General features: G+C 69.8%; 56 protein-coding genes (2 of these 56 only partly in view). 31 read left to right on the plus strand and 25 right to left on the minus strand.

Annotation, left to right across the window (positions count from 1 at the left end; all coding sequences use genetic code 11):
- The 3 genes from PVT71_RS25375 to PVT71_RS25385 all read left to right on the plus strand — a co-directional run.
- Positions 1-860 carry the 3' portion of a VWA domain-containing protein gene (locus tag PVT71_RS25375; RefSeq protein ID WP_353475981.1) on the plus strand. The gene continues 322 nt to the left of window position 1, outside the view, so 860 of the gene's 1,182 nt are visible here — the last part of the coding sequence; the start codon falls outside the window, past its left edge; it ends in the stop codon at positions 858-860.
- Positions 861-875: 15 nt separating this feature from the next.
- A complete protein-coding gene (locus tag PVT71_RS25380) occupies positions 876-1,688 on the plus strand; it encodes an XdhC family protein (protein WP_353475982.1) in 813 nt (270 codons plus the stop codon).
- A 109-nt stretch (positions 1,689-1,797) separates the two neighbouring features.
- The gene (locus tag PVT71_RS25385; RefSeq protein WP_353475983.1) at positions 1,798-2,250 is read left to right on the plus strand and encodes a carbon monoxide dehydrogenase subunit G; all 453 of its coding nucleotides are present in this window, start codon (positions 1,798-1,800) and stop codon (positions 2,248-2,250) included.
- A 38-nt stretch (positions 2,251-2,288) separates the two neighbouring features.
- On the opposite strand, the gene pdxA is transcribed toward PVT71_RS25385, so the two are convergent.
- The 6 genes from pdxA to PVT71_RS25415 all read right to left on the minus strand — a co-directional run bounded on the left by pdxA (position 2,289) and on the right by PVT71_RS25415 (position 8,259).
- On the minus strand, positions 2,289-3,278 hold the full coding sequence (pdxA, locus tag PVT71_RS25390; RefSeq protein WP_353475984.1) for a 4-hydroxythreonine-4-phosphate dehydrogenase PdxA: 990 nt from the start codon (positions 3,276-3,278) through the stop codon (positions 2,289-2,291).
- A gap of 32 nt (positions 3,279-3,310) precedes the next feature.
- Positions 3,311-4,291, minus strand: a complete 981-nt coding sequence (locus PVT71_RS25395; protein ID WP_353475985.1) for a phosphoglycerate dehydrogenase — start codon at positions 4,289-4,291, stop codon at positions 3,311-3,313.
- A complete protein-coding gene (locus PVT71_RS25400; protein ID WP_353475986.1) occupies positions 4,291-5,178 on the minus strand; it encodes a dihydrodipicolinate synthase family protein in 888 nt (295 codons plus the stop codon). Before PVT71_RS25400 ends, PVT71_RS25395 begins: the two co-directional genes overlap by 1 nt.
- Before the next feature lie 12 nt (positions 5,179-5,190).
- Entirely contained in the window at positions 5,191-6,675 is a 1,485-nt protein-coding gene (locus PVT71_RS25405) for a tripartite tricarboxylate transporter permease (RefSeq protein WP_353475987.1), read from the minus strand.
- 114 nt (positions 6,676-6,789) lie between these two features.
- Complete coding sequence (locus PVT71_RS25410; protein ID WP_353475988.1) at positions 6,790-7,746, minus strand: tripartite tricarboxylate transporter substrate binding protein; 957 nt, start codon at positions 7,744-7,746, stop codon at positions 6,790-6,792.
- 57 nt (positions 7,747-7,803) lie between these two features.
- Positions 7,804-8,259 (minus strand): tripartite tricarboxylate transporter TctB family protein, encoded by a 456-nt coding sequence (locus PVT71_RS25415; RefSeq protein WP_353475989.1) that lies wholly within the window; start codon positions 8,257-8,259, stop codon positions 7,804-7,806.
- Between the two features lie 381 nt (positions 8,260-8,640).
- Here PVT71_RS25415 and PVT71_RS25420 point away from each other — a divergent pair, with 381 nt between their 5' ends.
- The 3 genes from PVT71_RS25420 to PVT71_RS25430 are packed head-to-tail and all read left to right on the plus strand — an operon-like array spanning position 8,641 to position 11,562.
- On the plus strand, positions 8,641-9,759 hold the full coding sequence (locus PVT71_RS25420; protein WP_353475990.1) for an iron-containing alcohol dehydrogenase: 1,119 nt from the start codon (positions 8,641-8,643) through the stop codon (positions 9,757-9,759).
- Between the two features lie 23 nt (positions 9,760-9,782).
- Positions 9,783-10,808, plus strand: coding sequence for a four-carbon acid sugar kinase family protein (locus PVT71_RS25425; protein WP_353475991.1), 1,026 nt, complete (start codon positions 9,783-9,785; stop codon positions 10,806-10,808).
- A 58-nt stretch (positions 10,809-10,866) separates the two neighbouring features.
- Positions 10,867-11,562 (plus strand): FadR/GntR family transcriptional regulator, encoded by a 696-nt coding sequence (locus tag PVT71_RS25430; RefSeq protein WP_353475992.1) that lies wholly within the window; start codon positions 10,867-10,869, stop codon positions 11,560-11,562.
- A 48-nt stretch (positions 11,563-11,610) separates the two neighbouring features.
- Here the strand turns inward: PVT71_RS25430 and PVT71_RS25435 are convergent, their stop codons facing one another.
- On the minus strand, positions 11,611-13,977 hold the full coding sequence (locus PVT71_RS25435) for a transketolase (protein WP_353475993.1): 2,367 nt from the start codon (positions 13,975-13,977) through the stop codon (positions 11,611-11,613).
- 127 nt (positions 13,978-14,104) lie between these two features.
- On the opposite strand from PVT71_RS25435, the gene PVT71_RS25440 reads away from it, so the two are divergent.
- From PVT71_RS25440 to nadC, 4 genes are all read left to right on the plus strand, one after another.
- Positions 14,105-14,569 (plus strand): Lrp/AsnC family transcriptional regulator, encoded by a 465-nt coding sequence (locus PVT71_RS25440; protein ID WP_353475994.1) that lies wholly within the window; start codon positions 14,105-14,107, stop codon positions 14,567-14,569.
- 128 nt (positions 14,570-14,697) lie between these two features.
- Positions 14,698-15,750: a quinolinate synthase NadA gene (gene nadA / locus PVT71_RS25445; RefSeq protein WP_353475995.1), complete on the plus strand. Its 1,053-nt coding sequence runs from the start codon at positions 14,698-14,700 to the stop codon at positions 15,748-15,750.
- A gap of 4 nt (positions 15,751-15,754) precedes the next feature.
- Entirely contained in the window at positions 15,755-17,317 is a 1,563-nt protein-coding gene (locus PVT71_RS25450) for an L-aspartate oxidase (protein ID WP_353475996.1), read from the plus strand.
- Positions 17,317-18,165: a carboxylating nicotinate-nucleotide diphosphorylase gene (gene nadC / locus PVT71_RS25455; RefSeq protein WP_353475997.1), complete on the plus strand. Its 849-nt coding sequence runs from the start codon at positions 17,317-17,319 to the stop codon at positions 18,163-18,165. The genes PVT71_RS25450 and nadC overlap by 1 nt, the downstream gene beginning before the upstream one ends.
- Positions 18,166-18,181: 16 nt before the next feature.
- Here the strand turns inward: nadC and PVT71_RS25460 are convergent, their stop codons facing one another.
- The 3 genes from PVT71_RS25460 to PVT71_RS25470 all read right to left on the minus strand — a co-directional run bounded on the left by PVT71_RS25460 (position 18,182) and on the right by PVT71_RS25470 (position 21,097).
- The gene (locus PVT71_RS25460; protein ID WP_353475998.1) at positions 18,182-18,460 is read right to left on the minus strand and encodes a hypothetical protein; all 279 of its coding nucleotides are present in this window, start codon (positions 18,458-18,460) and stop codon (positions 18,182-18,184) included.
- A 130-nt stretch (positions 18,461-18,590) separates the two neighbouring features.
- Positions 18,591-19,892: an O-acetylhomoserine aminocarboxypropyltransferase/cysteine synthase family protein gene (locus PVT71_RS25465; RefSeq protein ID WP_353475999.1), complete on the minus strand. Its 1,302-nt coding sequence runs from the start codon at positions 19,890-19,892 to the stop codon at positions 18,591-18,593.
- Between the two features lie 71 nt (positions 19,893-19,963).
- Positions 19,964-21,097, minus strand: a complete 1,134-nt coding sequence (locus tag PVT71_RS25470; RefSeq protein WP_353476000.1) for an ROK family transcriptional regulator — start codon at positions 21,095-21,097, stop codon at positions 19,964-19,966.
- Between the two features lie 155 nt (positions 21,098-21,252).
- Between PVT71_RS25470 and PVT71_RS25475 the strand changes: the two genes are divergently transcribed.
- From PVT71_RS25475 to PVT71_RS25500, 6 genes are all read left to right on the plus strand, one after another.
- Entirely contained in the window at positions 21,253-22,290 is a 1,038-nt protein-coding gene (locus tag PVT71_RS25475; protein WP_353476001.1) for a substrate-binding domain-containing protein, read from the plus strand.
- 72 nt (positions 22,291-22,362) lie between these two features.
- The gene (locus PVT71_RS25480; protein ID WP_353476002.1) at positions 22,363-23,388 is read left to right on the plus strand and encodes an ABC transporter permease; all 1,026 of its coding nucleotides are present in this window, start codon (positions 22,363-22,365) and stop codon (positions 23,386-23,388) included.
- Positions 23,385-24,206: an ATP-binding cassette domain-containing protein gene (locus tag PVT71_RS25485; protein ID WP_353476003.1), complete on the plus strand. Its 822-nt coding sequence runs from the start codon at positions 23,385-23,387 to the stop codon at positions 24,204-24,206. Before PVT71_RS25480 ends, PVT71_RS25485 begins: the two co-directional genes overlap by 4 nt.
- A gap of 2 nt (positions 24,207-24,208) precedes the next feature.
- A complete protein-coding gene (locus tag PVT71_RS25490) occupies positions 24,209-25,216 on the plus strand; it encodes a hypothetical protein (RefSeq protein WP_353476004.1) in 1,008 nt (335 codons plus the stop codon).
- 76 nt (positions 25,217-25,292) lie between these two features.
- A complete protein-coding gene (locus PVT71_RS25495; protein ID WP_353476005.1) occupies positions 25,293-26,330 on the plus strand; it encodes a carbohydrate kinase family protein in 1,038 nt (345 codons plus the stop codon).
- Positions 26,331-26,449: 119 nt separating this feature from the next.
- Entirely contained in the window at positions 26,450-27,022 is a 573-nt protein-coding gene (locus tag PVT71_RS25500) for an MT-A70 family methyltransferase (protein ID WP_353476006.1), read from the plus strand.
- Between the two features lie 15 nt (positions 27,023-27,037).
- Here the strand turns inward: PVT71_RS25500 and PVT71_RS25505 are convergent, their stop codons facing one another.
- Positions 27,038-27,940, minus strand: coding sequence for a LysR family transcriptional regulator (locus tag PVT71_RS25505; protein WP_353476007.1), 903 nt, complete (start codon positions 27,938-27,940; stop codon positions 27,038-27,040).
- A gap of 124 nt (positions 27,941-28,064) precedes the next feature.
- On the opposite strand from PVT71_RS25505, the gene PVT71_RS25510 reads away from it, so the two are divergent.
- From PVT71_RS25510 to PVT71_RS25535, 6 genes are all read left to right on the plus strand, one after another.
- Complete coding sequence (locus PVT71_RS25510) at positions 28,065-29,240, plus strand: cytochrome P450 (RefSeq protein ID WP_353476008.1); 1,176 nt, start codon at positions 28,065-28,067, stop codon at positions 29,238-29,240.
- Positions 29,241-29,277: 37 nt separating this feature from the next.
- Positions 29,278-29,601, plus strand: coding sequence for a 2Fe-2S iron-sulfur cluster-binding protein (locus PVT71_RS25515; protein ID WP_353476009.1), 324 nt, complete (start codon positions 29,278-29,280; stop codon positions 29,599-29,601).
- Complete coding sequence (locus tag PVT71_RS25520) at positions 29,598-30,764, plus strand: FAD/NAD(P)-binding oxidoreductase (protein ID WP_353476010.1); 1,167 nt, start codon at positions 29,598-29,600, stop codon at positions 30,762-30,764. Before PVT71_RS25515 ends, PVT71_RS25520 begins: the two co-directional genes overlap by 4 nt.
- Before the next feature lie 71 nt (positions 30,765-30,835).
- A complete protein-coding gene (locus tag PVT71_RS25525; RefSeq protein WP_353476011.1) occupies positions 30,836-31,819 on the plus strand; it encodes a TRAP transporter substrate-binding protein in 984 nt (327 codons plus the stop codon).
- 8 nt (positions 31,820-31,827) lie between these two features.
- Positions 31,828-32,331 carry a TRAP transporter small permease gene (locus PVT71_RS25530; protein WP_353476012.1) on the plus strand — a complete coding sequence of 168 codons (504 nt, stop codon included), beginning with the start codon at positions 31,828-31,830 and terminating at the stop codon, positions 32,329-32,331.
- The gene (locus PVT71_RS25535; RefSeq protein ID WP_353476013.1) at positions 32,328-33,626 is read left to right on the plus strand and encodes a TRAP transporter large permease; all 1,299 of its coding nucleotides are present in this window, start codon (positions 32,328-32,330) and stop codon (positions 33,624-33,626) included. Before PVT71_RS25530 ends, PVT71_RS25535 begins: the two co-directional genes overlap by 4 nt.
- A 71-nt stretch (positions 33,627-33,697) precedes the next feature.
- On the opposite strand, the gene PVT71_RS25540 is transcribed toward PVT71_RS25535, so the two are convergent.
- The 9 genes from PVT71_RS25540 to PVT71_RS25580 form a co-directional block, all read right to left on the minus strand.
- Positions 33,698-33,859: a hypothetical protein gene (locus PVT71_RS25540; RefSeq protein ID WP_353476014.1), complete on the minus strand. Its 162-nt coding sequence runs from the start codon at positions 33,857-33,859 to the stop codon at positions 33,698-33,700.
- 22 nt (positions 33,860-33,881) lie between these two features.
- Entirely contained in the window at positions 33,882-35,246 is a 1,365-nt protein-coding gene (locus tag PVT71_RS25545) for an amidase (RefSeq protein ID WP_353476015.1), read from the minus strand.
- A complete protein-coding gene (locus tag PVT71_RS25550) occupies positions 35,236-36,654 on the minus strand; it encodes a TRAP transporter large permease subunit (RefSeq protein ID WP_353476016.1) in 1,419 nt (472 codons plus the stop codon). Before PVT71_RS25550 ends, PVT71_RS25545 begins: the two co-directional genes overlap by 11 nt.
- Positions 36,651-37,235 (minus strand): TRAP transporter small permease subunit, encoded by a 585-nt coding sequence (locus PVT71_RS25555; RefSeq protein ID WP_353476017.1) that lies wholly within the window; start codon positions 37,233-37,235, stop codon positions 36,651-36,653. The genes PVT71_RS25550 and PVT71_RS25555 overlap by 4 nt, the downstream gene beginning before the upstream one ends.
- 73 nt (positions 37,236-37,308) lie before the next feature.
- Positions 37,309-38,439 carry a twin-arginine translocation signal domain-containing protein gene (locus tag PVT71_RS25560; protein ID WP_353476018.1) on the minus strand — a complete coding sequence of 377 codons (1,131 nt, stop codon included), beginning with the start codon at positions 38,437-38,439 and terminating at the stop codon, positions 37,309-37,311.
- Positions 38,440-38,668: 229 nt separating this feature from the next.
- Positions 38,669-39,532 (minus strand): intradiol ring-cleavage dioxygenase, encoded by an 864-nt coding sequence (locus PVT71_RS25565; RefSeq protein WP_353476019.1) that lies wholly within the window; start codon positions 39,530-39,532, stop codon positions 38,669-38,671.
- The gene (locus PVT71_RS25570; RefSeq protein ID WP_353476020.1) at positions 39,529-40,605 is read right to left on the minus strand and encodes a maleylacetate reductase; all 1,077 of its coding nucleotides are present in this window, start codon (positions 40,603-40,605) and stop codon (positions 39,529-39,531) included. Before PVT71_RS25570 ends, PVT71_RS25565 begins: the two co-directional genes overlap by 4 nt.
- Entirely contained in the window at positions 40,602-42,122 is a 1,521-nt protein-coding gene (locus PVT71_RS25575) for a tripartite tricarboxylate transporter permease (RefSeq protein ID WP_353476021.1), read from the minus strand. The genes PVT71_RS25570 and PVT71_RS25575 overlap by 4 nt, the downstream gene beginning before the upstream one ends.
- A 4-nt stretch (positions 42,123-42,126) precedes the next feature.
- On the minus strand, positions 42,127-42,597 hold the full coding sequence (locus PVT71_RS25580) for a tripartite tricarboxylate transporter TctB family protein (RefSeq protein ID WP_353476022.1): 471 nt from the start codon (positions 42,595-42,597) through the stop codon (positions 42,127-42,129).
- A gap of 158 nt (positions 42,598-42,755) precedes the next feature.
- Between PVT71_RS25580 and PVT71_RS25585 the strand changes: the two genes are divergently transcribed.
- The 6 genes from PVT71_RS25585 (at position 42,756) to PVT71_RS25610 (ending at position 47,797) form a co-directional block, all read left to right on the plus strand.
- Entirely contained in the window at positions 42,756-43,718 is a 963-nt protein-coding gene (locus PVT71_RS25585; protein ID WP_353476023.1) for a tripartite tricarboxylate transporter substrate binding protein, read from the plus strand.
- Positions 43,719-43,778: 60 nt separating this feature from the next.
- Positions 43,779-44,324 carry an NADPH-dependent FMN reductase gene (locus tag PVT71_RS25590; protein WP_353476024.1) on the plus strand — a complete coding sequence of 182 codons (546 nt, stop codon included), beginning with the start codon at positions 43,779-43,781 and terminating at the stop codon, positions 44,322-44,324.
- A gap of 47 nt (positions 44,325-44,371) precedes the next feature.
- Positions 44,372-45,184, plus strand: a complete 813-nt coding sequence (locus PVT71_RS25595; protein ID WP_353476025.1) for an IclR family transcriptional regulator — start codon at positions 44,372-44,374, stop codon at positions 45,182-45,184.
- Positions 45,185-45,244: 60 nt separating this feature from the next.
- A complete protein-coding gene (locus PVT71_RS25600; RefSeq protein WP_353476026.1) occupies positions 45,245-45,892 on the plus strand; it encodes a nuclear transport factor 2 family protein in 648 nt (215 codons plus the stop codon).
- 116 nt (positions 45,893-46,008) lie between these two features.
- The gene (locus PVT71_RS25605) at positions 46,009-47,232 is read left to right on the plus strand and encodes a PQQ-dependent sugar dehydrogenase (RefSeq protein ID WP_353476027.1); all 1,224 of its coding nucleotides are present in this window, start codon (positions 46,009-46,011) and stop codon (positions 47,230-47,232) included.
- Between the two features lie 22 nt (positions 47,233-47,254).
- Positions 47,255-47,797, plus strand: a complete 543-nt coding sequence (locus tag PVT71_RS25610) for a c-type cytochrome (RefSeq protein WP_353476028.1) — start codon at positions 47,255-47,257, stop codon at positions 47,795-47,797.
- A gap of 17 nt (positions 47,798-47,814) precedes the next feature.
- On the opposite strand, the gene PVT71_RS25615 is transcribed toward PVT71_RS25610, so the two are convergent.
- The 5 genes from PVT71_RS25615 to PVT71_RS25635 form a co-directional block, all read right to left on the minus strand.
- Positions 47,815-49,098, minus strand: a complete 1,284-nt coding sequence (locus PVT71_RS25615; RefSeq protein WP_353476029.1) for a TRAP transporter large permease subunit — start codon at positions 49,096-49,098, stop codon at positions 47,815-47,817.
- The gene (locus tag PVT71_RS25620; protein ID WP_353476030.1) at positions 49,095-49,625 is read right to left on the minus strand and encodes a TRAP transporter small permease; all 531 of its coding nucleotides are present in this window, start codon (positions 49,623-49,625) and stop codon (positions 49,095-49,097) included. Before PVT71_RS25620 ends, PVT71_RS25615 begins: the two co-directional genes overlap by 4 nt.
- 3 nt (positions 49,626-49,628) lie before the next feature.
- Positions 49,629-50,627, minus strand: a complete 999-nt coding sequence (dctP, locus tag PVT71_RS25625) for a TRAP transporter substrate-binding protein DctP (protein ID WP_353476031.1) — start codon at positions 50,625-50,627, stop codon at positions 49,629-49,631.
- 72 nt (positions 50,628-50,699) lie between these two features.
- A complete protein-coding gene (locus PVT71_RS25630) occupies positions 50,700-51,656 on the minus strand; it encodes a hydroxymethylglutaryl-CoA lyase (RefSeq protein ID WP_353476032.1) in 957 nt (318 codons plus the stop codon).
- Positions 51,653-52,792, minus strand: a complete 1,140-nt coding sequence (locus tag PVT71_RS25635) for a CoA transferase (RefSeq protein WP_353476033.1) — start codon at positions 52,790-52,792, stop codon at positions 51,653-51,655. The genes PVT71_RS25630 and PVT71_RS25635 overlap by 4 nt, the downstream gene beginning before the upstream one ends.
- A 116-nt stretch (positions 52,793-52,908) precedes the next feature.
- Here PVT71_RS25635 and PVT71_RS25640 point away from each other — a divergent pair, with 116 nt between their 5' ends.
- The 3 genes from PVT71_RS25640 to PVT71_RS25650 form a co-directional block, all read left to right on the plus strand.
- Positions 52,909-53,841, plus strand: coding sequence for a LysR family transcriptional regulator (locus PVT71_RS25640; protein WP_353476034.1), 933 nt, complete (start codon positions 52,909-52,911; stop codon positions 53,839-53,841).
- Between the two features lie 111 nt (positions 53,842-53,952).
- A complete protein-coding gene (locus PVT71_RS25645; protein ID WP_353476035.1) occupies positions 53,953-54,258 on the plus strand; it encodes a hypothetical protein in 306 nt (101 codons plus the stop codon).
- A gap of 83 nt (positions 54,259-54,341) precedes the next feature.
- Positions 54,342-54,626, plus strand: partial view of a DoxX family protein gene (locus PVT71_RS25650; RefSeq protein ID WP_353476036.1) — the 5' portion only. 180 nt of this gene lie beyond the right edge of the window; the window shows 285 of its 465 coding nt (coding positions 1-285); the start codon lies at positions 54,342-54,344; its stop codon lies off the right edge, out of view.

Consider the following 54,626-nt stretch of genomic DNA (forward strand, 5'->3'; position numbering starts at 1 on the left):
ATCTTGGCGGCGATGCCGGCGGGGCGGAGGGCGAGGGCGAGACGGCGCCCGGCAGCGGCGAGGGCGCGGCCGAGGGCATCGACGGCCGGCTGATCGCCACCCGCACGCAGAACCTGCGCAAGCGCGACCTGCGCGAACTGATGGACGAGGAGAGCCGCCGCGCCGCCGAGCGTGCGGCCCGTGATCTCGCCCGCGCCATCCGCGACCGCCGCTCGCGCCGCCGCCGGCAGGCGCTGCGCGGCTCCCAGCTCGACCTGCGCCGGATCCTGCGCGCCTCGCTCGCGCGGGGCGGCGAGCCGCTGGACCTGCACCGCCGGACCCGGCCCGAGCGGCCGATGCGCATCGTCGCGCTCTGCGACGTGTCGGGCTCGATGACGGTCTACGCGCGGGTCTTCCTCGCCTTCATCAAGGGGCTGGTCGACGCCGACACCACCGCCGACGCCTACCTCTTCCACACCCGGCTGTTGCGCGTCACCCCGGCGCTGCGCGACCGCGACAGCCTGCGCGCCGCCGGGCGGCTGAGCCTGATGGCCGAGGGCTTCGGCGGTGGCACCGACATCGGCGCCTCGCTTGCGGCCTTCGCCGATGCCTACGCGGCGCGGGCGCTGTCGCGCCGGACGGTCGTGATCGTTCTTTCGGACGGCTACTGCACCGGCACGCCCGAGGCGCTGGCCGCCGCGCTCGCGCGCATCCGGCGCAGGGCGCGGCGCATCGTCTGGCTGAACCCGCTGCTCGGCTGGACGGGCTACGCGCCTGTCGCCGCCGCCATGGCCGCCGCGCTGCCGCATCTCGACGCGCATCTGCCTGCCAACACCATCGACGCGCTTGCCGCGCTCGAGACCGAATTCGCACGGCTCTGAGAGGAGAGGAGCACAATGTCAGGGTTCGACTTCTTCGACGAGATCGACCGCCAGCGCCGCAGCGGCCGGCCGTTCTGCGTCGCCACCGTGGTGCGCACCGCGGATGTCACCTCGGCCAAGGCCGGGGCCAAGGCGGTGGTGACCGAGGGCGGCGAGATCCTCGGCCATCTCGGCGGCGCCTGCGTCAAGCGCGCGGTGCTCAGCGCCGGGCGCGAGGCGCTGGCCAGCGGCCAGACCCGGCTGATCCGGGTGAAGCCCTCGGACAAGGTCGTGACGCTCACCGATGCCGACGGCGCGCAGGTGTTCCGCAGCGGCTGCCCGTCGGGCGGCACGGTGGACCTGCTGCTGGAACCCTACGAGCTGCCGCCGCTGCTGGTGATCTTCGGCGACACGCCGATCAGCCGGGCGCTGGCGCGGCACGCGGCGCTGGCGGGCTACCGGCTGGCGCTGCCCGAGGGCAGCGAGGGGCCCGACAGCGCGGCGCGCTTCGTGGGGGCTGATCTCTCGGGGCTGCAGATCGGGCCGCGCGATTTCGTCGTGGTGGCGAGCCAGGGCGTGCAGGACCTTGCCTGCCTGCGGGCGGCGCTGGAAAGCCCGGCCGAGCGGGTCTCGATGGTGGCCTCGCGGCGCAAGGCGGGCACGCTCTGCGACAAGCTGGCCGGCGCGGGGCTCGAGGGCGGCCACATCGCCCGGCTGAAGTCGCCCGCCGGGCTGAACATCCACGCCATCGACCCGCAGGAGATCGCGCTCTCGGTGCTCGCCGAGATCGTCCTGTGGCGCAACACCGACCGCGCGCGAGAGGGAGACCACCATGAAAGCCTTGCGTAGCTGGCTGCGCCGCTTCCGGGCCGCGCCTGCGCCGCTCACCCCCGAGGAGCAGGAGCGCATCCTGCTCGAGAGCCACCCCAGATGCTGCTGAAGAAAGGCTGACCGCACCATGGAACTAAACGACGACCTGATCATCCCGGCCCCGAAGGAGACCGTCTTCGCGGCGATCCGCGATCCCGAGGTGCTGCGCCGCTGCATCCCCGGCTGCGAGGAGCTGGTGCAGCTCGCCCCCGAGGAATTCGAGGCGGCGGTGGTGCTGAAGATCGGCCCGGTCAAGGCGCGGTTCGGCGGCAGGGTGGTGCTGGACACGGCGGGCGGTCCCGACCGGTTCAGCCTCACCGGCGAGGGCAAGGGCGGCGCCGCCGGGTTCGCCAAGGGCGGCGCGGATGTCACCCTGACCGAGGTCGAGGGCGGCACGCGCCTCAGCTACGCGGCCAAGGCCGAGGTCGGCGGCAAGATCGCCCAGCTTGGCAGCCGGCTCATCCAGGGCACGGCCAAGAAGCTTTCCGACAAGTTCTTCACCGCCTTCGCGGCGGAGGTGACCGAGAGCCGCGTCGAGTGAGGCGGGGAGGGCGGGGCTGACGGCCCCGCCCGGCCGGCTCAGGCCGCGAGCTTGCGCTTCGCCGCCGCCAGCTTGCCCGCGTAGTCGAGCGCGGCGAGCATGTTGACGTGGTTGGCCTTGCCGGTCCCGGCGATGTCGAAGGCGGTGCCATGGTCGACCGAGCAACGGTCGATCGGCAGGCCGAGCGAGACGTTCACCGCCGTGTCGAAGGCGATGAGCTTGATCGGGATGTGGCCCTGGTCGTGGTACTGCGCGATCACGAGGTCGAAGGCCCCGGTGTTGGCGCGGTGGTAGACCGTGTCGGCCGAGATCGGCCCCTGCACGTTGATCCCCTCGGCCTTTGCCATCTCGACGCCGGGCGCGATCTGCCTGTCGTCCTCGCTGCCGAAGAGCCCGCCCTCGCCGCAATGCGGGTTGATGCCGGCGACCGCGATGCGCGGGTTCTCCAGCCCCATGCGGCGCAGGTGGTTGTGGCCGATGCGGATGGTCTCGAGCACGCGCTCGGGCGTCGCGCGGGTGATCGCGTCCTTGAGCGAGACGTGGGTCGAGACGTGCAGCACGTTCAGCGTCGGCGAGGCGAGCAGCATCCAGCTCGACTTGCAGCCGGTGAGATGCGCCAGCATGCCGGTGTGGCCGTCGTAATGGTGCCCCGCCGCGTTCAGCGCCGCCTTGTTGATCGGCGCGGTGACGATGCACGAGGCCGCGCCCGAGCTGGTCAGTTCGACGGCCTTGTTGATGTACTGGAACGAGGCCTCGCCGCAGGCGTCGGAAAGCACGCCGAACTTGCCCGGAAGGCCATCCACCGGCACGTGGATGACCTGCAGCGCGTCTCCGGCGCCGGTGCCCTGCGGGCGCAGCTTCAGGTCGAGATCGCAGGCCCGGACGGCGCGGGCCAGCGTGTCCTCGTCGCCGATCACGGCGTAGCGGGCGCGCTCGGCGGGCGAGAGCCCGGCCATGGCCTTGACGGTGACCTCGGCGCCGACCCCGGAGGGGTCGCCCATGGTGATGACAATCGGGTGTTCGGACATGGTGGTCCCTCCGGTAAGATCGTGGCGCGCCCTCAGCGGGGCGGCAGGTCGCTGGCGTTGAGGCAGCGCGGCGGCATGTCGCCGGCAAAGAGCGCGTCGAGGCTGTCGATCACCATGAGGCCGACATTCTCGAGCGCCTCCTTGGTATCGGCCCCGGAGTGCGGCGTGAAGACCGCTCGGGGATGGGCGAAGACCGGGTGCGACACGTCGGGCGGCTCGGAGACATAGGCGTCGATGGCGACAGCGCCGAGCCGGTCCGCGGCCAGCGCCGCGGCCACGGCGTCGAGATCCACCACCTCGCCGCGGGCGAGGTTGATGAGCTTGGCGTCGGGCTTCATCAGCGCGAGGGTCTCGGCGTTGATCAGCGCGGCATTGCCGTCGCCGCCGAAGACGTGCAGCGAGACGTAATCGGCCCGCGCCAGCAGCTCTTCGAGCGGCAGGAAGGTGATGCCGTGCTGGGCGGCGAAGGTCTCGTCTGGGTACTTGTCGGTGGCGATGACCGTCATGCCGAGACCCAGCGCCAGCTTCGCCAGCCGCTTGCCGATGTTGCCGAGCCCGACGATGCCGAGCGTCTTGCCGCCGAGCTGCGTGCCGATGCGCCGCTCCCAGCCGCCGCTCGTCACCGAGACATGGCCCTGCGGGATCCAGCGCGCCATCGAGAACATCAGCCCCACCGCCAGCTCGGCCACCGCGTCGGCGTTGGCGGCGGGCGTGTTGCAGACCGGCAGGCCCGCGGCGGTGCAGGCGGGGATGTCGATGTTGTCGACACCCACGCCGTGCTTGATCACCGCGCGCAGGTTCGGCCCCTGCGCCAGCGTCTCGGCGGTGACCGGCACGAGGCCGACCACCAGCGCGTCGGCGCGGGCGATGTGCTCGGACAGGCCGCCGTCGGGCAGGCTGGTGTCGGTGCAGCGGATGAACTCCCAGCCGCGCGCCGCGATCAGCTCGGGCACCCGCCCATGCTTGCCGAAGCCGGGCGAGGTGGTGACGACGACGGGTCTTGGCGCGACCATCAGAAGAGCTCGTATTTCTTCAGGATGGCCTCGATCTGCTTGTCCTGCTCGGGGTCGGGCAGCAGCGCGGGCTGGCGCGAGGCGCCGACCGAGTGGTCCATGACCCAGAGCGCGCGTTTCACCAGCGCCGGCGGGAAGCCCAGCTTGTAGAGGTCGGTGCGGAAGGCGCCGTAGATCGCCTGCGCCTCGGCCGCGCCGGCCTCGTCCCCGGCGTTGAAGCAGCGGACGATCTTCGCGAGCACTTCGGGCATCACGTTGCCGAGCCCCGAGATCGCGCCCTTGGCGCCGTTCTGGAACGACCAGTGCACGAGGTGGTCGGGGCCGGAATAGACGTCGAAGCCCGCTTCCTCGCGGCCGACGGCCATGTACTGCTCGAGCGTCTCCTGCGCGCCGCCGGAATCCTTGATCCCGGCGATGTTCGGGTGCTTCGACAGGATGCGCGCGGTCTCGGGCTCGATGTGGTTCTGGGTGCGGGCGGGGATGTCGTAGAGGTAGACGGGCGTCTCCACCGCGTCGGCGACGGTGGTGAAGTGGCGCACCAGCCCGTCCTGCGTGCAGGCGATGAAGAACGGGGTGATCACCGCGATGCCGTCGACGCCGATGCGGTCGAATTCGCGGGCCAGCGCGACCGTCTCGAAAGTCGCGGGCATGCCGGCGTTGACGATCACCTTGGCGCGGCCGGCCACCTCGTCCACCACCTCGCCGGTCAGCTTCACCTTCTCGTCGAAGGTCAGCGCCGAGAAGTCGCCGTTGGTGCCGGCGCACATGATGTTGTTGCCGGCGGCCACCTGGCGGCGCACCTGGGCGCGGGTGGCGTCGAAGTTGATCGTCTCGTCGTCGTTGAAGCAGGTGACCAGCGCGACGAAGGCTTCTTTTTGCGAAGTCATGGGATTTCCTGGTTATTGGTGCTGCGTGGCGCGGTCACGGACGATCGCGCGCGAGATGTAGGGCCAGGCCGCCGAGAGCACGGTGAGCCCGAGGAACAGCAGGGTGATCGGCGTCGAGATGAACGAGAGCACGTTGTCCTGGTTCTGCAGCAGGCCCCGGCGCAGGTTGGATTCGAGCAGCGGGCCGAGGATCAGCGCGATGCAGAGCGCGGCCTGGCTGAAGCCGAATTTCTGCATGCCCCAGCCCAGCACGCCGAAGCCCACCATGGTGTAGAGATCGACCGGGTTGAGGTTGATCGAGAAGGCGCCGATGAAGCAGAACACCACGATCGACATGGCCAGCAGGCGGCGCGGGATCATCAGAATGCGGCTGAAGACCGGGATCAGCGCCATGCCGAAGATGAACATGAAGATGGTCGCGATGAAGGTGCCGCCGAACATGCCGACCACCACGTCGGGGTTGGTCTGGAACAGCATCGGTCCCGGTGCGAGGCCCTGGATCAGCAGCCCGCCCATCAGCACCGCGGTCACCACGTCGCCGGGGATGCCGAGCGCCAGCAGCGGGATCAGCGCGGCGGCGCAGACGGCGTTGTTGGCGGATTCCGTGGCGGCGATGCCGGGGGCGTAGCCGGTGCCGAACTTCTCGGGGGTCTTCGAGGCGCGGCGCGCCTCGTTGTAGGCGATCCACGAGGCGGTGCCCGAGCCGGTGCCCGGCACGATGCCGATCAGCGTGCCGATGATCGAGCCGCGGATCAGCGCGCCCTTGCTCTCGGACATCTCGGCGCGGGTCGGCCAGCGGCCCGAGACGCTCTTGATCGGCTCCTCGCCGCCGGCGATGCGCTCCATCTGGGTGAAGACCTCGGAGAGCGCGAAGAGGCCGATCAGCGCGGGGGTGAAGGCAAAGCCCGAGGCAAAGCCGTGGATGCCGAAGGTGTAGCGCATGACGCCCGAGATGGGATCGGCGCCGACGGTCGAGATGAGGATGCCGAGCAGGCCCGAGATCGCGCCCTTCAGCAGGTCGCCCGAGAGCGAGGCGATGATGGTCAGGCCGAAGAGGGCGAGGGCGAAATATTCCGGCGCGCCGAACTCGAGCGCGATGCCGGCCAGCTGCGGCGCGAGCGTCGCGAGCACGACCGCGGCGATGAGCCCGCCGATGGTCGAGGCGATGGTCGCCATGCCGAGCGCGCGTCCCGCCGCGCCCTTCTGCGCCATCGGGTAGCCGTCAAGCACGGTGGCCGCCGAGGCCGGGGTGCCGGGGGTGCGCAGCAGGATCGACGAGACGCAGCCGCCGTAGATGCCGCCGATGTAGATGCCGATCAGCATGTTGAGCCCCATCACCGGGCTCATGCCGAAGGTCATCGGGATCAGCAGCGCGACGCCCATCGTCGCGGTCAGCCCGGGAAGCGCGCCGATGACCAGCCCCCCGAAGGTTCCGAGCGCGATGGTCAGCAGGACCTGCGGCGCGAAGAGAGGTGCGAGAAAGGCGATTGTGTCCATGACGACCCTGCATCCGTGTCGATGCGCCGCGGCGGGCGGCGCGAGAGGGGAAGGACCGGGGCGGTGGGCGCCCCGGTCCGGTGTCGATGGCCGGGCACGGGGCCCGGCGACCGATCAGTTGTTCATGCCGAGCATCTCGAGCTTCTCGAGCACGCTGCGCGAGGTCTCGAGCTCGCCGCGGGCACGGGCCTCGAAGGCGGCTGCGTCCTCGTAGGTGACGAATTCGCCCATGTCGGTGAGGGTCTTCTTGAACTCCTCGTCCTCGGCGACCTGCTTCACCGCGTCGCGCAGCCAGGCGAGGGTTTCCTCGTCCATGCCCTTCGGCCCGATCAGGCCCTTCCACGAGGACCAGGTGAAGTCGACGCCCTTCTCGACCGCGGTCGGGGTGTCGGGGAAGAGGTCGATGCGTTCGTCCTCCATCACGAAGAGCGGGGTCATCTGGCCCGACTCCGACGCCGCCTTGGCCTCGGCGGGCGAGGCGACCATCGCGTCGATGTGGCCACCGATGCAGGCGGTGCGCGCCTCGGACGAGCCGTTGAAGGGCACGGATTCGATCGCGATGCCCGCGGCGTCGGCAAAGGCCTCGGCCGAGATCTGGTTGGCACCGCCGGCGCCCGAGTTGCCGATCTGCGGCGCCTTGGTCTTGGCGTATTCGATGAACCCGTCATAGTCCGAGAAGGGCGCGTCGGCGCAGGCGACCATCAGTTGCAGCGAGCGGGCGAAGAGGCCGATGAACTCGACATCGTCGAACTGGTAGTCGGTGCCGCCGATCAGCGGCAGGATGACCAGCGGGCCCTGCGCGCCCGCGGCCAGCGTGTAGCCGTCGGGGCGGGCGTGGATCGCCGCCGAGGAGCCGATGCCGCCGCCGCCGCCGGGCTGGTTGCGCACCACCATCTGGCCGTCGAACAGGCGCTCGAACGTGTCGGCCACCACCCGCATCGACAGGTCGGTGGAGCCGCCCGCGGAATAGGGGACGACCAGCTGCACCGGGCGCTGCGGGAAGTCCGCGGCACCGGCGGCACCGGCGGTCAGGGCCGCGACGGCGGCCGCGGTGAAAGTCGCTTTGATCATGAAGTGTTCCTCCCTTCAGACAGGTTTGTCTTCTCGTTTCTCTTGCTTTTCAGGATCTCAGGGCAGCCAGACTGCCAGGAGCTTGGTGAAGCCGAAGTAGATCGACAGCGTCATTCCCACCGGGAAGAGCACGACCAGCAGCCAGTTCCGCTCGCCCAGCAGGATCAGCCCCAGGATGAAGGCGACCAGCGTCGAGGCGAGGTATCCGACCGGCATGAAGGCGATGGCATAGCCGATCATCAGCAGCGTGAAGGCCGCCATGGCCAGCAGCACGCGCTTGCCCGGCATGGTGATGTCGGTCGCCGGGTCATGCTCGGCGCGCAGGGCGCGGATGATCATCATCACCGAAAGCACCGCGATCAGCGAGACCACCAGCCAGGGCAGGAAGCTCGGTCCCGCGGCGGTCTGGCTGAAGCCCTGCTTGATGTAGGTTGCGCGCCAGCCTGCAAAGCCGCAAAGGGCCAGCAGCCCGCAGCCGACCCAGAGGTCCGCCTTCGCTTCGCGTATGATCATGCGTCTGTCCTCCCGGCGCATGGCACGCCGGTGGGGCGTGCCGAGTCTCGCCTCGCAACATGCAGTCGAGATGACAACATGTCAATTCGGTAACTGGATTTTTGCGGTTGCTTGCCGATTTTTCTGCGTGGTTGCGCTATCAACCGCGCTTGGGTGCCTGCTTAACCGTGCTTAAAACTCTCTATTTACAGAGGTTTTTATGATTACCTCGCGCGGGCCACTCTGCGCGCGGGGTCGCCTTCGATGGCAGGTCGCGGTTCTTCATCAATTGACAAGTTGTAAAATATCAATCAGGTGTTCATCCTCGAGACGGTCTGCCCCCTGCAGCACCGACATGAGAATCGCACCGGACGCGCCCGGCGTCCCAGAGGAGGATCCCGCATGCACACCCTCACGACCCCGATCGAACTGCGCCGCCCCGCGCTTGTCCATTTTGGCAGCGGCACGCTGGCGCGGCTCGCCGACTGGGTTGCCGAGGGCGGCTACGCGGCGCCCTTCGTGATCGCCGATCCGGTGAACGCGGCGCGGCTCCCGGCGCTGGGGCTGGGCGAGGTCGCCTGCTTCGGCGAGGTGGTGCCCGAGCCCGGCATCGACAACCTGAACGCCGCCGTCGCGGCGGCCGCGGGGGCGGACCTGGTGATCGGCTTCGGCGGCGGCTCGGCGATGGATCTCGCCAAGCTCGTCGCGGTGATGGTCGGGCAGGGCGTCGCGCTCTCCGAGATCAGCGGCCCGAACCGCGCCCCCGCGCGCAAGGTCGGCCTCGTGCAGATCCCGACCACCGCCGGCACCGGGTCCGAGGTCGGCACCCGCGCGCTGGTCACCGATCCTGCCACCAACAGCAAGGTCGCGACCGAAAGCCCGCACATGCTGGCCGATCTCGCCATCGTCGATCCCGACCTCACCATGACCGTGCCGCCCCATGTCACCGCGGCCACCGGCGTCGATGCCATGGCGCATTGCGTCGAGGCCTTCACCTCGAAACGCGCGCATCCGCTGGTCGACGGCTATGCGCTGCAAGGGATCGAGCTGGTCGGCCGCTACCTGCGCCGCGCCGTCGAGAACGGCGATGACGCCGAGGCGCGGGCCGGGCTGTCGCTTGCCGCGCTCTACGGCGGCGTCTGCCTCGGGCCGGTCAACACCACGGCCGGCCACGCCCTCAGCTATCCGCTCGGCACCCGCTACAAGCTGCCGCACGGCATTGCCAACGCGCTGATCTTCCCGCACGTTCTGGCGGCGAACGCCGGGGCGCGGCCGGAGAAGACGGCGCTGGTCGCGGCGGCGCTCGGCTTCGAGGCGGGCAGCGAGGCGCAGATCCGCGAGGGGGCCACCGCCTTCTGCGCGGCGCTCGGGCTCGACATGCGGCTGCGCGCGCACGGGGTCGAGGAGGGATGCCTGCGGGCGATGGCCGAGGAGGCGCACGCCATCCGCCGCCTGCTCGACTGGAACCCGCGCGACCTGTCGGTGGACGAGATCGAGGAGATCTACCGCCGCGCGTATTGAGCGCGGCGCGGGGAGGGACAGCCATGGCTCGCGAGCGGGTCTTCATCGTTGCGGACGACCTGACCGGGGCGCTCGACAGCGCCGCGGGCTTTGCCGAGCGCGGCGCGCGGGTGCGCGTCGCCTGCCGGCCGCGCGACCTGCCGGCGGCGCTCGGCTCGGCGGCCGAGGTCATCGCCGTGGCCACCGGCACCCGCGACGGGACCGAGGCCGAGGCTGCGCGCGTCGCCGCGGCGGTTGCGCGTGACCTTGCCGGGCATTCCGGAATTCTTTTCAAGAAGATAGATAGCCGCCTCAAGGGCCATGTCGCGGCCGAGCTGGCACCGCTCGCGGCTTCCGGCGCGCGGCTCGTGGTCAATCCCGCGATCCCCGCCCTTGGCCGGCTCTGCCTGCAGGGCGCGGTCTGCGGCGCGGGGGTCGAGGTGCCGATCCCGGTCGCCCCGCGGATCGGCCGCGCGCTGCAGATCCCCGACACCCGGACACAGGCCGACCTTGCCGCGCAGCTGCCCGAAGACCTCTCGGAGGCGGTCTACGTCGGCGCGGCGGGGCTCGCCGAGGCGCTGGCGGACCGGCTCTGGCCCGGCGGCGCGGCGCGGCCCCTGCCGCGGCTCGAGCTGCCGGCGCTGCTGGCCATCGGCTCGCGCGATCCCGTGACGCTGGCGCAGGTCGACGCGCTGCGGGACGTGCCGGTGCTCGAGGCGCCCAACGGCGCCTGCCCCGAACTGCCGGACGCGCCGCTGCTGCTGATCCGCATGACCCCGGGCGCCGAGGAGATCCCCGGCGACGCCGCGGCCGCGGCCTTTGCCGGAACGCTCGCCGAGGCGCAGCGCCACGTGCGGCCCGCCACGCTCTTCGCCTGCGGTGGCGAAAGCGCCGCGGCGCTGCTGGCGCGGCTCGGAATTGGACAACTCGACGTGCTGGGACAAATCCTTCCCGGGGTGCCCGTTGCCCGGACCGCCGAAGGCGCGCCCCTTGTGATAATTACCAAATCCGGCGGTTTCGGGCCGCCTGACAGTCTCGTGAAACTTGTAAAATTCCTGCCGACGGTTTAAGCGGTATTTTCAGCCCCTAGCGGAAACAGACAACGTGCCAGGCAAGACCAGAACGCGAATGCCCCTTGCGGACAAGGTATATCACTCGCTGCGCGCCCGTATCACCAACGGCGACTACGTGGCGAATGACAAGCTGCCGTCCGAGCTTCAGCTCGCCGAGGAATTCGGCGTGTCGCGGCCGGTGCTGCGCACGGCGCTCGAGCGGCTGCGCGAGGAGGGGGCGGTGGTCTCGCGCCAGGGGGCGGGCAACTTCGTGCGCGAGACGCTGAAGAGCGTGCCCATCGGCTTTGCCCGGGTCGAGACGCTGGCCGACGTGCAGCGCTGCTACGAGTTCCGCATCAACCTCGAGACCGAGGCGGCGGCGCTGGCCGCCGAGCGCCGCAACGCCGCGCTGCTGGGCGAGATCGAGCAGGCGCTGGAGCTGCTGCGCGCGGCGACCGGCTCGCTGCAGCACCGCGAGGACGCGGATTTCATGTTCCACGGCAGCATCGCCCGCGCCTCGAACAACCAGTATTTCGAGGCCACCTTCCGCGCGCTGCGCGACCACGTGAACGTCGGGATGAAGCTGCATGGCGAGTCGCTGATGAACGACGGGCGCAAGGGGCTCGAGGAGGTGCTCGAGGAGCACACCAAGATCTTCGAGGCGATCCGCACGCAGGATCCCGAGCGCGCCCGGAGCGAGATGGGCCAGCACCTCCGGCATTCGCGCGACCGGCTGTTCGGCGGCGGGCTGCTGGATCTCAAGATGCGCTGAGGATGCGCCGGCCCGACCCGCCGTGGCGGGGCCGGACCGTGCCTCGGCTCAGGCGACGACCGAGCCGACGGTCAGCTGGGTGACCGCCCGCGCGAGGCTGTCGCGGTCCAGCCCGAAATGCCGGTAGAGATCGCCGATGGTGCCGGTCTGGCCGAAATGCTCGACCCCGTGCGGGATCACCCGGTGCCCCGCGACCGCGCCCAGCCACGAGAGCGTCGCCGGGTGGCCGTCGATCACCGTGACCAGCGTGCAATGCCGCGGCAGCCCGCCGAGCAGGCTTTCCACATGCGAGCGCGCCTGCGCGTTGCCGCGCGCCCGGTCGCGCTGCGCCGCGGTCCAGCCGGCGTTGAGCCGGTCGGCCGAGGTCACCGCCAGCACGCCCACGTCGCGCCGGTGCTCGCCGATCATGCCCGCCGCGGCGATGGCCTCGTCGGCGACCGCGCCCTGGTAGGCGATCACCACCGAGCAGTTGGGCCCCGGCCTGCGCAGCCAGTAGCCGCCGTCGATCGCGCCCTGCACGAAGGCGTCGTCGTTGCGCTTGCCGGGCTGCTCGAGCGGCTTGGTGGTCAGGCGCAGGTAGACCGATCCGCCGGTCTCGTCGCGCAGCCATGTCCGCTCGTCGGGATCGCCGGCGCCGTCGCGCTGCAGGTAGTCGAAGGCCCATTCCATGATCACCGCCAGCTCGTCGGCGAAGGCGGGCTCGAAGGCGGCGAGCCCGTCCTGGCTCATGCCGATCAGCGGCGTGCCGATCGACTGGTGCGCGCCGCCCTCGGGGGCGAGCGTGACACCCGAGGGCGTGCCGACGATCATGAAACGCGCGTCCTGGTAGCAGGCGTAGTTCAGCGCATCGAGGCCGCGGGCGACGAAGGGGTCGTAGACCGTGCCGATGGGGATCACCCGCTTGCCGAAGAGGCTGTGCGACAGCCCCGCCGCGCCGAGCAGCAGGAAGAGGTTCATCTCGGCGATGCCAAGCTCGAGGTGCTGGCCCTCGGGGGCGAAGTTCCACTTGGCGGTCGACGGGATGCGGTGCTCGATGAAGGCGTCGTCCTGCGCCTTGCGGGCAAAGAGCTTGCGCCGGTTCACCCACGGGCCGAGCCCGGTTGTGCCGGTCACGTCGGGCGAGGTGGTCATGATCCGCGCCGCAAGCTCGCTGTCGCCGCGCGCGAGCTCATCGAGGATCTTGCCGAAGGCCATCTGGGTCGAGATCTCGCGGCTGGTGTCCACCGCGACCGCGGGCACCCTGAGCCGGGCGTCGCTGTAACGCCGCGCGCCCTTGGCGAAGAACGGCACGCGCGCGAGGAACTGCTGCAGCGCGGCGGGGTCCGTCACCGTGGCGAAGGGCTCCCATTCCTCGCCCTCGGCGACGCCCATGCGCGCCTGCCACTCGGCCATCTGCGCCTTGGTCATCAGCCCGCCATGGTTGTCCTTGTGCCCGGCGATGGGCGTGCCCCAGCCCTTGATCGTATAGGCGAGGAAGCAGACCGGCCGGTCGTGGTCCACGGCGGCAAAGGCCTCGGCCATGGTCGCGACGCAGTTGCCGCCGAGGTTCTCCATCAGCGCCGCCAGCTCGGCATCGCTGCGCCGCTCGATGAGCGCGCTCACCTCGCCCTGATCGCCCAGATCCTCCATCAGCCGCTCGCGCCAGACCGCGCCGCCGCGATAGGTGAGGGCCGAGTATTCGGCGTTGGGGCAGGCGTCGATCCAGTCCCGCAGCCGCGTGCCGCCGGGCTCGGCAAAGGCCGCCTGCTGCAGCGCGCCGTATTTCACCCGCACCACGTCCCAGCCGAAGGCCTCGAAGATCTTCTCGACCCGCTCGAAGAGCCCCTCGCGCACGATGCCGTCGAGCGACTGGCGGTTGTAGTCGATCACCCACCAGCAGTTGCGCAGGTCATTCTTCCAGCCCTCCTGCAGCACCTCGTAGATATTGCCCTCGTCGAGCTCGGCATCGCCCACAAGCGCGACCATGCGGCCCGCCTCGACCCCGGCACCCCAGTCCTTGCCGCGGATGAAGTCCTGCACCATCGAGGCCAGCGCGGTGATCCCGACGCCGAGCCCGACCGAGCCGGTCGAGAAATCGACGTCGTCGATGTCCTTGGTGCGGCTGGGATAGCTCTGCACGCCGCCGTAGCCGCGGAAGTTCTCCATCTTCTCGCGCGTCTGGTTGCCCATCAGGTACTGCATTGCATGGAAGATCGGCGAGGCGTGGGGCTTCACCGCCACCCGGTCCTCGGGGCGCAGCACCGAGAAGTAGAGCGCGGTCATGATCGACACCATCGAGGCCGACGAGGCCTGGTGCCCGCCGATCTTGATCCCGTCCTCCTTGGGGCGGATGTGATTGGCGTTGTGGATCATCCAGTGCGACAGCCAAAGCAGTCGCTGCTCGATCACCTTGAGGTGCTGCGCGTCGTTGGTCATGGTGCCTCCCTTTCGCGCGAGGATACACCCGCGTCTGCGGCGAAACCTGTCTTTGCGCTTGCCAGCATGGCAGATTCGTAGTGGAAACGAGCGTCACACAGGCATTCGGCGGCGGAAACCAGCGCAAATGGACCAGACCCTCGACGAGATCGACCGCAAGATCCTCCGCGAGCTGCAGAAGTCCGCGCGGCTTGGGCATCAGGAACTGGGCGAGCGGATCGGGCTTTCCGCCTCGCCCTGCGCGCGGCGGATCCGCAGGCTCGAGGCCGAGGGCTACATCACCGGCTACGGCGCGCGCATCGACGAGCGCAAGCTCGGCTTCGACTTCAGCGTGTTCATCTCGGTGCGGCTCGACCGGCAGATCGACGACCGGCTCGAGGCCTTCGAGGCCGAGGTCCGGCGCTGTCCCGAGATCGTCGACTGCTGGCTGATGACCGGCAGTTTCGACTACCTGCTGCGCATCTCGGTGCGCGATCTCGCCGAGTACGAGCGCTTCCTCACCGGGCGGTTGACCAAGCTGCCGGGGGTGGCCTCGCTGGAATCCTCGATCCCCATCCGCCGGGTGAAGGACCAGCCCGCGCGGCTGGACTGAACCGGACCCTTTCCCGCACGGCATGTCTTGTCCTTGCGTCAACATGCGGCTATCCCCTCGGCCCGACCGCCGGTGTCGTCAAACCGACACAGAAGGCCGGACCGCGGACCCTGAGGAGGAGCAGGTTCATGCTCGACCAGACGACCATCGCCGAGACGCTCGGCCAGCACTACGACCTTGCCCCCTCGCTCGAGGCGGCGGAGCGGCTGAGCGGGCTCTACGCCACCATGAGCCGCGTGGTCAGCCCCGCCGACTGGGCGATCCACGCCCCCTATGTCGAGGCGATCAACCGGCTCAAGAAAGAGCGCAACGCGGTCATCCTCGCGCATAACTACATGACCCCGCAGATCTACCACGGCATCGCCGACGTGGTGGGCGACAGCCTGCAGCTCGCCATCGAGGCGACGCGGGTCGAGGCGGACGTGATCGTGCAGTGCGGCGTGCATTTCATGGCCGAGACCTCGAAGGTCCTCAGCCCCGAGAAGACCGTGCTGATCCCCGACATGAATGCCGGCTGCTCGCTGGCGGAAAGCATCACCCCCGAGGGCATCGCCGAGATGCGCCGCCGCTACCCGGGCGCGCCGGTGGTCACCTACGTGAACACCTCGGCCGCGGTGAAGGCCGCCTCTGACATCTGCTGCACCTCGTCGAACGCGGCGCAGATCGTCGCCGCGCTGGACGCCGAGACGGTGATCATGACGCCGGACAAGTACCTCGCGCAGAACGTCGCGAAGCAGGTGCCGCAGAAGAACATCGTCTGGTACGACGGGTCCTGCATCGTGCACGAGCGCTTCACCGCCGCCGAGCTGCGCGACTTCCGCAGCTGGCAGCCCGACACCCGCATCATCGCCCATCCCGAGTGCCCGCCCGACGTGGTGGCCGAGGCGGATTTCTCGGGCTCCACCGCCGGGATCATCGACTACGTCACCCGCGAGCAGCCGCAGAAGGCGATGCTGGTCACCGAATGCTCGATGGCCTCGAACATCTCGGACGCGCTGCCCGGGATCGAGTTCGTCGGCCCCTGCAACATGTGCCCCTACATGAAGATGATCACGCTCGAGAAGGTGCTCTGGTCGCTGCACAGCATGGAGGGCGTGGTCGAGGTCGATGCCTCGGTCGCGACAGGCGCGCGCCTCGCCGTGCAGCGGATGATCGACCTGTCGCAGCGCAAGGCGGCCTGAGCCCGTGCAGCAGGTCACGACCGGCCGCGTGGTCATCCTCGGCGCGGGTCTGGCCGCGCTCTACGCCGCGCTGGCTCTGGCGCCGCGCCCGGTGCTGCTGGTCTCGCCCGACCCGCTCGGCACCGGCGCAAGCTCGGCCTGGGCGCAGGGCGGGGTCGCCGCCGCCATGACGCATCCCGACAGCCCCGAGTCCCATGCGCTCGACACGCTGCGGGCGGGTGCGGGGATCGTCGATCCCGAGGTCGCCCGCTCGGTCACCCGCGAGGCGCGCGAGCACATCCTGTCGCTGACCCGGCTCGGCGCGCCCTTCGACCGCGACGCGGCGGGGGGCTACCTGCTCTCGCGCGAGGCGGCGCATGCCTTCGCCCGCGTCGTGCGGGTGCGCGGCGATCAGGCCGGGGCCGAGATCATGCGCGCGCTGGTCGCGCAGGTGCGGCGCGCGCCCTCGGTGCAGGTGCTCGAGGGCTGGCTGGCGACCGGGCTGCGCAGCGCCGCGGGCCGCGTCACCGGCGTCGAGCTGGCGGCTTCCGGGGGCGGCGCGCCTGTCGCGGTGACCGCCCCGGCGGTGCTGCTGGCGGGCGGCGGCTCGGGCGGGCTCTACGCGCTCACGACCAACCCCGCGCGCATCCGCGGGCAGGTCGCGGGGCTGGCGGCACGGGCCGGTGCGGTGATGGCCGACATGGAATTCGTGCAGTTCCACCCCACCGCCATGGACATCGGGCTCGACCCCGCGCCGCTCGCCACCGAGGCGCTGCGGGGCGAGGGGGCGGTGCTGGTCAACCGGCTGGGGCAGCGCTTCATGGAAGGGCAGCACCCGGACCTCGAGCTTGCCCCGCGCGACGTCGTCGCCCGCGCCGTCTACGCGCAGAGCCAGTCCGGCCTGCGCCCCATGCTCGACACCCGCGCCGCGCTCGGCTCCCGGATCCGCGAGGAGTTCCCGGGGGTTGCCGCCGCCTGCGATCGCGCCGGGATCGACCCCGTCACCCAGCCCATCCCCGTCGCCGCCGCCGCGCATTACCACATGGGCGGGATCGCCACGGATGCCGCCGGGCGCGCCTCGCTCGCCGGGCTCTGGGCCTGCGGCGAGGTCGCCTCGACCGGGCTCCACGGCGCGAACCGGCTGGCGTCGAACGGGCTCCTCGAGGCGCTGGTCTACGCCCGCCGCTGCGCGTCGGGCATCGCGCAGGCGCTTGGCGAGGTCGCCGCGACCCCCGAGATATCGCTGCCGCGCACCGGCGCTGCCGACCTGCCCGATCCGGCGCTCGTCAACCGCCTGCGCCATGCCATGACCGCGGGGGCGGGGGTGATCCGCAGCGCCGAGGGACTGACCGCCTGCCTGCGCGAGATCGCCGCCGTCGAAGCGGCGCAGCCGCATTGCGCGGCGCTCGCCAACATGACCGCCACGGCGACGCTCATCGCCGCCGCCGCGCTGACCCGGCGCGAGAGCCGCGGCGCGCATTTCCGCTCCGACGCCAGCGAGGCAACCGCCGAGACCGGCTCCCGCAGCCGCATGACCCTGACGGAGGCGCTGGCCCTCCGCGACACGCTCCAGAAGGAACCCGCCTGATGTCCCTGCCTCCGCTGCCCGACATGATCCTCGACCCGCTGGTGCGGGGCGCGCTGATGGAGGACCTCGGCACCTATGGCGACCTGACCACCCGCACGGTGATCCCGGCGGGCACGCGCTACCGTGCGCAGCTGCGGGCGCGGGAGGCTGGCGTGGTCTCGGGGATGCAGATCGCGCGCATGGCCTTCCACATGGTCGATCCCGCGCTGGCGCTCACCGTCCACCGCGCCGACGGCAGCGCCATCGCCCCCGGCGACGTGCTGATGGAAATCGAGGGCGAGGCCGCCTCGATCCTCACCGCCGAGCGCGTGGCGCTGAACTTCGCCGGTCGCCTCTCGGGCATCGCGACGATCACCGCCGGTTTCGTGGCCGAGACCAGAGGCACCAAGGCGCGCATCACCTGCACCCGCAAGACCACGCCCGGCCTGCGCCTCGTCGAGAAACAGGCTGTGCTGCACGGCGGCGGCTTCAACCACCGCTTCTCGCTGTCGGATGCGATCCTCGTGAAGGACAACCACATCGCCGCCGCCGGAGGCATCCGCCCGGTGCTGCAGGCGATCAAGGGGCAGGCCTCGCACATGGTGCGGGTCGAGATCGAGGTCGATACGCTCGATCAGCTCGCCGAGGTGCTGGACGAGGGCGGCGCGGACGTGGTGCTGCTCGACAACATGGACAGCGGGACGCTGCGCGAGGCGGTGGTGATGACCGCCGGGCGGCTGGTGCTCGAGGCCTCGGGCAACATGAAGCTCGAACGCATCGCCGAGGTCGCCGCCACCGGGGTCGACTACATCTCGGCCGGGGCGCTGACCCATTCGGCGCGGACGCTGGACCTGGGGCTCGATTTCTGAGGGGAGGGGGCCGTGGCTAGACCCAGGTCGCCTCGACACGGTGCAAGAAGCGCTTCAGCGGCCGCGTGACGAGCGCCATGACGAGCGCGAAGCAGACCCCGCAGGCCGGTGCCCAGATCGCCGGGTCGCCGGTTTCGAGCCAGAGGGACAGGGCCTTGCCGCCACTGTTGCCGACGTCCCAGCCCCATTTCCCGAGCCCGATGATCGCGAGCCAGTTCGGCAGGACGCTGGTGAAGATCCAGACGAGACAAAAGATCAGCGGCACGAAGATGATGTAGAGCAGGATGTCGATCATTGCGGTCCCACGGAAATTCGGCGGGATCGTGCCATGAAGCCCCTTGATTTCAAAGAAAATTCCTTGGGGTCCGACGCTCCGCCGCATCGGGGGCCGAAGCGCGCTGCCCGGCCCCCTCTCGGCGTGCTCCTCAGGCGGTCGCTGCTGCCAGCCCCTGGTCGAGGTCGGCGATGATGTCGGCCACGTCCTCGATGCCGATCGAGATGCGCACCACGTTGGGCGCGGCCCCCGCCTTCACCTGCTGCTCGGGCTCGAGCTGGCGGTGGGTGGTCGAGGCGGGATGGATGATCAGGCTGCGCGTGTCGCCGAGGTTGGCGACGTGGCTCAGCAGCTTGAGGCTGTCCACCAGCTTCACGCAGGCGTCGTAGCCGCCCTTCAGCGACACGGTGAAGAGCGCCCCGGCCCCCTTCGGCACGACCCGCTGCGCCCGCTCGTGCCAGGGCGAGGAGGGCAGGCCGGCGTAGGTCACCGCCTCGACGCGCGGGTCCTTTTCCAGCCACTCGGCCACCGCCTGCGCGTTCTTCACGTGACGCTCCATGCGCAGGCCCAGCGTCTCGATCCCCATCAGCGTGTAATGCGCGCCCTGTGGGTTCATCGTCATGCCGAGGTCGCGCAGCCCCACCGCGATCGAATGGAAGGTGAAGGCCATCGGCCCCAGCGCCGCGTGGAAGGTCAGCCCGTGATAGGCCGGCTCGGGCTGCGACAGCGACGGGAACTTGTCCGAGGCGGACCAGTCGAACTTGCCCGAATCCACCACGATGCCGCCGGTCACCGTGCCGTTGCCGGTCAGGTACTTGGTGGCCGAATGCACCACCAGCGTCGCGCCGTGCTCGATCGGCTTGCAGAGCCACGGCGTCGCGGTGGTGTTGTCGACGATGAGCGGGATCCCGGCCTCGTCGGCGATCTTCGCCAGCGCGCCAAGGTCGGTGACGTAGCCGCCGGGGTTGGCGATGGTCTCGCAGAAGAGCGCGCGGGTGTTCCCGTCGATCGCCGCCTTCACCGCGTCGAGGTCGTCGGTGTCGACGAAGGTGGCGGACCAGCCGAAGCGGCGGATGGTCTGGCTGAACTGGGTGATCGTGCCGCCGTAGAGCCGCGAGGACGAGACGATGTTGCAGCCCGGCCCCATCAGCGGGAAAAGCGCCATGATCTGCGCCGCGTGGCCCGACGAGCAGGCGATGCCGCCCGCGCCGCCCTCGAGCGCGGTGACCCGGGCCGCCAGCGCCGAGACCGTGGGATTGGTCAGGCGCGAGTAGATGTAGCCCACCTCCTCGAGGTTGAAGAGCCGCGCCGCGTGGTCGGCGTCGCGGAAGACGTAGGACGTGGTCTGGTAGATCGGCACCTGCCGCGCGCCGGTGGCGGGGTCGGGTGCGGTGCCGGCATGCACGGCAAGCGTGTCGAAGCCGGGGGCCTTGCCGGGGGTCGTCTCTGTCATGGATAGGTTCCTCCTTACCTTGCGGCAGGTTAGGCAAGCGGCGCGGCGGCGGCAATGGCAAGCGTGGGGGCTCAGCCCGGCCCGGTCACCCGCTGCCAGGCCAGCATCGCCGCGCCTTTCGCGCCGAGCCGCCCGTCGCCCTGCGCCGTGCAGATCTGCAGCCGCTCGGTGGCGAGCGGCAGGCAGCGCTGGTAGATGCGCTCGCGGATGCCGGCGAGCATGGCCTCGCCCGCGCCGGAAAGCGTGCCGCCGATCACCAGCATCTGCGGATTGAGCACCGCCACGAGATCGGCCCCCACTGTGCCGATGATCCGGCTGCCCGCGTTGACCAGCGCCCGGCATTCCGGCGCGCCGGCGGCGTAGAGCCGCATGACGTCCCGCGCATCCTCGCAGGCGTGCCCCAGCGCGCGCAGGTCGCGGGCGATGGCCCAGCCCGCCGCATGGGCCTCGATGCAGCCCTCCTTGCCGCAGCGGCAGAGGTGATGCGGCTGCGGCGTGTGCTGGATGTGCCCGATATCGCCCGAGGTGCCGAAGGCGCCGCGCAGCATGTGCCCGTCCGCGATGATGCCGCAGCCGATGCCCGTGCCGGCCTTGATGAAGACGAGGTTCCGCGCCTCGGGCCAGTGCAGGCGCTGCTCGGCGAGGCACATGAGGTTGACGTCGTTGTCGAGCGCCACCGGCAGCCCCAGCCGCTCGGAAAGCAGCGCGCGGATGTCGAGATCCTCCCAGCCGTACATGACCGAGGGCCGCGCGACCCTTCCCTGCCGGTAGTCGATCGGCGCGGGCAGCCCGATGCCGAGCGCGGCGACCGGCGCGCTGGCGGCGGGGCTGCGGACCAGCCGTTCGGCGGCGGCGGCCAGCGCCGCCAGCGTGCCGCGCGGCTCGGCGCGCAGGTCGATGGGCAGCAGCTCCTCGTCGAGCGCCTCGAAGCCGAGCGAGAATAGCGTGACCCGCGCCATGGTCTCGCCCACGTCGATGCCGACGAGGTTGCGGTGGTGCGGCTCGATCCGCCAGGTCCGCGCCGGCCGCCCGCCACCCGAGGCGACGCTCTCGCCCTCGGCGATCAGCCCCGCCTGCGCGAGGTCCCTGATTCTCTGCGAGGCGGTCACCCGGGACATGCCGAGCAGGGTTTCGATCTCGCGCACGCTGCGCGGCGGCCCGTCGAGCAGCAGGCGGTAGATCGGGTCGTGGCGGAGATTTTCCATGCAAGCACCTGACGCTACGGCAACTTCCGCGCCTCGCCACTTATGTTAATGAGTTTACATAAGTACGGCAATATTTGAATCATTGTTGACAGAAGTTTTCACAACCTGCCCACTGATCCGGCGCAAGGAGGAGTTGCGCAATTTGGGAGGACATTATGAAAACGCTTTTTAGGCTGGGGACCGCAGGGTCCGCCATGGCCCTGATGCTGGCTGCCCCGGCGGCATTTGCCCAGGACGGTGACATTCTCGTCGGGCTGATCACCAAGACCGACACCAACCCCTTCTTTGCCAAGATGCGCGAGGGCGCGGCCGCCAAGGCCGAGGAGCTGGGCGTGAAGTTCCAGGCCTTCGCCGGCAAGTACGACGGCGACAACGACACGCAGATCACCGCCATCGAGAACCTCATCGCCGCCGGGGCCGACGGCATCCTGCTGCTGGCGAGCGACACCAAGGCGATCGTGCCCACGGTGCAGAAGGCGCGCGACGCGGGGATCCTCGTCATCGCTCTCGACACGCCGCTCGAGCCGATCGACGCGGCGGACGCCACCTTTGCCACCGACAATTTCCTCGCCGGCGAGATGATCGGCGGGTGGGCGCGCGAGACGCTGGGCGAAGAGGCGGCGCAGGCGGCGAAGATCGCCTTTCTCGACGCGCATGAAAGCCAGCCGACGGTCGACGTGAAGCGCGACCAGGGCTTCATGCAGGGCTTCGGCATCGACATCAAGAACCCCGACCGGCGCGACGACGAGGACGATCCGCGCATCGTCGGACACGAGATGGCGGGCGGCTCCGAGGTCGGCGGCCGCGACGGCATGGAGACGCTGCTGCAGAAGGATTTCGACGTCAACGTCGTCTACACGATCAACGAGCCCACCGCCGCCGGCGCCTGGGAGGCGCTGAAGGGCGCGGGCAAGGACGACGGCTCGGTGCTGATCACCTCGGTCGACGGCGGCTGCCCGGGCGTGCGCAACGTGCAGGACGGGGTGATCGGCGCGACCTCGATGCAGTTCCCGCTGCTGATGGCCTCGCTCGGGGTCGAGGCGGTTGTGGCCTTTGCCAAGGACGGCACGCTGCCCGCACCCTCCGAGGGGCTCGATTTCTACAACACCGGGGTGAAGCTGGTGACCGACAAGCCGGTGGAGGGGCTCGAGTCCATCACCAGCGAGGAGGCGCTCGAGCTCTGCTGGGGCTGAGCCGGACCGCGCCCTGCACCGGGGCCCGCCGCGGCGGGCCCGCACCTGCCTTCACAACCCGGGACGCTCGCCATGGCCAGCAACGACCTGCCGCAGTTCGCCACCCAAGACGCCCGCCTGTCGCGCCGGGTGATCAACCTGCTGCACGGCAACCCGACGATCATCCCGCTGCTCGTTCTGGTGCTGGGGCTGGCGGTGTTCTCGTCGGTGGTCGGGCAGCGCTTCTTCCACCCGTTCAACCTGTCGCTGGTGCTGCAGCAGGTGACCATCATCGGCACCGTGGCGCTGGCCCAGACGCTGATCATCCTGACCGCCGGGATCGACCTCTCGGTGGGGGCCATCGTGGTGCTGAGCTCGGTCGCCATGGGGCGGCTGGCGATGGACCATGACCTGCCGCCGGGCCTCGCGCTGGCGCTCGGCATCGCGGTCGGCTCGGGCTGCGGCGCGCTCAACGGCTTCTTCGTGACGATGATCCGCCTGCCGCCCTTCATCGTCACCCTGGGCACCTGGAGCGTGTTCAACGCGCTCATACAGTTCTGGTCGGGCGGCGAGACCATCCGCCAGCAGGAGATCGAGGCCAGCGCCCCGGTGCTGCAATGGACCGGCGAGGCGCTGCGCATGGGCGCGGCGCGGCTGACCATCGGCTCGCTGCTGATGCTGCTGCTGGCGGGGCTCTTGTGGTACGTGCTCAACCGCACCGCCTATGGCCGCCACGTCTACGCGGTGGGCAACGATCCCAACGCGGCGCGGCTCTCGGGCATCGGCACGCGGCGGGTGCTCTTCACCGTCTACCTTGCCGCCGGGACGATCTGCGGTTTCGCCGGATGGCTGCTGATCGGGCGCATCGGCGCGATCAGCCCGCTGGGCGGGGCGATGACCAACCTCGACAGCATCACCGCCGTGGTGATCGGCGGCACCAGCCTCTTCGGCGGGCGCGGCTCGATTATCGGCACGCTGATCGGCGCGCTGATCGTCGGCTTCTTCCGCAACGGGCTGGCGCTGGCCGGGCTCGACGTGCTCTGGCAGGAGTTCACCATCGGCTTCCTGATCATCATCGCGGTCTCCTTCGACCAGTGGCTGCGGAGGATCTCGACATGATGGCGGCACCCGTCACCCCTGCAGAGCCGGTGCTTCGGGCGCGCGGGCTGATGAAGTCCTTCGGCCGGGTCGTGGCCATGGACGGCGCCGATTTCGACCTGCTGCCGGGCGAGATCCTCGCGGTGATCGGCGACAACGGCGCGGGCAAGTCGACGATGATCTCGGCGCTGGCGGGCGCGGTGCGCCCCGATGCCGGAGAGATCTTCCTCGGCGGCGAGCAGGTGCAGTTCCACAGCCCGATGGACGCGCGCGAGAAGGGCATCGAGACGGTGTTCCAGGGCCTCGCGCTGGCCCCGGCGCTGACCATCGTCGACAACCTCTTCCTCGGGCGCGAGATCCGCGTGGCCGGGATGCGCGGCAAGGTCTTCCGCCTGCTCGACCGCCCGCGCATGCGCGAGGAGGCGCGGCGGCACCTGTCCGAGCTCGGGCTGATGACCATCCAGAACATCGACCAGGTGGTCGAGACGCTCTCGGGCGGGCAGCGGCAGGGCGTCGCGGTGGCGCGCGCCTGCGCCTTCGGCTCGAAGGTGGTGATCCTCGACGAGCCCACCGCCGCGCTCGGCGTGAAGGAAAGCCGCAAGGTGCTCGACCTCATCCGCGACGTGCGGGCGCGCGGCATCTCGATCGTGCTGATATCGCACAACATGCCGCATGTCTTCGAGATCGCCGACCGCGTCCACATCCACCGGCTCGGCCGCCGCGTCGCGGTGGTGCGGCCTTCCGAGATTTCCATGTCCGACGCCGTGGCGATCATGACCGGCGCCATGGAGCCGCCCGCCCCCGACTCCGACCCCCACCCCGAACCCGCAAGGACCTAGACATGCTGAGACTGGACGAGAAACTCGCGCGCATCCGTGGCGGCGACTACCGCAAGGGCGATTTCATCATCGCCGATGCCAAGGACGGCGACATGGGCCCGTCGATCAAATCCTGCGGCCCCCACCGCAACGCCGACGGCAGCGCCGGGGCCTTCCGCACCCGGCCCGAGTTCCTCGACAGCATCGAGGCGATCGTCGCGCAGGACGTGGTGGACGTGATGCTGACCTCGGTGTCGAACCTCGAGGCGCTGCAGGCGCGCGGCACCTATGCCGCGAGCCGCGTGACCCCGGCGATCCGCGCCAATGACACGACCGACATCTGGGTGTTCCGTGGCGCGGGCTACGCGCAGCAGCCCTCGCGCCCGTTCCGCAGCGCCAGCCTTGCCGAGGCGAAGCGGCTCGGCTGCGATCTCGGGCTCTACTCGATCACCTTCAACAACGATCTCGACGCCGACTACATGTCGCTCGAGCATTTCGCCGCCTTCCGCGAGGACGCGCGGGCGAACGGTTTCCGCTACTTCCTCGAGGTGTTCAACCCCAACGTCGCCTGCGGCCTCTCGGCCGAGGAGATCCCCGGCTACGTCAACGACGCGATGATGCGCTGCATGGCGGGCCTGTCGTCGCGCGAGCGGCCGGAGTTCCTGAAGATCGCCTACAACGGGCCGAAGGCGCTCGACGAGCTGGTCAGCTATGACCCCTCGGTCACCGTCGGCGTGCTGGGCGGCGGCGCGGGCACGACGCGCGACTGCCTCGAGCTGATCGCGCAGATCGAGCGCTACGGCGCGCGCATGGCGCTCTTCGGGCGCAAGATCAACCTTGCCGACGACCCGCAGGAAATGGTGCGCATGATGCGCGCCGTGGCGGATGGCGAGATGGGCTCCGAGGAGGCGACGCGCGCCTACCATGGCGCGCTGCAGTCCCGCGGCATCACCCCGAGCCGCCCGCTCGAGGAGGACGTGCAGATCACCGAGGCCGTGCTGACCAAGGCGGTGATGAAGAACGCCGCCTGAGAGCGCCCGCGGGGGCGGGCAGGCCCCCGCGCGGCACGGAAGGCTCACGCGAACGGACAGGGGAGGGCCAGAGGCAATGGGCAGCATTCGCAGCGGCTTCGTCACCGGCGGCACTTGGTGCGTCGATCACAACATGGTCCTGCCGCGCTGGCCCGAGGAGGAGACGGCGACGCGCATCGTCTCGGCCTCGGCGCAGGGCGGCGGGGCGGGCTGCAACTTCGCCGTCGACATCCGCCGCCTCGCGCCCGAGATCCCGGTCTCCACCATCGGGCTCTGCGGCGAGGACCCGGACGGGCGGCTGTTGCGCGGCGTGGCGGCGGAGCATGGTATCGATACCACCCGCTTCCACGTCGACCCCGCCCTGCGCACGCACCGCACCATGGCCTTCACCTCCGCGGCGAACGGACGGCGCACCCACATCTTCGAGGCCGACTCCAGCGATCATCTGTCGCCCGATCATTTCGACTTCGAGGGCGTCACCGCGCGGATGCTGCACCTCGGCCTGCCGGGCACCCACGCGCTGCTCGACGGGCCGTGGCTGGGCGATCCGAGCGGCTGGGTCACGGTGCTGCGAAAGGCCCGCGCGGCGGGGCTGCGCACCAACATGGAGGTGATGAGCATCCCGAGGAGCGACCTGCGCCGGATGATCCTGCCCTGCCTGCCGCATCTCGACTACCTCGTGGTCAACGACTACGAGATCGGCGCCTTCGCCGACATGCCGACAGTACCGGGCGGCGAAACCTCGGTGCCCGCCGTGCTGGCGGCGCTGCGCCGGGTGATGGAGCTCGGGAGCATGGAGATCGCCGTCGCGCATTTCCCCGGCGGCGCGCTGGCGCTCGAGCGGAGCGGCGCGGTGCAGTCCCACCCCTCGACGCGCTTCCCGCAGGCCGAGGTGAAGGGCACCAACGGCGCCGGAGATGCCTTTGCCGCGGGGTTCTTCTGCGGCCAGTACCGCGGCGTGCCGCTGCGCGAGTGCCTCGGTTACGCCCATGCCGCCGCCGCCGCCTCGCTGCGCTCGGTCGATACCTACGGCGCGGTGGAAAGCATCGAGGCCTGCCTCGCGCTCGCGGCGCGCAACGGCTGGCGCGAGGCGCTCGACGTGGGCGCGGCCTGAACTCCGCGGCGCGGCTCCCGCAAGGTCGGCGCGCCTCGGGGCATCTAATCGACGCTTGCGGTCTCGACTTCCCGGCAGGTTTCTTTGATACCTCGGTCAAGACATTGGGGACTTGAAACATGCACAGCTCTACGACCGTGGCCGACGACCTGCGCTCCTCGCTCGAGGGGCAGAAATTCGGCTGCGTCCTTGCCGACCTGCCGTGGCGGCTCCGGGAGGGCGCGGAGGCGTCGCACCGCCCCGCGCTCGGCCTCGACGAGATCTGCGCGCTGCCCGTCGCCGAGCTGATGGAGGACCGCGCACATTGCTACCTCTGGGTGCCGAACGCGCTGCTGCCCGAGGGGATGCAGGTGCTCGACGCCTGGGGGTTCAAGTACACCAGCAACATCGTCTGGCAGAAGGCCGCGCCGGACGGCGGCCTTGGCGCGCCCGGCGAGGGGGATGTCTTCGGCGACGTCACCGCGCTCTTGCTCTTCGGGACGCGCGGCAAGAACGTGCGGACGCTCGCCCCGGCGCGCAGCCAGGTGAACTTCATCCCGCCCGGCAATGCCTCGGTGCAGGGCGGTCTCGCGCAGATGCCGAAGCCGGACGAACAATACGGCATCATCGAGCGTTGCAGCTGGGGCCCGTTCCTCGAGCTCTTCGGCCATGGCGCGCGCGAGGGCTGGACGGTCTGGGACGGCCGCGCCTGACCTGACCGCCGCCGCTCAGTCGCGGCAGCTTGCCCGGATGAGATCGCGCAGCCAGCGGTGCATGGCCGAGGCATTGGTGTGCGCCGCCCAGACCAGCGACACGTCGAAGGCGCCGGGAAACGGGCAGTCGGTGACCACCAGCCCCTCGGCGGTCTGCTCGCCCAGCCGGCGCGGGATCGTGGCGACAAGGTCCGAGCCCGCGATCAGCGTGCCGAGCCCGGCGGGGCTGGGGGCGATGATCGTCGGCGCCAGCCGGTGCCCCGCCGCCTCGAGCTCCCTCAGGTAGGCCGACTGCCAGCCCGCGCCGTAGTCGATCAGCACGTGGTTCAGCGACAGGTAGTCCGCGGCACCCAGCCGGTGCCGGGCGAGCGGGTGCCCGGGATCCATCAGGCAGGCATAGTCCTCGGCGTAGAGCCGGCGCGAGTGGAAGCCGGATTCGGCCCGCGAGAAGGGGCCGATGAGCACGTCCGCCTCGCGCCGCAGCAGCCGCAGGTGGCCGTCGCCGAGCGAGCTGATCACCTTGACTGTCATCCCCGGGGCCTCGCGCCGGATCGCCGCGACGATGCCGGGGATCAGCAGCACGCGCTCGTAGAAGTTGCAGGCGATGGTGACGTTCTGCGTCGCATTGCCCGGATCGAAGGCGTCGGGCTGCAGCATCTCGTCGAGCATTCCCAGCATCTGCAGCGACTTGGAGAGGATTTCCTCGCAGCGCTCGGTGGCCACCTGCTGCCCGCCCTCGCGCACGAAGAGCGGGTCGTGGAAACAGGCGCGCAGCTTGGCGACCGTGTAGCTGACGGCGGACTGGTTGACGTTCAGCTTCTCGGCGGCGGCGGTGAAGGAGCCCAGCTCGTGCACCACGCGCAGAAGATTCAGCGCGGCGAAGTCGATGCTGGCGGGATTGGGCGGCGGCGGTGGCATGGGTTTGGTCGGACCTCGGGGCGCATCATCGAATTATTTGATGACACCTAATCATTCCATCGCATTGATCGGCAAGCCCTGCATCTTCTATTGACCACCTCGAGGAGAACTTTGGGAGGAGTTCATGGCGCTTGCACCGCTTGACGAGGAGATCACGCTCGACCAGTTGAGCGCGGATCCCTATCCGATCTATCGCCGGCTGCGGGCCGAAAGCCCGGTGCTGCGCGTCGCGGCGACCGGCCGCACGCTGCTGACCAAGGCGGCGCTGACCAAGGCGGTGAAGGAAAACCCCGAGCTGTTCAGCAGCGACGATCCGCACACGCCGATGAAGCCGGCCTTCCGCGCGCACACGCTGATGCGCAAGGACGGCGAGGACCATTTCGTCGAGCGCAAGGCGATCTCCAAGGCGCTGACGCCCAAGATGATCAAGTCCGACTGGGGCCCGCTCTACGAGCAGATGGCCGAAGAGTATGTCTCGCGCCTGCCGCGCGGCGAGACGGTGGACCTCTTCTCGGAACTCTGCGGCCCGCTGGCGGCGCGCATCCTTGCGCATATCCTCGGCATCCCCGAGGCCAATGACGAGCAGATGCAGCGCTGGTCGCAGGTGCTGATCGACGGCGCCGGGAATTTCGGCTGGAAGCCCGAGCTCTTCGCCGCCTCGGACGCCGCGAATGACGAGATGGACGCGCTCTTCGGCGAGCTCGAGCACAAGCGCCGCGCCGAGCCCGACGGGTCGGCCTATTCGGTGATGCTCAACGCCGACGATCCGATCCCGATGAGCCAGATCTATTCCAACATCAAGATCGCCATCGGCGGCGGCATCAACGAGCCGCGCGACGCGCTGGCCACGATCGTCTACGGGCTGCTGACCAACCCGGACCAGCTGGCCGAGGTGCGCGCGCAGGAGGCCTGGGACCGCGCCTTCGAGGAGGGCATCCGCTGGGTCGCGCCGATCCAGGTCAGCTCGCGCCGGGCGCTCGAGGACACCGAGCTTGGCGGCTACGACATCCGCAAGGGCGACACGGTGATGACGGTGCAGGCCTCGGCCAACCGCGACGAGGAGATCTACGAGGACGGCGAGAACTTCTTCGTCTTCCGCGACAAGAACCCGCACCAGGCCTTCGGCAACGGCCCGCACCATTGCGCCGGCGCGCACGTGGCGCGGCGCACGGTGGGCAAGATCATCCTTCCCATGCTGTTCGACCGCTTCCCGAACATGTCGCTGCCCGATCCGCAGGCGGTGATCTGGAAGGGCTTCGGCTTCCGCGGGCCGATCAACCTGCCGGTGATCCTGAACTGAGCCCGGCGGGCCCGCGCATATCAAGGAGGAGACCAAGATGATCAAGGTGACCTACGTCGCCCAGGACGGCAGTGCGACCACCATCGAGGCCGAGGAGGGCACCAGCGTCATGCAGGCGGCGGTGTCGAACGACCTCGACGGGATCGTCGGCGAATGCGGCGGCTCGATGATGTGCGCCACCTGCCATTGCTACGTCGACGAGGCCTGGGAAGAGCGCACCGGCGCCCGGTCCGCGGACGAGGAGGAGATGCTCGAGGGGGCCGCGGCCGAGGTCACCGGACGCTCGCGCCTGTCGTGCCAGATCAGGCTCGACCCGTCGCTCGACGGGCTGGTGGTGCACCTGCCCGAGGAACAGCTTTGAGCCAGCCCGGGGTCCTGATCCTCGGGGCCGGGCAGGGCGGGCTCCAAGCCGCGATCAGCCTGCGCCAGAACGGCTATGCCGGGCCGGTGACGCTGGTCGGGGCCGAGCCGGGGCTGCCCTACCAGCGCCCGCCGCTGTCCAAGGCCTACCTGCTCGAGGGCAAGGCCGAGGCGCTGGCGCTGCGGCCCGAGAGCTTCTTCACCTCGAAGGCGATCACGCTGCGCCCGGGGACGTGGGTCGATGCCATCGACCGGGCGGCGCGGCAGATCCGCATCGGGTCCGAGATGCTGCCCTACGATCACCTGATCCTCGCCACCGGCACGCGCAACCTGCGCCCGCCGATCGCCGGGCTCGAGCGCGCGCTCGACCTGCGCACGCTGGCGGATGCCGCGGCGCTGCGCATGGCGCTGGCCGATCCGCAGCGCATCGCGGTGATCGGCGGCGGCTTCATCGGTCTCGAGTTCGCCGCCGTCGCGCGCAAGCTCGGCCACGAGGTCAGCGTGATCGAGGCCGCGCCGCGGCTGATGGCCCGCGCCGTCTCGCCCGCCATGTCGCGGCATTTCGAGCACTGGCACCGTGCGCAGGGCGTGGCGCTGCATCTCGGCCAGCCCGCCGTGGCGGTCGACGAGGGCGGCGTGACGCTGGCGGACGGAACCCATGTCGCCGCGGGCTTCGTGCTGCTCGCCGCCGGCGTGCGCCCGAACAGCGAGCTTGCCGAGGCGGCGGGGCTGGCGACGGGCAACGGCGTCACGGTCGATGCCGGGCTCCGCACCTCGGACCCGGCGATCTTCGCGCTTGGCGACTGCGCCTGCTTCCCCGACCCGCGCACCGGCGCGCCGGTGCGGCTCGAGTCGGTGCAGGCCGCGACCGACCACGCCCGGCTCATCGCCGCGCGCATCGCCAAGGGCGAGACCGCGGATTATGCCGCGCTGCCGTGGTTCTGGTCCGACCAGGGCGACCAGAAGCTGCAGATCGCCGGTCTTGCCGGGCCGGAGACGACGGAGGAGGTCGTCGCCGAGGGGGTCGTCGCGCGGTTCGACGCGCTGGGGCTCGCCGCGGTCGAGACGGTCAACAACGCCCGCGCGCACATGAAGGCGCGGCGGATGCTGGCCTCGGGCAGTGCGGCAGGGCTTGCCGCGCTGGAAGAGTTGATCGCCGCCTGACCGGCGGCGGGCTCCGCCGGGCCGCGTGGTCCGACGGAGCCGAAGACAAGAGTTCAAACGGGAGGAGACCCATGAAGATCACGTCAGTCACCCTGGGAGCCGCGGCGCTGGCCGTGTCCCTGGCAGCCAGCGCCGGAGCGCAGGAGCTCAAGTACGCCAACTGGGCACCGCCCTTCCACACCATCACCGAGGCGCAGATCGAGCCGCTGGCCAAGGCGCTCGACGAGGGCACCTCGGGCGCGGTGACGCTGCGCGCCTTCCACGGCGGCGAGCTGGGCGCGGGCCCGGCGGACCAGTACGTGCGCATCGTGCAGGGCACCGCGGACATGGGCTGGGGCCTGCCGGGCTACACCTCGTCGCAGTTCCCCAAGACGCTGATCCTCGAGCTGCCGGGCGCGCTGCCGCTCGACCAGCCGGGCTATGCCGCGCTGTGGCGCGCCTACGAGGGCGAGCTCAAGTCCGAGTTCCCGATGACCGAGGCGATCGCGCTCTGGGGCGCCGAGCCCAACATCCTGATGATGAAGGACAAGGCGGTCACCGGACCCGACGATCTCAAGGGGCTGAAGATCCGCGTCGCGGGCTCGATCGCCGCCGAGGCCATGGAGGCGCTTGGCGCGACCCCGGTGCAGCTGCCGATGACGCAGGTCTACAACGGGCTGCAGACCGGCCTCATCGACGGCCTGGTCAGCGGCGCCTCGGTGCTGTCGGACTTCAAGCTCAGCGAAGTGGTCTCGAGCGTCACCACCGGGCCGAACCTCGGCCGCCTGACCTTCTTCACGGTGATGAACAAGCCGGTCTACGACGGGCTTTCGGCCGAGGCAAAGGCGGCGCTCGACGCGATCAAGGGCGAGCCGATCTCGAAGATGACCGAGGAGGCCTGGGTGGCCACCGCGGCAGAGGCGCTCGATGCCGCGCGGGCTTCGGACAAGATCACGGTGAACGATCTTGACGCCGCGCAGAGCAAGGCCTTCGACGACGCGCTCGCCGAGGTGACCGACGCCTATGTCGCCGGGGTCGGCGGCGCGGCGGCGCTGGCCGCCATGCGGGGCGAGTGATGCGCGCCATGCTGCACAAGACCGCGGACAGGCTGATCAGCCTGTCCTCGTTTCTCGGCACGCTGGGCCTGCTCTTCGTGGTCGGGGTGATCGTGGTCGACGTGATCGGGCGGAACTTCGGCATGCCGCTCTACGGCGCGCAGGATCTGGTGATCATGACCATGGTGATCATCGTCTTCGGCGGCATGGCGCTCTGCGGCCGCGACGAGGGGCACATCGTCGTCGACATCTTCGAGCCGCACCTGCCGCCGCGGCTGAACCGGGTCATCGACGTGGGCGCGGCGCTGCTCGGCGCGGTGATCTTCGTGCTGATCGCCTATACCGTGTCGAAGAGCGCGCAGCTGAGCCAGATGCTGCACCTCTCGACCAACCTGCTGCGCCTGCCGCTGGCCTGGTTCCAGTACGCGCTCTGCGGGCTGTCGCTGGTCGCCGCGCTGGCACTGGCGCTGCGCGCCGCAAGCGCGGCGCTCGATCCGCGCCGCCCGGCGCATCCGGACCGGGAGGCGTCATGAGCCCCGTTCTTGTCGGCGGCACGGGCTTCGTGCTGCTTCTGGCGCTGCTGCTGCTGCGCATTCCCGTGGCCTTCGCCATGTTCACCGTCGGCTTCGCCGGCATCTGGCTGCTGAACGGGCTGCAGGCGGCGACCGGGCTGCTGTCGTCCGAGACCTTCGCGCTGGCCTCGAACTCCGAGCTGATCGTTGTGCCGCTCTTCATCCTGATGGGCAACGTCGCCAGCGTGACCGGCATGAGCCGGCGGCTCTACGAGGCGGCCTATGCCACCATCGGGCAGGTGCGCGGCGGGCTCGCGGCGGCGACGGTGATCGGCTGCGGCGGCTTTGCCGCGCTCTCGGGCTCGTCGGTCGCCTCGGCGCTGACCATGGGCCGCACCGCGCTGGCCGAGATGGACCGCTTCAACTACGACCCGCGCCTGTCGACCGGCGTGGTCGCCGCGGGCGGCACGCTCGGCATCCTGATCCCGCCCTCGACCGGCTTCGTGATCTACGCGATCCTGACCGAGCAGAGCATCGGGCGGCTCTTCATGGCGGGGATCCTGCCGGGGATCCTGCTGCTGGGGCTGTTCCTGCTGACGGTGATCATCCTCTGCACGCTGAAGCCGGCGCTGGGGCCGAAGGGCCCGGCGACGAGCATGGCCGAGAAGGGCCGCGCCTTCCTCGGGGCGATCCCGATCCTCGTGGTGATCCTGCTGACCATCGGCGGCATCTACACCGGGGTCTTCTCGCCCACCGAGGCGGCGGGCGTCGGGGCGGCGCTGGTCATCGCCATCGGCGCGCTGAGCGGTACGCTCGACCTGCGCAGCTTCTGGCAGGCGGCGCAGAGCAGCGTGGTCACCACTGCCTCGGTCATGCTGATCCTGATCGCGGCGCACCTGATCAACCCGTTCATCGCGCTGAGCCACCTGCCGGCCGAGGTGAGCCGGATGCTGGTCTCGTTCGATCTCGGGGCCTACGGCACGCTGATCCTGATCCTTGCGATCTACCTCGTGCTGGGCTGCTTCCTCGAGGGGCTGGCGATGCTGGTGCTGACGCTGCCGATCTTCATGCCGGTGGTGCTGTCGCTGGGCATCGATCCGATCTGGTTCGGCGTGCTGGTGGTGCTGACGCTCGAGATGGGGCTGATCTCGCCGCCGGTGGGGATCAACGTCTTCATCGTGAAATCGGTGGCCAAGAACGTGCCGCTGGTCGAGATCTTCTGGGGCGTGGTGCCGTTCTGGCTGGCCATGCTGGTCACGCTCGGCCTGCTGGTGGCGATCCCGCAGCTGTCGCTCTGGCTGCCGGGGATGATGTAGGCGGCGCGTATTGCCGGGTATGTCTTCATGCGGGGCGTCACGCGCCCCGCATGTTCATTTCTGATCGGGGCTCAGCCCCGCCGCCCGCCGCTCGAGGTCAGGAAGTCATAGGCGACAAGGCCGATGGTCAGCACCGAGACGGCGATAAGGTCCGGGCTCGGAACCTTGACGATCAGCACCAGCACGAAGCCGGTGAAGGCAAGGAAGGCGATCAGCGCGAGAAGACGGTTCATCACGTTCTCCTTGGTCTGAGTTTCATTGCCCGGCCCAGTCGTGGAGCCAGCGGGCCGTGCGCAGCAGACGCGCGTCGTTGCCGCGCGCGCCGACGAGTTGCACCCCCATCGGAAGGCCGTTTTCGGCCGTCAGGATCGGGACGGTCACGGCGGGCGTGCCGAGCATGGTCCAGAGCCCGTTGAAGATGGGATCCCCGGTCGAGCCCAGCCCCTCGGGTGCCGGGCCCGGCGCGGCGGGGCAGAGGATCGCGTCGCAGCGCTCGAAGATCTCGGCGAGGCCGGCCTGCAGCACCTGCGCCCAGTCGAGCGCGGCAAGGTAGTCGCGGGCGCGGATGCCATCTCCCTCGGTCAGCGCCGCGCGGATGCTCGGGCCCAGCAACGCCCCCCCGTCGCGGCCGTATCGGTGAAAGTTGCGCGCCATCTCGGCAAGGTTGATGCACCGGCGCTGCGCAGCGGCCCCGTCGAACGCGCGGGGGAGATCGACCTCGAAGACCTGCTCGCCGAGCGCCGCGCGCAACTCGTCGAAGGCGGCGCGCAGCTGCGGCTCGGCCGTGTCCCAGCCGGGCGGGCGCACGAAGGCGAGCACCGGCGCGAAGGGCGGGGCCGAGAGTGCGGTCTCGAGCAGCCGGGGCGGCGGCGCGAGGCTGGTCGCGCTGTCGGCGGCGTCGTGGCCGAAGAGCACCTCGGCCAGCATGGCGGCCCCGGCGGGGTCACTGGCGAAGACGCCGACCGTGTCGAGCGACTGCGACTGCAGCAGCACCCCGCGGCGCGGGATGGCGCCGAAGGTCGGCTTGTAGCCGGTCACGCCGCAGAACGAGGCCGGCCGGATCACCGAGCCGCCGGTCTGCGTGCCGAGCGCCAGCGGCACCATGCCGTCGGCCACCGCCGCCGCCGAGCCCGCGGAGGAGCCGCCGGGCGTGTGTTCGGGATTGTGCGGGTTGCGCGTCGCCGAGGGGTCCATGAAGGCCAGCTCGGTGCTCACGGTCTTGCCCATGATCACCGCCCCCGCCTGCCGCAGCCGCTCGACCACGAAGGCGTCGCGCAGCGGCACCCGCCCGGCATCGACCGGGCAGCCGTTCTCGGTGGGGATCCGCGCCGTGTCGATCACGTCCTTCACGCCGACGGGCAACCCGTGCAGCGGCCCGATCGGCTTGCCCGAGGCGCGATGCGCGTCGAGCTGCCGCGCCTGTGCGCGGGCGAACTCGGGGTCGTGCCAGGCCCAGGCGCCGACCTCACCTTCGCGCGCCGCGATCCGGGTGATGCAGGCCTCGGCGAGCTCGAGCGCCGAGAGCGCGCCCGAGGCGAGCCGGTCCCGCAATTCCACCGCGCCGAGCGCCATCAGGAGCGGCCCTGCGCCCTGTCGCTGCCTTGCCCTGTCAGCTGCCATAGAACTTCTCCGGTAGGTAGTAGACGACCTGCGGGAACAGGTACATCAGGATCATGGAAATGAAGACGCAGACGAGGAAGGGCATCACGCCGACGAAGATCTGCGTCAGCCGCACCTCGGGCGGGGCGATGCCCTTGAGGTAATAGGCCGACATCGCCATCGGCGGCGTCAGGAAGCTGGTCTGCAGGTTCAGCGCGACGAGAATGCCGAAGAACAGCGGGTCGATCTCGAAGAAGCGCAGCAGCGGCAGGAAGATCGGCACGAAGATGATGATGATCTCGGACCATTCCAGCGGCCAGCCGAGCAGGAAGATGATCAGCTGCGCCATGATCAGGAACTGGATCGGGGTGAGGTTCATCCCCTGCACGAATTCCGAGATCACCTGCTCGCCGCCGAGGTAGGAGAAGACCGCCGAGAAGGTGTAGGAGCCGACGAAGAGCCAGCAGACCATCGCCGTGGTGCGGGCGGTGAGATAGACGCTCTCGCGCAGCCGCTGCCATGTCATCGCGCGGTAGACCACGGCAAGGAAGATGCCGCCGAGTGCGCCGATCGAGGCCGCCTCGGTCGGTGTCGCGAGGCCGAAGAGGATCGAGCCCAGCACCGCGAGGATCAGGAAGGCCAGCGGCAGGAAGGAGGTGACGATCATGACAAGCAGTTGGCTCATCGGGATGTCGGGCACCTCGTCCTCGGTCGGGCGCGGCGCCGACGAGGGTTGCAGGATCGACCGGCCGACCACGTAGACGAGGTAGAGTCCGACGAGCGTCAGCCCGGGCAGCAGCGCGCCGGCGTAGAGCCGGACGATCGAGACATTCGCCGCCGCCGCGTAGACGATCAGCATGATCGACGGCGGGATCAGGATGCCGAGCGTGCCGCCGGCGCAGATGATGCCGCTGGCGAAGGACGGGTTGTAGCGCGCCTTGAGCATCGCCGGCAGCGCCAGCAGGCCCATCAGCGTCACCACCGCGCCGACGATGCCGGTGGCCGTGGCGAAGAGAGCGCAGGTGATCAGCGCCGCCACTCCCATCGAGCCCGGGACGTTCTTCGAGGCGATGTTGAGCGTGGTGAAGAGCCGGTCGACGATATTGGCGCGCTCGACGATGTAGCCCATGAACAGGAAGAGCGGCACCGCCGTCAGCACCTCGTTCGACATGACCGTGAAGGTCTGGTTGACGAAGAGGTCGAATATCCGGTTGTTGAAGAACCCCTCTATCCAGGTGCTCCAGTGCTCCCAGGTTCCGGCGGCCTCGTCGAGCCGGTCGAAGGCGCGCCACATCCGGCGCGCGTCGAAATAGGCGTAGTAGCCAAAGCCGATGCCCATGGCCATCAGCGTGAAGGCGATCGGAAAGCCGAGGAAGACGAAGCAGATGAACAGCCCCAGCATCATCAGGGCGATTTGCGGGTCGGTCATATGTGGCTGTCCTTCTCGGCCGCGCTGGCCTGTTGCATCAGCAGGTCCTCGGTTTCCTGCACGTCCTCCTCGGCCTCGATCCAGGCGTTGGTGCGGATCGCGATGAGGCAGCGCATGACCTGGGCGATCCCCTGCACGAGCAGCAGGACGCCGGCGACCACGATGACCGTCTTGAACTGGTAGATCGGCACGCCCGCCGGGCTGTTCACCGAGACCTCGCCGTACTGCCAGGACCGCGCGGCGTATTTCCAGCCGGCGAAGATCAGCGCCAGCACGCCGGGGAAGAAGAACAGGATGTAGAGCACGAGGTCGACCGCGCCCTGGGTGCGCGGCTGCCAGAGCCGGTAGAGAAAGTCGCCCCGGACATGTCCCCCGCGCGAGAGCGTGTAGGCGCCGCCCATCATGAAGAGCGCGCCGTACATGATGAAGGACACGTCGAGCGCCCAGGCGGTCGGGCTGTTGAGCACGTAGCGCACGAAGACCTCGTAGCCGGTGCCCACCGACATCAGGATGATCAGCCAGGCGAAGGCCTTGCCGAACCACGCCGACAGGTTGTCGGCAAAACGGATGAAACCGATCATGCGGCCCCCCTTGCGGATCCCGGCGGCCCCGCCCGAAAGGGGAGGGGGCCGCCGTCTTCTGTTCAGGTGCGGATCAGAGCTTCAGCCGGCCGGGGAAATAGTGCTCGTAGGCGAGCGCGTAGTCCGGCGCGTTCATCAGCTCGTAGAAGGTGACCTGCTCGACCCAGGCGCGCTGGCTGTCGAGGCACTTCTTCATGAAGGGATCGGTCTCGAGGTCGGTGATCAACCCGTCCCAGGCCTTGATCTGGGCGTCGAGGATGTCCTTAGAGGTGCGGTGGACCTTCACCCCGGCCTCGTCCTGCAGCCATTTGAGGTCCGCCGAGTAGCGCTTCATTGCCTTGGCGGTGTTGGCGGTCGAGACGGCCTCGACCGAATGCACGAGGATGGCGTGCAGGTCCGGGTCGAGATCCTCCATCGTCAGCTTGTTGAACAGGAACTCGAAGCTTTCCGAGGCCTGGTGGTAGGACGACAGGTAGTAGTTCTTGGCCACGTCCTGCGCGCCGAAGTCCTTGTCCGAGGACGGGTTGTTGAACTCGAAGGCGTCGATCACCCCGCGCTCCATCGCCGGCACGATCTCGCCACCCGGCAGCTGGGCGACGGACATGCCCATGGCCTGCATGAGGTCGGCGGCCAGCCCGACGGTGCGGTACTTGAAGCCCTTGAGGTCGGCAGCGGTGTTCACCTCGCCCTTGAACCAGCCGAAGGGCTGGGCGAACATCGGGAAGCCGAGGTAGCCCTCGACGTCGAGCCCCATGATGTCCTGCGTCAGCTCGCGGTAGAGTTCGGCGCCGCCGCCCTCGTAGAACCAGCTGAGCATGGTCGTCGCCGAGCCGCCGAACACCGGGCCGGTGCCGAAGAGCGAGGCCGCCTTGTGCTTGCCATACCAGTAGACCGGCACCGAATGCGCCGCGTCGAGCAGGCCGTCGTTGATCGCGTCGAGCACCTGGAAGGCCCCGACGACCGCGCCGGCGGGCAGCAGGTCGATCTTCAGACGCCCGCCCGCCATCGCTTCGACGCGGTTGACGTAATCCTGCGCGAACTCCTGCCAGATGTTGGATGCCGACCACGAGGTCTGCATCTTCAGCACCTGCGGGGCCTGCGCCAGCACGGCCGGCGCGGCGAGCGTGCTGCCCGCCATCGCGCCGCCGGCGAGCGCCGTCCGCTTCAGGAACGACCGGCGGTCGATCTTCATGGAATCCGTCATCTTGTATCCTCCCTTGATGACATTGCTTCCGTTGGTGTGCGCGGCGCGGTCGGCAGACCGGGGACGCGCGGCACGGTGCCTTGCCCCTTGCTCCGCGGCAGCCTCCCTCCTCCGAGGCGTGCCAGGGGCTTGGTTCCGTGGTCTTGCTCTCCTTCTTCCTGTCCAGTGGCGTGCCCGGCCCGACCCGATCAGGCCCGGCGGGGCGCAGGGCCGGCCTGCGCGGCAGGCGTCAGCCCGGTGCCTCCGGGACCAGCACGAAATCGAATTCCGAACGCCAGCCAGCCCCGCCCTCCGGCAGCGGCTCGAAGCTGGCGATCAGCGAGGTCTTCACCCCGAAGACTGCATCGGAGGACAAGTACGCGTCGCCCGCGACAAAGGTATGGGTCACCACGGTCTCGAAGCCCTTTGCCGAGACGATGAAATGCATGTGCGCGGGGCGGTAGGGGTGGCGGCCGAGCCGGCCGAGCAGCTGGCCGACGGGCCCGTCATCGGGGATCGGGTAGGACACCGGCCGGATGCCATGGAACCGGTAGCGCCCGTCCGCCCCCGTGGTGAACACCCCGCGGTTGTTGAAGGCGGGCTGGAGGCCGGGCTGCTGGACGTCGTAGAACCCGTCCGCGTTGTCGCACCAGACGTCGAGCGTCGCGCCTTCCACCGGGGCGCCGTCGAGGTCCAGCACCCGGCCCTCGAAGAGGCAGCGTTCGCCGCCGCCGTCGAGCGAGATGTCCGCGCCCATCTCGTAGCGCGGCGCGCCGTCCACGTGGAAGGGCCCGAGCACCGTGTTCTCGGTCGCGCCGGGCGGGCGCCGGTTGCCGATCGCGTCGACCAGCATCGAGGCGCCCAGCACGTCCGAGAGCAGGATGAACTCCTGCCGGGTGGCGTCGCAGATCTGCCCGGTGCGGGTCAGGAAGCCGATCGCCTGCTCCCACTCGGCCTGCGTGAGCTCGACGTCCTTGATGAAGTCGTGCAGGTGGCGGACCAGCGCGCGGATGACTTCGGCAAGCCGGGCATCCGCGCCGGGGCCGATCCGGGCATTGACCGTCTCGGCCGATCGCTCCTCCGAGAAATGGCCGGACGGGGTGTCATTGGTCATCGCGTGCCTCCGGGATCGGCGGCCGGGCGCGTGCCGGCATGGGCGTTTCGCAGCAGCGCGCGCAGCGCCTCGGCGGTCAGCGCGCGCGGGTTCGGATAGGGTCTGGCGGTGGCGATCTCGGCCGCGCGCGGGATGTCGGTCTCGGCAAAGCCGATCTGAGCCAGCGCCAGCGGCGCGCCGAGACTGGCGGCGAAATCCCAGAGCCCGCCGCCGAGATCGCCGCCGAAGAGCGCCGCCGCCCCGGCAAGCTGCCCGGCCGCCGCCGCCGCGTTGAACCCCGCGCTGTGCGGCAGCAGGATCGCGTGGGTCTCGGCATGGGGCAGGTCGAACGAGCCGCCGAGCACGTGGCAGAGCTTGTGGTGCAGCGACATGGCGACCGAGCCCAGCACGACGCCGCAGAGCCAGGATCCGTAGAGCGCCTGCCCCCGCGCCTCGAGGTCACGCGGGGCGCCTGCGAGGACCGGCAGCGCCGCCTTCAGCGCGCGCAGCCCTTCGAGCGCGATGAGCGAGGTGATCGGATTGGCATCGGGGGCGTAGAGCCCCTCGACCGCATGGGCCATGGCGTTGAGCCCGCTCGCGACGCTTGTCGCGACCGGCAGGACAAGCGTCAGCTCGGGGTCGTAGATCACCGTCTCGGGGCGGATGCGCGGGTCGCGCAGGGTTGTCTTCACCCCGGCCTCGGTCTGGCCGAGGATGTCGGTGACCTCCGACCCGGCGTAGGTCGTGGCGATCACCAATTGGGGCGCGTCATTGCGCCAGGCAATCGCCTTGCCGAGCCCGATGGTCGAGCCGCCGCCATAGGCGAGGACGCAATCCGCGCCGCTCTGCTCGTAGGCCGTCATCGCCGCCTCGGTCACCTCCACCGGCGTGTGCATCGCGGCGCCGGTGAAGCAGCCCGCCGCCAGCGGACCAAGCTCACCCGCCAGCGCGGCCAGTTTCCCGGCCTGTCCGGGCGTCGACAGCAGCAGCGCGCGGGAGCACCCCAAGGCCTCGATCTCCGCCCCCGCCTCGCCGATGGTGCCGGCGCCGAAGACCACGCGCCCCGGCGCGCCCTGGTAGCGGAAGCTCCTCATCGCTGGCCCTGCCTCCCCAGCCGGCCCTGCGGGTGCCGCCGCCGGATCTCGGCCCAGAGCAGGAAGACCACGATGGCCAGCGTCAGCGCGAGGATCGCGCCGCTGATCGGGCGCTCGACGAAGGTCAGCAGGTCGCCGCGCGAGAGCATGAGCGAGCGCCGGAAGTTCTGTTCCAGCAGCGGGCCGAGGACGAGGCCGAGCAGCAGCGGCGCGGTCGGGAAGCCGTAGCGGCGCATCACGTAGCCGCCGAGCCCGAACAGCGTCGTGACCGCGACGTCGAAGACCGAGGAGCGGATCGAGAAGACCCCGACGCAGATGAAGACGAGGATCGCGGGATAGAGCACGGAGTAGGGGATGCGCAGGATGCGGACCCAGAGGCCGATCAGCGGCAGGTTGAGGAACAGCAGCAGTACGTTGCCGATCAGGAAGCTGACGATCAGCCCCCAGAAGAGATCCGGGTGGTCGCGGATCAGCTGCGGCCCCGGCACGATGCCGTGGATGATCAGCGCGCCGAGCATGATGGCGACAATGGCGTCGCCGGGAATGCCGAGGCTCAGCGTCGGCACGAAGGCGGTCTGGGCGGCGGAATTGTTGGCCGATTCCGGGGCGACGATGCCCTCGATCGCGCCCTTGCCGAAGCGTTCGGGGGTCCTCGAGGCGCGTTTCTCGACGGCGTAGGCGACGAAGGTGGCCAGCGCCGCGCCGGTGCCGGGCAGGATGCCGAGGATCGCGCCGATGGAACTGCCGCGCAGCGCCGGGAAGATCGCCCCGCGCGCCTCGCGCGCGGTCGGCAGCATGTCCCGCATCCGGATCCGCGCCAGCCTCGCGTCGCGCGTCCCGATCCGCCCGACATTGGCCAGCACCTCGGCGACGCCGAAGAGCCCGGTCGTCACCACCACGAGGTTCACCCCGTCGGCCAGCGACAGCAGCCCGAAGGTCATGCGGTCGACCCCCGAGTTGGGGTCGGTGCCGACCATGGCGATGAGCAGGCCGAAGAGCGCCATGGCCAGCGACTTGCCCTTCGATGCGTTGCCGACCATCGCGGCGGCCAGCAGGCCGAGGACGATGAGCGAGGCGTATTCCGGCGAGCCGAAGCTCAGCGCGACACTGGCGAGGAGCGGCGTGAAGGAGGCGACGACGACCAGCCCGAAGATGCCGCCGAAGAAGGACGACAGCGTGGCGGTAAAGAGCGCGACGCCCGCCCGGCCCGACTTGGCGAGCGGGTTGCCGTCGAGGCAGGTCACCGCCGCGCCCGCCGTCCCCGGCAGGTTGAGCAGGATCGCGGCGGTCGAGCCGCCGTACATCGAGCCATAGTAGATCCCCGCAAGCATGACGATGGCGGCGGTCTGCGGCACGTAGAAGGTCAGCGGCAGCAGCATCCCGACCGTGGCCAGCGGCCCCAGTCCCGGCAGCACGCCGATGAACATGCCCACCGTTACGCCGAGCGCGCAGTAGCCGAGCGTCGTCAGGTTCAGCATGACCGACAGGCCGAGCGCGATGTTTTCGACGAAGGTCACGGTCTCACCACGTCACGAGGGTCATCGGAAGCTTGAGCAGGACGACGAAGACCAGCGCGCAGAACCCGGCGACCAGCGCCGCGAGCGCCGCCACCTGCCAGAGCCGCAGGCTGCCGTCGGCCATGGCCGCGAGGAAGACGCAGGCGAGGATCCCGGGCACCGCACCCGCCAGCGGCGTGAGCGCGGCGAAGGACAGCAGCCCCGCGGTGACGAAGAGCAGCACCCGGTAGGGCACCGGCTCGGTCCTCAGGTCGTCGCCCTCCTCGTGGCGCGCCGCGAGGCTTTCGATCGCGATGAGGGCGCCGGCCAGCACGATGAGGACGCTGACGATCATCGGGAAGGCTCCCGGACCGATGTTGCGCATCTCTCCCAGGTGATAGCCGGACGACAGCACCACGCCCGCCAGGCCGAGCGCCATCACGGCGACAGCGACCGAAGCGTCGCGCCAGTCGATGGCTGCGAGCTTGTTTCGCACGGTTCCTCCCCTTCTCTGCGGTCAATGCTCCGTGCACTCGGGCGTTGTGTCAATTGCTTTGTTGTTCACATATGTGAACAGTTCATATTCTTGTTTACACCTTGGTTCCTTCGGACTTATCAAAAATGCAAAAGCGTTCACTGGGAGGAGAACCAACGATGACACGCTTGATGACCGCCGCCGCCTTGGGGCTCGCCTTCACGACGGCGGGCGCCGCCCTTGCCGAGGAGTGGCCGACACGCGCCGTGGACATGGTCGTGGCCTATGGCGCGGGGGGCGGCACGGACACCATCGCGCGCCAGCTGGCCGAGCCCATGTCCGGGATCCTCGGGCAGCCGGTCGTGGTCAGGAACCTTGCCGGGGCCGGGGGGACGATCGGCGCCGCCGCCGTCGCCGGGGCCGAGCCCGATGGCTACACGCTCTACATGATGGCCGCGGGGCACAGCGTGGCCGCGGCGATGTACAAGACCCTGCCCTATGATCCGGCCGAGGATTTCGTCGGGGTCTCGGGCATCGCCACCATGCCGCTGGTGCTGATCACCCGGCCGGATTCCGAGATCGACAGCGTCGCCACGCTGGTCGAGAAGGCAAAGGCTGACCCGGGCGGGCTGACCATCGCCTCGGTCGGCGTCGGCTCGACGCAGCATCTCACGGCGGCGTTGATCGCCTCGGAGCTGGGCATCGAGCTTCTGGAAATCCCCTACGCCAAGACCCCCGAGGGGCTGGCCGCGGTGATGTCGGGCGAGGTCGACATGATGGTCGAGGTCGCCTCGACGGTGATCGGCCAGATCGGCTCGGGCGATCTGCGCGGCATCGGCGTCACCTCGCCCGAGCCGCATCCGGCGATTCCCGAGGTCGGCACCTTCACCGCGGCGGGCTACGATCTCGACGTCTCGACCTGGTACGGCGTCGCCGCGCCCGCCGGGACCGACGCGGCGATCCTGACCGCCGCGAGCGCCGCGGTGGCCGAGGCGACGCAGTCGGAAGCCTTTGCCAAGTCGCTGCAAGACGGCGGTTTCATCCTCGCCCCGTCCTCGCCCGAGGCCTTCACCCAGACCTTCCGCGACGCCGTCGGGGTCTGGAAGGCGGTCCGCGAAGAAGCGGGCATCGCGCAGAACTGACGCCGCAACAAACGCCGGCCCGCGCATGGGCCGGCGCACGCAAGAAAGGTTTGGAAGTCCATGAAATTGCTCGCGATCTGCGGAAGCCTCAGAACCGGATCGTTCAACCGCGCGATCTGCAACACGCTGCCCGAGCTGGCGCCGGGCGGCTGCGAGATCGTCCAGGCGCCGGACTTCGGCGGCATCCCGATCTACAACGCCGATCTTCACCAGGCCGAGGGCATCCCCGCGCAGGTCCATGCGCTGGCCGGGATGATCGCCTCGGCGGACGGGGTGGTGATCGTCAGCCCGGAGTACAACTTCTCGGTTCCGGGCGGGCTCAAGAACACCATCGACTGGATTTCCCGGCTGCCGGACCAGCCCTTCAAGGGCAAGCACGTGGCGCTGCAGTCGGCGGCGGGCGGGATGCTCGGCGGCGCGCGCATGCAGTACCACCTGCGGCAGATCATGGTCTTCCTCGAGGCGAAGGTGTTCACCAAGCCCGAGGTCTTCGTGGCCTTTGCCAAGTCCAAGGTCGACGAAAGCGGCACAAGGATCGCCGACGAGACCACGCGCGAGATGATCCGCGCCCAGCTCGCCGCCTTCGCGGCGGAGATCGGCGGCTGAGGGATGGGGGGCACGACGACATGGAAACCCGCCAGGGGGAGCCGCGCATGACCGCCCGCGGGGACACCGATCTTGCGCCGTCCTTCCGGCGGCCGCCGGCCGCGTCGGGCGACGTCAAGTCCGCGCTGCGGGTGATCCAGGTGCTCGACCTGCTCGGGCAATGGGGCAGCGCGCGCACGCATGTGCAGATCGCCGAAGAGCTGAACATCCCCAAGAGCAGCCTCACGCAGGTTCTCAAGACGCTGCTGCGCCACGATTATCTTGCGTTCGATGCGGACAGCCGCGGCTATCTTCTGGGACCGGCGATCACCGATCTCGTGGGGCGGTCGCGGGCCAGGCGCGACCTCGAGGCGGCCGCGGCGCCGGTGCTCGAATGGGTCACCGAGCAGACCGGCGAAAGCTCGGCGCTGAACCTGCGCGAGGGCGACGATCACCGCGTCGCCGCCACGGTGCTCAGCCCGCACCGCATCGTCGCGCATCTTCGGCTCGGCGACCGCGCGCCGCTGCACGCCACCTCGGGCGGGCAGGCGATCCTTGCCCACCTGCCGGAGCCGATGCGCGAGGAATACCTCGCGCGCGCCCGCTACCAGCGCTTTGCCCGCAACTCGCTGCTGAGCGCCGAGGCGGTGCGCGAGAAGCTGAAGGCCATCGCCGCCGCCGGCTATGCCACGGTCGAGGAGGAATACACGCCGGGGATCGGCGGCATCGCGCGGGTGATCCTGTCGCCGCAGGGCAGGCCGCTGGCCTCGCTCAGCGTCACGGTGCCGGCCGAGCGGATGACCGACGAGCTGCGCGAGAAGGCGCTCGGCGTGATCGACCGGGCGGTGACCTCGCTCAAGCACCGCGCCGGGCTGACCTGAGATGCGGCAGGCAAAGACGATACACCCCCCATTCCACGTGTCCGATTGCAGGAGAAACCGATGAACACAGCCCTTTCCGAGGTGTCGCGCCAGCGCGAGGACATGCAGGAGCTCCGCAGCCTCGTCGAGAACTGGGTGATCTGGCGCGATGCCGGCTTCTGGGAGAAGTTCCGCACCGTCTGGCACGACGACGGGCGCATGATGGCGACCTGGACGCAGGGCACGGCGGACGAGTTCATCGCGATGAACCGCGCCGGCTGGGACAAGGGGGTGAGCATCCTGCACTTCCTCGGCGGGTCGAACATCGAGGTCGCGGGCAACCGGGCGATCACCCAGACCAAGATGACCATCTCGCAGCGTGCCGAGGTGCATGGCGTGACGGTGGACGTGGTCTGCACCGGGCGCTTCCATGATTTCTGGGAAAGGCGCGCCGGGCGCTGGGGGCTCTGCCTGCGCCAGCCGATCTACGAGAAGGACCGGATGGACCCGGTCGATCCCGCCGCGCGGCTCGCGCTCGATCCCGAGGTGCTTGCGCGCTACCCTGTGGGCTATTGCCACCTTGCCTACCTGCAGTCCTCGATCGGCTACCCGGTCAAGACCGACATGCCCGGGCTGCGCGGGGAGAAGGTGGCGGCGCTCTATGCCTGCGGCGAAAGCTGGCTCGCCGGCCGGCCCGTCGAGTGGGAAGGACATGTCTGGGGACGCTGAGAGGAGCGGCGGTCCCGGCGCATGGGCGGCCCCGGACATCGGAAACGCTTCCGGTGACCGGGCCGCATTTCGTTGAAGCGAGGGTGCCCCCCGCGGGGTGCCGAAGGGAGGAGAAGATGAAAGCCTACGTGATTGCCGGCCTCGCGGCCGGATTTGTCGGCCATGGCCAGATGGTTCTTGCCCAGGCCGATCCCCCGGCGCCCGCCGCCCCGGCGACGGTCGCGCCCGCCGAGGGCCCGCTGCAGGGCCGCCCGGAAACGCCCGGGGCGCAGGCGCTGGCGATCCAGACGCCGATGCCCCTGCCGACCGCCGAGGGCGACCTGCCGCTCGACCGCATCAAGGTCCCGGAGGGCTTCAAGGTCGAGGTCTTCGCCAGCGGCGTGAACAACGCCCGCGCGCTGCGCGTCACCGAGGCGGGGACGGTGATCGTCTCCAACTGGGAGGGCAACGCGGTCTGGGCGATCCCGAGCGGCGGCGCGCCGAAGATGATCTACGAGAACCTCGACTGGCCGAACGGCATCGCGCTGCACGGCGGCGATCTCTACATCGCCGAGCACCAGCGGATCGTGAAGGCGGCGGACATCGACGCGCATCTCGACAGCCCGCCCGAGCTCGAGGAGATCTACACCGATCTCGGCGAGCCCCGGCCGCACGGCTGGCGCTACCTCGCGGTGGGGCCGGACGAGAACCTCTACGTCACCAATTCCGCGCCCTGCAACATTTGCGCGATCGAGCCCGGCTTCGGCGAGATCCGCAAGGTCAGCCTCGACGGCAGCACCGCCGAGACGATCCTGCGCGGGATGCGCAACTCGGTGGGCTTCGACTTCCATCCGACGACCGGCGAGCTCTATTTCACCGACAACCAGCGCGACTGGCTCAGCGAGGACCTGCCCGAGGACGAGCTCAACCGGCTGACCAAGCCGGGCGAGCAGCATTTCGGCTTCCCGTTCTGCCACAACGGCAGCTTCACCGACCCCGAGTTTGGCTGGGGCTATTCCTGCGCCGATTTCGAGGCGCCGATCGCCCTGCTCGGGCCGCACAGCGCGCCGCTCGGGATGCGCTTCTACACCGGCGACATGTTCCCCGCCGACTATGCCGGGCAGATCTTCATCGCCCGCCACGGACCGTGGAACCGCACCCAGAAAATCGGCGGCGATGTGGTCGTGGCGCATCTCGACGATGCCGGCAACGTCACCCGGGTCGAGCCCTTCCTGACCGGGCTCATCCAGGACAACGAGTATGTCGGGCGCCCGGTCGATGTCGAGATCATGGCCGACGGCTCGCTGCTGGTCTCGGACGACTGGAACGGGGCGATCTACCGGGTCAGCTATGGCGAGTAGGCGCCGCGCGGCCACGCTCGCGATGCTTCTTCTTGGGCCGGTGCAGCACGCATCGGCCCAGGAGGGCTTCGAGGCCGTGCAGGAGCAATGCGTCGCCTGCCACGGCACCGGCGTCTCGGCGACCGAGGATGTGCCCTCGCTCGGCGGCATCGACGCTTACTACGCGCTCTTGCAGCTGGTCGCCTTCCGCTCGGGCAACCGGGCGGGCGATGCGATGCAGGCGCTGACCGCGGAGATGAGCGACAACGACCTGCGCGCCGCGGCGGCCTGGGTCGCGAGCCTCGCGCCGCCGCCGGTCCCGGAGGCGCCGCCCCCGGCCGATGCCTCCGCGGCGGAGGGGCTTGCGCAGGAACACCGCTGCAACACCTGCCACGGCGCCGACTATCGCGGCGGCAAGCAGATCCCGCCCCTCCGGAACCAGCGCGAGGACTACCTGCGCAAGGCCCTGCTGGACTTCAGCACCGAGAAGCGGCTCGGCAGCCGCGCCGCCATGGTCGAGGTCGCGCAGGCGCTCTCGGACGCCGAGATCGACCTGCTGGCACGTTACCTCGCGACGCTGCCCTAGGCCGGGCGGCGGCGCGCCTACTGCCCGAAGCCCGCCGAATAGGGCAGCCAGGTCGCGAGGCCCGGCATCAGGATCAGCAGCGCCAGCCCGAGGATCATGATCAGCACGTAGGGAAAGGCGCCGCGCACGATCTCGGCCAGCGGGGCAGGGGTGATGCCCTTGATCACGAAGAGGTTCATGCCGACCGGAGGGGTGATCATCGCCAGCTCGAGGTTGATCATCAGCAGCACGCCGTACCAGACGAGGTCGATGTGCAGCGCCGCCATGGTCGGCAGCAGGATCGGCGTGGTGATCAGGATGATCGCGATGCTCTCGAAGAACATGCCCATCACGAAGATCATCGCCATGACCACGAGGATGAAGCCAAGCGGGCCGAGGCCGAGATGGGCGACCATCTCGGTGACGCCGACGGGCAGGCGGATGATGGTGATCGCATGGCCGAACATGGCCGCCCCGGCGATGATCATGAAGACCATCATCGAGGTGCGCATCGAGGCATAGGCGCAGTCCCAGAGATCGCGCAGCCCGAAGTTGCGGTAGACGAGCACCGCGACGGCCAGCGCGTAGACCGACCCGGCGGCGGCGGCCTCGGCGGCGGTGAAGATGCCGAGGTAGATGCCGCCCATGACCACCGGCGGCGCGAGGATGGCCCAGATCGAGCGGCGGATCGCGGCGAGGATCAGCGGAATCCCGGCAAAGCGCGGGCTGTCGTCGCCGCGCAGCGTGGCGCTGGCGACCGAGTAGAGGCAGAACAGCAGCGCGAGCAGCAGCCCCGGGATGATCCCGGCGAGGAACAGCGCGCCGATCGAGGCCTCGGAGACGATGGCATAGAGGATCATCGGACCCGAGGGCGGGATCAGGATGCCGAGCGTGCCACCCGCCGCGACGATGCCGAGCGCGCTCTGGCGCGGGTAGCCGTAGCGCTCCATCTGCGGGATCGCGCTCGAGCCGACCGAGAGGGCCGTGGCGACCGACGAGCCCGAGATCGAGGCGAAGATCGTGCAGGCCATGACCGTGGCCATGCCGAGCCCGCCGCGGATGTGGCCGATCAGCGTGTGCGCCATGGCGTAGAGGTCGTCGATGACCTTCGCCCGGATCATCACCTGCGCCATGAAGACGAAGAGCGGCACCGTGGTCAGGATGGGCTTGTTGAGATGGGCAAAGACCGTGTCGGCGACCGATCCGATGCCGCCCTCGAAAATCAGCAGGATGACCGTGGCGGTGAGGCCGAGCGCGGCAAAGATGGGGATCCCGGTCAGCAGCAGCAGGATGAGCCCGGTGAAGATCAGCAGCGCCGTCATGTCCGGCCTTTCCCGAAAAGATGCCCCAGCAGCCGCGCCACGGCGAAGGCGCCGAGCAGCACGGCACCGCAGAGCAGCGGCACCTGCGGGATCCAGCTTTCGATCTCGATGGCGCCGGAGGTGTAGGCGCCGAACATCCGGGCAAAGCCGATAGACTCCCATGTGCTGATGCCGAGCACGGCGCAGAAGGCGAGCACGCAGAGATCACTGAACACCGCGGCCACGGTGCGGGCCCTTCCGCGCAGCGCCTGGGTCACGAGGTCGATCGAGATGTGGTCGTTGCGCCGGTAGGCCTCGGCCACGCCGAAGGCGACGATGGCGACCAGCAGGAAACCGTTCAGCGCATCGACCCAGACCGGAGGCCGGTCGAAGGCGTAGCGCATCAGGGCCGAGAAGGTCGTCAGCACGAGCGTTGCCAGGATAAGCGCGGTGCTGAGCGCCGCGCCCAGCCGGACGAGGGGCGTCAGCGCGCGTTCGGTGAGGGGGGCGGTCCCGGCCGCCCCCGTGTCGTCCTGCGTGCGGCTCATCGCTCAGGCGCCGGACTTCAGCTGCTCGACCAGCTCGAGCAGCTTGGCGCTGTCGGGGTCCTCGGTGCCGAACTTCTCGTCGAAGGCGGGGCGCATCAGCGCCTCCATCGCGGCATTCTCCTCCTCCGTCGCGGTCCGGACCGCGACGCCCTTGGCCTCGAGCTCGGCCGGGGCGGCCTGCTGCGCGGCCTCGCCCGCCTCGACGGCCCAGAGCGCCGCCTCGTGGCCGGCCTTGTCGAGCGCGGCCTTGGCGGTGTCCGAGAGGCCCTGGTAGAACTTCGGGTTGAGGTAGCCGTGGAAATAGACCGAGATCACCGGGCTCACGACGAACTGGTCCTGCACCTCGTAGTACTTGCGCGACACGGCGGCATCCGCCCCGGTCAGCGCGCCGTCGAGCACGCCGGTCGCCAGCGCCTGGTAGACCTCGGAGCCGGGCATCGCCGAGGGCGAGGCGCCAAGCGCCGCGAGCCCCGCGTCGAAGGCCGGCGAGAGGCCGCGGATCTTCATGCCCGCGAAATCCTCGGGCCCTGCCAGCGGCTTGCCCTTGGAGGTGAAGACCGAGGAATTGGTCTGGAACAGCCAGACGACGTTCTCGACCCCTTTCGAGCGCAGCTTCTCTTCGAGGAACTGCGCCGCCTCGGACCCATCCCAGTTGCGCCAGATCCGCATGTCCGAGAAGGCGTAGGGCGCGGTGGTCACGGTCATGATGGGCAGCGTCTTGCCCCACTGGAACTGCACCGAGAAGGCGCATTCGATCTCGCCCTTGGCGACGGCGAGGATGTTCTCGTTGGCCCCGACGAGGCTGTCCGCCCCGAAGACCTGCACGTCGATCTCGCCGTTCGACAGCGTCTCGACCTCCTCCGCCCAGCGGTCGATCACCTTGGCGACGGAATGGGCGGGCGGCAGCTGGTGGCTGCACCGCATGGCGGTGGGATCGGCGGAAGCCGCCGTCGATGTCAGGGTCGCCATCGCCGCGGCGATGCCAAGCGCTTTGAAGTCCATGGTGTTTTTCCTCCCTTCAGGGCGTTGTTCCGCGGGGCTCCCTTCCCCGCTTCCGAAGATCCCGCCCGCCCGTCAAGGGCGCGCGGCCTGCCAGCTCATCGCGCGCGGCGGCCCGGCCTTCGCCAGCGCGCCGGAAAGCGCCTCGCCCGGCATCTCGCCCGCGGGGATGTCGCGCAGGGCGACGAGCTTTTCGAGGTCGATGCCGGTGCGGAACCCCATGGTTTCGGCGAGGAACACGAGGTCCTCGATCACCACGTTGCCGGTGGCGCCGGGGGCGAAGGGGCAGCCGCCGAGCCCGGCGAGCGAGGCGTCGAGGATGCGGCAGCCCGCGTCGAGCGCCGCTCCCGCGTTGGCGATGCCGGTGCCGCGCGTGTCATGCAGGTGCAGCACGAAGGGCAGCGGGCCAAGGCGTTCCGCGATCCGGCGGCAGAGGCTGCTGACCTGCCGCGGGCCGGCGTAACCCACCGTGTCGGCGACGCCGACCATGTCGACACCCGCCTCGAGGCAGCGGTCGATCATCCGCAGCACCGCGTCCTCGGGCACCGCGCCGGAGAGCGAGCAGCCGAAGGCCATGGCGATGCCCGCGTTGATGATCGTCTTGGAACCGGCCTCGTCGCGCAGCCGCACGACATTGGCGATCTCGGCAAGGCTCTGTTCCTGCGTGCGCCGGACGTTGGCCGCGTTGTGCGCTTCGCTGGCCGAGATCACCACGGTGATCTCCTGCACGCCGGTGGCCAGAGCATCGGTGGCGCCGCGCTGGTTCAGCGCGAGCGCGATGCCGTGGGCGCCCGGATGGCGGCTCACCGCGGCGATCACCTCGCGCACGTCGGCGAAGCGGGGCGCCTTGTCGGCCGGCAGGAACGAGCCGACCTCGAAATACCGCACGCCCGCCGCCGCCTCGCGGTCCACCCATTCGAGCTTCTTCGGCGTCGAGGGCCAGCGAGCGGTCATCTGCAGCCCGTCGCGCAGGCCGACCTCGCGGATGGCGAGCTTTGACGCGGGATAGGCCTTCAGCACGTCGGCGCTCATCGGGCGGCCTCCAGCGCGCCGAGGATCTCGGCGTTGTGCTGGCCGATGCCCGGCACGTCGACCGAGCGCGACACCACCGGCGCGCCGTCGATCTGCACCGGCAGCGACGGGGCGCGGAAATCCTTCTTGCCCGCGTAGTGCGAGGTGAAGAGCCCGCCGGGGCGGTTCACGTGCGGATCGTCGTACATCTCGGCCGGGCGCGAGACCGGGGCGAAGAGCAGGTCGCTCTCCTCCATCAGCCGGACCATCTCGGCGAAGGGCCGCGCGGCGATCTTCGCGGCGACCTGCGGCAGGGTCCAGTCGCGGGCCGCGATCTGGGCGGGGCGGCCCTGCAGGCGCGGATCCGCCAGCAGGTGCTCGAGCCCGAGCGCGCGGCAGAGCTTCTCCCATTGGCCGTCGGTGGCGGCGCCGACGAAGATCTGCCGCCCGTCGGCGGTGGGGAAGAGGTCGTAGACCGGCCATGAAAACACCCGCTCGGGCAGGGGCGGCGCCTCGGTGCCCTCGATGTCGAACTGCACCATGTGCTGGGCGACCAGCAGCAGGCAATTCTCGAAGAGCCCGGCGCGCACGGCGCTGCCCGCGCCGGTCTTGCCCCGCTGGATGAGCGCGGCAAGTACGCCATAGGCGGTGAAGAGGCCCCCCATGATGTCGTTGGCGGAGGAGCCGATGCGCAGCGGGCGGCCGCTCGGCCCGGTCATGTAGGCCATGCCGGTCATCATCTGCACCACCTCGTCCATCGCCGCGCGGTGCTCGTAGGGGCCGTTGAGGAACCCCTTGCACGAGGCGACGATCAGCGAAGGGCAGGCGGCGCGCAGCTGGTCGGGCGCAAGGCCCATCTTCGCGAGCGTCTCGTCGCGGAAATTCTCGACGAAGACATCCGCCGTGGCGATGAGCCCGTGCAGCCGGGCAAGATCCGCGGGGTCCTTCACGTCGAGGGTGACCGACTTCTTGCCGCGGTTGAAGGTGGGGAAGAAACCCGCGCCCATGCCGGTCAGATCGCGCGTCTTGTCGCCCTGCGGCGGCTCGACCTTGATCACCTCGGCGCCGAGAAAGCCGAGGAACATGCCGGTCGAGGGGCCCATCACCATGTGGCTCATCTCGACCACGCGGATCCCGTCGAGGGGTTTCTCGGTCATCGCGCTTTCCTCCCAGAACTGCTCGCAAGAGATGTATGTCAGGGCGGCTCCGGTCGGAAAATTATATTGTTCCGAAAGATGCCTTCTGAAATACCGAACGCAGGTCGGAGGCATCGATGGATTCAAGACAGCTTCGGTACTTCGTGGCCGTGTGCGATTTCCGCAACCTCTCGCACGCGGCGGACCATTGCCATGTCGCCGCCTCGGCGATCTCGCAGCATGTCGCGGCGCTCGAGGCGGAGCTCGGCACGCCGCTCTTCACCCGCCGCCCGCGCGGGATGGAGCCGACCGCGGCGGGGCTGACGCTCGAGACCCATGCGCGCGCCATCCTCGCCGCCTTCGAGACCGCGGCCGAGGACGTGCGCACCGGGCAGGCCGAGGTCTCCGGCGCGATCAGCATCGGCATGCCCTTCTCGGTGATCTCTGTGATCGGCGGGCCGCTCATGCGCCGGGTGATGGGCGAGATGCCGCGGGTGAAGCTGCTGCTGCGCGAGGTGCTCTCGGGCGTCGGCTTCCAGGCGGTGCAGCGGGGCGAGATCGAGGCCGGGCTGATCTTCAACCCGCCGGTCGACAGCCAGACCGAGCGCATCGCGCTGCTCGAGGAGGAGGTGTTCTGCATCGGGCATCCGGACATCCTCGGGGCCTCCTCCGATCCGATCCGGCTGAAGGACATCGCCGAACTGCCGCTGGCGATCCTGCAGAGCGGTTACCTGTCGCGGGCGCTGAACGACCGCCCGGCGGAGTTCGCCTTCCTCGAGGCCTCGGCGCGGATCCAGCTGGCCTCGGTGGCGGCGACGCTCAGCGCGATGAAGGAGGGGCTGGCCTGCACGCTCGCCCCCAAGGTGCTCGTCAGCGAGGATCTCGCGGCGGGCAGGCTGGTGGCGCGGCCGATCCGCGACCCGAGCCCGCGCCGCACGCTCTACTGGGTGGTGCCGCTCGACGCCCGCCCGACCCCCCTGCGCGAGATCATGTTCGAGACCATCCGCGGCCAGATCACCGCCTCGGTCACCGAGGGGCGCTGGCTCGGGGCGCAGCTGATCCCGGACTGAGAGCGCAGGCGGCGGTCCGCCCGCCGCGGCCGGCGCGTGTGATCCACCGGCGAAGGCGCTTGTGCATGGCGGGAAGCTGGCCTAGGTCAGGGTCAGCAACTGGACCCGGTCATGCTCCGCAGGATACTTGCCGTCACGCTCGTGCTGGCGCATCTCTTTCTGATCTTCCCCTCGACCCCCGCCCAGGCGGCGTCCGGGGGCTGCGCGGGTTCGATCAGCGCCCTCGATGTCTGCGAGATGCCGCTCGGCTTCGGCGGGCAGCAACTGCCCGGCGGGAAATGCACCAGCTGCGTCCTGCTGCCCGAGGCATCGCTTCCGGCGCTCGAACTGCCGGTGTCCGGCGACCTCCTGCCGACCGACAGCGCCACCGCGCATGGCAGCGAACCGCTGCCGATCAAGCCCCCGCCAAGATCCTGATCCCCTGAACCTTTCGACGCGGCGCCCGGCGCCGCACCCCCATTCAGGGCGCAGCATCGCTGCGTCATCAGGAAAGATCCGACATGACCTCTACCAATCTTGATCCCCGGCAGACGCCGGACCAATCCCTCGTGTCTCCGAAACTCGCCCCGCTCTACGCGGCGCTCTCGCCGCTGGCGGTGACATGGCTGCGGGTGATCTGCGGCCTTGCGCTCATGGTGCATGGCTGGCCGAAGATCACCAACCCGCTCGGCGCGACCGGCATGGTCGAAGGCATGGGCTTCCACCCCGGCTGGCTCTGGTCCGTGGCGCTCTCGGTCACCGAGTTCGGCGGCGGGCTGCTGCTGGTGCTGGGCCTGCTGACCCGG

Source organism: Salipiger sp. H15, assembly GCF_040409955.1.
GTDB lineage: Bacteria > Pseudomonadota > Alphaproteobacteria > Rhodobacterales > Rhodobacteraceae > Salipiger.

Excerpts from the sequence above, each read along its gene's own strand:
- PVT71_RS25380 (WP_353475982.1), top strand. The coding sequence starts at position 876 with ATGTCAGGGTTCGACTTCTTCGACGAGATCGACCGCCAGCGCCGCAGC.
- PVT71_RS25385 (WP_353475983.1), top strand. The coding sequence starts at position 1,798 with ATGGAACTAAACGACGACCTGATCATCCCGGCCCCGAAGGAGACCGTC.
- pdxA (WP_353475984.1), bottom strand. The coding sequence starts at position 3,278 with ATGTCCGAACACCCGATTGTCATCACCATGGGCGACCCCTCCGGGGTC.
- PVT71_RS25395 (WP_353475985.1), bottom strand. The coding sequence starts at position 4,291 with ATGGTCGCGCCAAGACCCGTCGTCGTCACCACCTCGCCCGGCTTCGGC.
- PVT71_RS25400 (WP_353475986.1), bottom strand. The coding sequence starts at position 5,178 with ATGACTTCGCAAAAAGAAGCCTTCGTCGCGCTGGTCACCTGCTTCAAC.
- PVT71_RS25405 (WP_353475987.1), bottom strand. The coding sequence starts at position 6,675 with ATGGACACAATCGCCTTTCTCGCACCTCTCTTCGCGCCGCAGGTCCTG.
- PVT71_RS25410 (WP_353475988.1), bottom strand. The coding sequence starts at position 7,746 with ATGATCAAAGCGACTTTCACCGCGGCCGCCGTCGCGGCCCTGACCGCC.
- PVT71_RS25415 (WP_353475989.1), bottom strand. The coding sequence starts at position 8,259 with ATGATCATACGCGAAGCGAAGGCGGACCTCTGGGTCGGCTGCGGGCTG.
- PVT71_RS25420 (WP_353475990.1), top strand. The coding sequence starts at position 8,641 with ATGCACACCCTCACGACCCCGATCGAACTGCGCCGCCCCGCGCTTGTC.
- PVT71_RS25425 (WP_353475991.1), top strand. The coding sequence starts at position 9,783 with ATGGCTCGCGAGCGGGTCTTCATCGTTGCGGACGACCTGACCGGGGCG.
- PVT71_RS25430 (WP_353475992.1), top strand. The coding sequence starts at position 10,867 with ATGCCCCTTGCGGACAAGGTATATCACTCGCTGCGCGCCCGTATCACC.
- PVT71_RS25435 (WP_353475993.1), bottom strand. The coding sequence starts at position 13,977 with ATGACCAACGACGCGCAGCACCTCAAGGTGATCGAGCAGCGACTGCTT.
- PVT71_RS25440 (WP_353475994.1), top strand. The coding sequence starts at position 14,105 with ATGGACCAGACCCTCGACGAGATCGACCGCAAGATCCTCCGCGAGCTG.
- nadA (WP_353475995.1), top strand. The coding sequence starts at position 14,698 with ATGCTCGACCAGACGACCATCGCCGAGACGCTCGGCCAGCACTACGAC.
- nadC (WP_353475997.1), top strand. The coding sequence starts at position 17,317 with ATGTCCCTGCCTCCGCTGCCCGACATGATCCTCGACCCGCTGGTGCGG.
- PVT71_RS25460 (WP_353475998.1), bottom strand. The coding sequence starts at position 18,460 with ATGATCGACATCCTGCTCTACATCATCTTCGTGCCGCTGATCTTTTGT.
- PVT71_RS25465 (WP_353475999.1), bottom strand. The coding sequence starts at position 19,892 with ATGACAGAGACGACCCCCGGCAAGGCCCCCGGCTTCGACACGCTTGCC.
- PVT71_RS25470 (WP_353476000.1), bottom strand. The coding sequence starts at position 21,097 with ATGGAAAATCTCCGCCACGACCCGATCTACCGCCTGCTGCTCGACGGG.
- PVT71_RS25475 (WP_353476001.1), top strand. The coding sequence starts at position 21,253 with ATGAAAACGCTTTTTAGGCTGGGGACCGCAGGGTCCGCCATGGCCCTG.
- PVT71_RS25480 (WP_353476002.1), top strand. The coding sequence starts at position 22,363 with ATGGCCAGCAACGACCTGCCGCAGTTCGCCACCCAAGACGCCCGCCTG.
- PVT71_RS25485 (WP_353476003.1), top strand. The coding sequence starts at position 23,385 with ATGATGGCGGCACCCGTCACCCCTGCAGAGCCGGTGCTTCGGGCGCGC.
- PVT71_RS25490 (WP_353476004.1), top strand. The coding sequence starts at position 24,209 with ATGCTGAGACTGGACGAGAAACTCGCGCGCATCCGTGGCGGCGACTAC.
- PVT71_RS25495 (WP_353476005.1), top strand. The coding sequence starts at position 25,293 with ATGGGCAGCATTCGCAGCGGCTTCGTCACCGGCGGCACTTGGTGCGTC.
- PVT71_RS25500 (WP_353476006.1), top strand. The coding sequence starts at position 26,450 with ATGCACAGCTCTACGACCGTGGCCGACGACCTGCGCTCCTCGCTCGAG.
- PVT71_RS25505 (WP_353476007.1), bottom strand. The coding sequence starts at position 27,940 with ATGCCACCGCCGCCGCCCAATCCCGCCAGCATCGACTTCGCCGCGCTG.
- PVT71_RS25510 (WP_353476008.1), top strand. The coding sequence starts at position 28,065 with ATGGCGCTTGCACCGCTTGACGAGGAGATCACGCTCGACCAGTTGAGC.
- PVT71_RS25515 (WP_353476009.1), top strand. The coding sequence starts at position 29,278 with ATGATCAAGGTGACCTACGTCGCCCAGGACGGCAGTGCGACCACCATC.
- PVT71_RS25525 (WP_353476011.1), top strand. The coding sequence starts at position 30,836 with ATGAAGATCACGTCAGTCACCCTGGGAGCCGCGGCGCTGGCCGTGTCC.
- PVT71_RS25530 (WP_353476012.1), top strand. The coding sequence starts at position 31,828 with ATGCTGCACAAGACCGCGGACAGGCTGATCAGCCTGTCCTCGTTTCTC.
- PVT71_RS25535 (WP_353476013.1), top strand. The coding sequence starts at position 32,328 with ATGAGCCCCGTTCTTGTCGGCGGCACGGGCTTCGTGCTGCTTCTGGCG.
- PVT71_RS25540 (WP_353476014.1), bottom strand. The coding sequence starts at position 33,859 with ATGAACCGTCTTCTCGCGCTGATCGCCTTCCTTGCCTTCACCGGCTTC.
- PVT71_RS25545 (WP_353476015.1), bottom strand. The coding sequence starts at position 35,246 with ATGGCAGCTGACAGGGCAAGGCAGCGACAGGGCGCAGGGCCGCTCCTG.
- PVT71_RS25550 (WP_353476016.1), bottom strand. The coding sequence starts at position 36,654 with ATGACCGACCCGCAAATCGCCCTGATGATGCTGGGGCTGTTCATCTGC.
- PVT71_RS25555 (WP_353476017.1), bottom strand. The coding sequence starts at position 37,235 with ATGATCGGTTTCATCCGTTTTGCCGACAACCTGTCGGCGTGGTTCGGC.
- PVT71_RS25560 (WP_353476018.1), bottom strand. The coding sequence starts at position 38,439 with ATGACGGATTCCATGAAGATCGACCGCCGGTCGTTCCTGAAGCGGACG.
- PVT71_RS25565 (WP_353476019.1), bottom strand. The coding sequence starts at position 39,532 with ATGACCAATGACACCCCGTCCGGCCATTTCTCGGAGGAGCGATCGGCC.
- PVT71_RS25570 (WP_353476020.1), bottom strand. The coding sequence starts at position 40,605 with ATGAGGAGCTTCCGCTACCAGGGCGCGCCGGGGCGCGTGGTCTTCGGC.
- PVT71_RS25585 (WP_353476023.1), top strand. The coding sequence starts at position 42,756 with ATGACACGCTTGATGACCGCCGCCGCCTTGGGGCTCGCCTTCACGACG.
- PVT71_RS25590 (WP_353476024.1), top strand. The coding sequence starts at position 43,779 with ATGAAATTGCTCGCGATCTGCGGAAGCCTCAGAACCGGATCGTTCAAC.
- PVT71_RS25595 (WP_353476025.1), top strand. The coding sequence starts at position 44,372 with ATGACCGCCCGCGGGGACACCGATCTTGCGCCGTCCTTCCGGCGGCCG.
- PVT71_RS25600 (WP_353476026.1), top strand. The coding sequence starts at position 45,245 with ATGAACACAGCCCTTTCCGAGGTGTCGCGCCAGCGCGAGGACATGCAG.
- PVT71_RS25605 (WP_353476027.1), top strand. The coding sequence starts at position 46,009 with ATGAAAGCCTACGTGATTGCCGGCCTCGCGGCCGGATTTGTCGGCCAT.
- PVT71_RS25610 (WP_353476028.1), top strand. The coding sequence starts at position 47,255 with ATGCTTCTTCTTGGGCCGGTGCAGCACGCATCGGCCCAGGAGGGCTTC.
- PVT71_RS25615 (WP_353476029.1), bottom strand. The coding sequence starts at position 49,098 with ATGACGGCGCTGCTGATCTTCACCGGGCTCATCCTGCTGCTGCTGACC.
- PVT71_RS25620 (WP_353476030.1), bottom strand. The coding sequence starts at position 49,625 with ATGAGCCGCACGCAGGACGACACGGGGGCGGCCGGGACCGCCCCCCTC.
- dctP (WP_353476031.1), bottom strand. The coding sequence starts at position 50,627 with ATGGACTTCAAAGCGCTTGGCATCGCCGCGGCGATGGCGACCCTGACA.
- PVT71_RS25630 (WP_353476032.1), bottom strand. The coding sequence starts at position 51,656 with ATGAGCGCCGACGTGCTGAAGGCCTATCCCGCGTCAAAGCTCGCCATC.
- PVT71_RS25635 (WP_353476033.1), bottom strand. The coding sequence starts at position 52,792 with ATGACCGAGAAACCCCTCGACGGGATCCGCGTGGTCGAGATGAGCCAC.
- PVT71_RS25640 (WP_353476034.1), top strand. The coding sequence starts at position 52,909 with ATGGATTCAAGACAGCTTCGGTACTTCGTGGCCGTGTGCGATTTCCGC.
- PVT71_RS25645 (WP_353476035.1), top strand. The coding sequence starts at position 53,953 with ATGCTCCGCAGGATACTTGCCGTCACGCTCGTGCTGGCGCATCTCTTT.